General features: G+C 68.7%; 54 protein-coding genes and 1 tRNA gene (2 of these 55 only partly in view). 26 read left to right on the top strand and 29 right to left on the bottom strand.

The features are described from left to right. Positions 1-109, bottom strand: the beginning of a protein-coding gene (locus tag ACIA5H_RS01295; RefSeq protein ID WP_397073051.1) for a MarR family winged helix-turn-helix transcriptional regulator. Its footprint begins 314 nt before the window's first position; the window shows 109 of its 423 coding nt (coding positions 1-109); the start codon lies at positions 107-109; its stop codon lies off the left edge, out of view. Positions 110-175: 66 nt separating this feature from the next. On the opposite strand from ACIA5H_RS01295, the gene ACIA5H_RS01290 reads away from it, so the two are divergent. Beyond that, positions 176-922, top strand: a complete 747-nt coding sequence (locus tag ACIA5H_RS01290; protein WP_397073049.1) for a glucose 1-dehydrogenase — start codon at positions 176-178, stop codon at positions 920-922. A gap of 54 nt (positions 923-976) precedes the next feature. On the opposite strand, the gene ACIA5H_RS01285 is transcribed toward ACIA5H_RS01290, so the two are convergent. Next, positions 977-2,845 carry a potassium transporter Kup gene (locus ACIA5H_RS01285; protein ID WP_397073411.1) on the bottom strand — a complete coding sequence of 623 codons (1,869 nt, stop codon included), beginning with the start codon at positions 2,843-2,845 and terminating at the stop codon, positions 977-979. A gap of 193 nt (positions 2,846-3,038) precedes the next feature. Beyond that, positions 3,039-4,013, bottom strand: a complete 975-nt coding sequence (locus tag ACIA5H_RS01280) for a GlxA family transcriptional regulator (protein WP_397073047.1) — start codon at positions 4,011-4,013, stop codon at positions 3,039-3,041. 139 nt (positions 4,014-4,152) lie between these two features. On the opposite strand from ACIA5H_RS01280, the gene ACIA5H_RS01275 reads away from it, so the two are divergent. From ACIA5H_RS01275 to ACIA5H_RS01255, 5 genes are all read left to right on the top strand, one after another. After that, positions 4,153-4,578 carry a VOC family protein gene (locus tag ACIA5H_RS01275; protein WP_355072663.1) on the top strand — a complete coding sequence of 142 codons (426 nt, stop codon included), beginning with the start codon at positions 4,153-4,155 and terminating at the stop codon, positions 4,576-4,578. A 110-nt stretch (positions 4,579-4,688) separates the two neighbouring features. Continuing rightward, positions 4,689-5,168, top strand: coding sequence for a DUF4254 domain-containing protein (locus ACIA5H_RS01270; protein ID WP_397073045.1), 480 nt, complete (start codon positions 4,689-4,691; stop codon positions 5,166-5,168). A 237-nt stretch (positions 5,169-5,405) separates the two neighbouring features. Continuing rightward, positions 5,406-5,843 (top strand): anti-sigma factor, encoded by a 438-nt coding sequence (locus ACIA5H_RS01265; RefSeq protein WP_355072666.1) that lies wholly within the window; start codon positions 5,406-5,408, stop codon positions 5,841-5,843. Further along, positions 5,836-6,645, top strand: coding sequence for an RNA polymerase sigma factor SigF (locus tag ACIA5H_RS01260; protein WP_355072668.1), 810 nt, complete (start codon positions 5,836-5,838; stop codon positions 6,643-6,645). Before ACIA5H_RS01265 ends, ACIA5H_RS01260 begins: the two co-directional genes overlap by 8 nt. 153 nt (positions 6,646-6,798) lie before the next feature. Beyond that, positions 6,799-8,916 (top strand): MMPL family transporter, encoded by a 2,118-nt coding sequence (locus tag ACIA5H_RS01255; RefSeq protein ID WP_397073043.1) that lies wholly within the window; start codon positions 6,799-6,801, stop codon positions 8,914-8,916. Here ACIA5H_RS01255 and ACIA5H_RS01250 read toward each other — a convergent pair. The 7 genes from ACIA5H_RS01250 to ACIA5H_RS01220 form a co-directional block, all read right to left on the bottom strand. Beyond that, entirely contained in the window at positions 8,877-9,704 is an 828-nt protein-coding gene (locus ACIA5H_RS01250; RefSeq protein ID WP_397073041.1) for a sterol desaturase family protein, read from the bottom strand. The genes ACIA5H_RS01255 and ACIA5H_RS01250 overlap by 40 nt on opposite strands. Before the next feature lie 4 nt (positions 9,705-9,708). After that, on the bottom strand, positions 9,709-10,422 hold the full coding sequence (locus tag ACIA5H_RS01245) for a GntR family transcriptional regulator (RefSeq protein ID WP_355072674.1): 714 nt from the start codon (positions 10,420-10,422) through the stop codon (positions 9,709-9,711). 206 nt (positions 10,423-10,628) lie between these two features. After that, entirely contained in the window at positions 10,629-10,802 is a 174-nt protein-coding gene (locus ACIA5H_RS01240; protein ID WP_397073038.1) for a CsbD family protein, read from the bottom strand. 201 nt (positions 10,803-11,003) lie between these two features. Continuing rightward, the gene (locus tag ACIA5H_RS01235) at positions 11,004-11,831 is read right to left on the bottom strand and encodes a hypothetical protein (protein WP_379252936.1); all 828 of its coding nucleotides are present in this window, start codon (positions 11,829-11,831) and stop codon (positions 11,004-11,006) included. Between the two features lie 674 nt (positions 11,832-12,505). Beyond that, positions 12,506-13,801 (bottom strand): bifunctional o-acetylhomoserine/o-acetylserine sulfhydrylase, encoded by a 1,296-nt coding sequence (locus ACIA5H_RS01230; RefSeq protein ID WP_379252937.1) that lies wholly within the window; start codon positions 13,799-13,801, stop codon positions 12,506-12,508. Between the two features lie 48 nt (positions 13,802-13,849). Continuing rightward, the gene (locus ACIA5H_RS01225; RefSeq protein WP_397073035.1) at positions 13,850-14,365 is read right to left on the bottom strand and encodes an OsmC family protein; all 516 of its coding nucleotides are present in this window, start codon (positions 14,363-14,365) and stop codon (positions 13,850-13,852) included. Positions 14,366-14,446: 81 nt separating this feature from the next. Next, complete coding sequence (locus ACIA5H_RS01220) at positions 14,447-15,586, bottom strand: AI-2E family transporter (protein WP_355072682.1); 1,140 nt, start codon at positions 15,584-15,586, stop codon at positions 14,447-14,449. A 147-nt stretch (positions 15,587-15,733) separates the two neighbouring features. Here ACIA5H_RS01220 and ACIA5H_RS01215 point away from each other — a divergent pair, with 147 nt between their 5' ends. After that, positions 15,734-17,194 carry an SDR family oxidoreductase gene (locus ACIA5H_RS01215; protein ID WP_379252940.1) on the top strand — a complete coding sequence of 487 codons (1,461 nt, stop codon included), beginning with the start codon at positions 15,734-15,736 and terminating at the stop codon, positions 17,192-17,194. A gap of 18 nt (positions 17,195-17,212) precedes the next feature. On the opposite strand, the gene ACIA5H_RS01210 is transcribed toward ACIA5H_RS01215, so the two are convergent. After that, positions 17,213-18,274 (bottom strand): alpha/beta hydrolase, encoded by a 1,062-nt coding sequence (locus ACIA5H_RS01210; protein WP_397073032.1) that lies wholly within the window; start codon positions 18,272-18,274, stop codon positions 17,213-17,215. Between the two features lie 235 nt (positions 18,275-18,509). On the opposite strand from ACIA5H_RS01210, the gene ACIA5H_RS01205 reads away from it, so the two are divergent. From ACIA5H_RS01205 to ACIA5H_RS01190, 4 genes are all read left to right on the top strand, one after another. After that, positions 18,510-19,931 (top strand): condensation domain-containing protein, encoded by a 1,422-nt coding sequence (locus ACIA5H_RS01205; protein ID WP_397073030.1) that lies wholly within the window; start codon positions 18,510-18,512, stop codon positions 19,929-19,931. Then, a complete protein-coding gene (locus ACIA5H_RS01200) occupies positions 19,928-21,568 on the top strand; it encodes an MFS transporter (protein ID WP_397073028.1) in 1,641 nt (546 codons plus the stop codon). The genes ACIA5H_RS01205 and ACIA5H_RS01200 overlap by 4 nt, the downstream gene beginning before the upstream one ends. Then, positions 21,565-22,464, top strand: a complete 900-nt coding sequence (locus ACIA5H_RS01195) for a glucosyl-3-phosphoglycerate synthase (protein ID WP_397073026.1) — start codon at positions 21,565-21,567, stop codon at positions 22,462-22,464. Before ACIA5H_RS01200 ends, ACIA5H_RS01195 begins: the two co-directional genes overlap by 4 nt. A 123-nt stretch (positions 22,465-22,587) precedes the next feature. Further along, entirely contained in the window at positions 22,588-23,874 is a 1,287-nt protein-coding gene (locus tag ACIA5H_RS01190; protein ID WP_397073024.1) for a VWA domain-containing protein, read from the top strand. An 84-nt stretch (positions 23,875-23,958) separates the two neighbouring features. On the opposite strand, the gene ACIA5H_RS01185 is transcribed toward ACIA5H_RS01190, so the two are convergent. After that, on the bottom strand, positions 23,959-24,234 hold the full coding sequence (locus tag ACIA5H_RS01185) for a hypothetical protein (protein WP_355072692.1): 276 nt from the start codon (positions 24,232-24,234) through the stop codon (positions 23,959-23,961). A gap of 316 nt (positions 24,235-24,550) precedes the next feature. On the opposite strand from ACIA5H_RS01185, the gene ACIA5H_RS01180 reads away from it, so the two are divergent. The 3 genes from ACIA5H_RS01180 to ACIA5H_RS01170 all read left to right on the top strand — a co-directional run bounded on the left by ACIA5H_RS01180 (position 24,551) and on the right by ACIA5H_RS01170 (position 26,843). After that, a complete protein-coding gene (locus ACIA5H_RS01180) occupies positions 24,551-24,844 on the top strand; it encodes a hypothetical protein (RefSeq protein WP_195077704.1) in 294 nt (97 codons plus the stop codon). A gap of 129 nt (positions 24,845-24,973) precedes the next feature. Further along, entirely contained in the window at positions 24,974-26,395 is a 1,422-nt protein-coding gene (locus ACIA5H_RS01175) for a DUF1254 domain-containing protein (protein ID WP_397073022.1), read from the top strand. Positions 26,396-26,399: 4 nt separating this feature from the next. Continuing rightward, positions 26,400-26,843 (top strand): DUF1214 domain-containing protein, encoded by a 444-nt coding sequence (locus ACIA5H_RS01170; protein WP_397073409.1) that lies wholly within the window; start codon positions 26,400-26,402, stop codon positions 26,841-26,843. Here ACIA5H_RS01170 and ACIA5H_RS01165 read toward each other — a convergent pair. Then, complete coding sequence (locus ACIA5H_RS01165) at positions 26,726-27,169, bottom strand: hypothetical protein (RefSeq protein WP_379252947.1); 444 nt, start codon at positions 27,167-27,169, stop codon at positions 26,726-26,728. The two genes, ACIA5H_RS01170 and ACIA5H_RS01165, sit on opposite strands and share 118 nt — an antisense overlap. Positions 27,170-27,416: 247 nt before the next feature. Between ACIA5H_RS01165 and ACIA5H_RS01160 the strand changes: the two genes are divergently transcribed. Both ACIA5H_RS01160 and ACIA5H_RS01155 read left to right on the top strand, forming a co-directional pair. Further along, on the top strand, positions 27,417-28,646 hold the full coding sequence (locus ACIA5H_RS01160; RefSeq protein ID WP_356965225.1) for a cytochrome P450: 1,230 nt from the start codon (positions 27,417-27,419) through the stop codon (positions 28,644-28,646). An 8-nt stretch (positions 28,647-28,654) separates the two neighbouring features. Then, positions 28,655-29,380, top strand: a complete 726-nt coding sequence (locus tag ACIA5H_RS01155) for a TetR/AcrR family transcriptional regulator (RefSeq protein WP_355072698.1) — start codon at positions 28,655-28,657, stop codon at positions 29,378-29,380. Positions 29,381-29,387: 7 nt separating this feature from the next. On the opposite strand, the gene ACIA5H_RS01150 is transcribed toward ACIA5H_RS01155, so the two are convergent. Continuing rightward, a complete protein-coding gene (locus ACIA5H_RS01150; RefSeq protein WP_397073019.1) occupies positions 29,388-31,400 on the bottom strand; it encodes a TerD family protein in 2,013 nt (670 codons plus the stop codon). An 84-nt stretch (positions 31,401-31,484) separates the two neighbouring features. Between ACIA5H_RS01150 and ACIA5H_RS01145 the strand changes: the two genes are divergently transcribed. Beyond that, the gene (locus ACIA5H_RS01145; protein ID WP_364427613.1) at positions 31,485-31,982 is read left to right on the top strand and encodes a hypothetical protein; all 498 of its coding nucleotides are present in this window, start codon (positions 31,485-31,487) and stop codon (positions 31,980-31,982) included. A gap of 14 nt (positions 31,983-31,996) precedes the next feature. Here the strand turns inward: ACIA5H_RS01145 and pabB are convergent, their stop codons facing one another. After that, entirely contained in the window at positions 31,997-34,216 is a 2,220-nt protein-coding gene (gene pabB, locus ACIA5H_RS01140) for an aminodeoxychorismate synthase component I (protein ID WP_397073016.1), read from the bottom strand. Positions 34,217-34,305: 89 nt separating this feature from the next. On the opposite strand from pabB, the gene ACIA5H_RS01135 reads away from it, so the two are divergent. The 3 genes from ACIA5H_RS01135 to ACIA5H_RS01125 all read left to right on the top strand — a co-directional run bounded on the left by ACIA5H_RS01135 (position 34,306) and on the right by ACIA5H_RS01125 (position 37,239). After that, positions 34,306-35,361, top strand: a complete 1,056-nt coding sequence (locus ACIA5H_RS01135; RefSeq protein WP_379252952.1) for a phosphotransferase family protein — start codon at positions 34,306-34,308, stop codon at positions 35,359-35,361. 73 nt (positions 35,362-35,434) lie between these two features. Beyond that, complete coding sequence (locus ACIA5H_RS01130; RefSeq protein WP_397073014.1) at positions 35,435-35,965, top strand: DinB family protein; 531 nt, start codon at positions 35,435-35,437, stop codon at positions 35,963-35,965. 143 nt (positions 35,966-36,108) lie between these two features. Further along, complete coding sequence (locus ACIA5H_RS01125; RefSeq protein ID WP_355072708.1) at positions 36,109-37,239, top strand: NDMA-dependent alcohol dehydrogenase; 1,131 nt, start codon at positions 36,109-36,111, stop codon at positions 37,237-37,239. An 85-nt stretch (positions 37,240-37,324) separates the two neighbouring features. On the opposite strand, the gene ACIA5H_RS01120 is transcribed toward ACIA5H_RS01125, so the two are convergent. Beyond that, on the bottom strand, positions 37,325-38,518 hold the full coding sequence (locus ACIA5H_RS01120) for a serine hydrolase domain-containing protein (protein ID WP_397073011.1): 1,194 nt from the start codon (positions 38,516-38,518) through the stop codon (positions 37,325-37,327). A 42-nt stretch (positions 38,519-38,560) separates the two neighbouring features. Here ACIA5H_RS01120 and ACIA5H_RS01115 point away from each other — a divergent pair, with 42 nt between their 5' ends. Together ACIA5H_RS01115 and ACIA5H_RS01110 are read left to right on the top strand one after the other, a co-directional pair. Next, complete coding sequence (locus tag ACIA5H_RS01115) at positions 38,561-39,394, top strand: serine hydrolase domain-containing protein (protein ID WP_397073009.1); 834 nt, start codon at positions 38,561-38,563, stop codon at positions 39,392-39,394. 95 nt (positions 39,395-39,489) lie between these two features. Further along, a complete protein-coding gene (locus ACIA5H_RS01110) occupies positions 39,490-40,023 on the top strand; it encodes a DUF3145 domain-containing protein (protein WP_355072714.1) in 534 nt (177 codons plus the stop codon). A 26-nt stretch (positions 40,024-40,049) separates the two neighbouring features. On the opposite strand, the gene ACIA5H_RS01105 is transcribed toward ACIA5H_RS01110, so the two are convergent. From ACIA5H_RS01105 to ACIA5H_RS01090, 4 genes are all read right to left on the bottom strand, one after another. Next, the gene (locus ACIA5H_RS01105) at positions 40,050-40,580 is read right to left on the bottom strand and encodes a VOC family protein (protein ID WP_379252956.1); all 531 of its coding nucleotides are present in this window, start codon (positions 40,578-40,580) and stop codon (positions 40,050-40,052) included. Between the two features lie 68 nt (positions 40,581-40,648). Then, positions 40,649-41,863, bottom strand: coding sequence for an FAD-dependent monooxygenase (locus ACIA5H_RS01100; protein WP_397073006.1), 1,215 nt, complete (start codon positions 41,861-41,863; stop codon positions 40,649-40,651). A gap of 45 nt (positions 41,864-41,908) precedes the next feature. After that, a complete protein-coding gene (locus tag ACIA5H_RS01095; RefSeq protein WP_397073004.1) occupies positions 41,909-45,007 on the bottom strand; it encodes a BTAD domain-containing putative transcriptional regulator in 3,099 nt (1,032 codons plus the stop codon). A gap of 316 nt (positions 45,008-45,323) precedes the next feature. Then, on the bottom strand, positions 45,324-46,130 hold the full coding sequence (locus ACIA5H_RS01090; protein WP_397073002.1) for a methyltransferase domain-containing protein: 807 nt from the start codon (positions 46,128-46,130) through the stop codon (positions 45,324-45,326). Between the two features lie 101 nt (positions 46,131-46,231). Here ACIA5H_RS01090 and ACIA5H_RS01085 point away from each other — a divergent pair, with 101 nt between their 5' ends. Both ACIA5H_RS01085 and ACIA5H_RS01080 read left to right on the top strand, forming a co-directional pair. After that, entirely contained in the window at positions 46,232-46,897 is a 666-nt protein-coding gene (locus tag ACIA5H_RS01085) for a class I SAM-dependent methyltransferase (RefSeq protein ID WP_379252961.1), read from the top strand. Positions 46,898-46,907: 10 nt separating this feature from the next. After that, the gene (locus ACIA5H_RS01080) at positions 46,908-47,723 is read left to right on the top strand and encodes a class I SAM-dependent methyltransferase (RefSeq protein ID WP_397073000.1); all 816 of its coding nucleotides are present in this window, start codon (positions 46,908-46,910) and stop codon (positions 47,721-47,723) included. Between the two features lie 66 nt (positions 47,724-47,789). On the opposite strand, the gene ACIA5H_RS01075 is transcribed toward ACIA5H_RS01080, so the two are convergent. Then, positions 47,790-48,389 (bottom strand): TetR/AcrR family transcriptional regulator, encoded by a 600-nt coding sequence (locus tag ACIA5H_RS01075; protein WP_397072998.1) that lies wholly within the window; start codon positions 48,387-48,389, stop codon positions 47,790-47,792. Positions 48,390-48,450: 61 nt separating this feature from the next. Between ACIA5H_RS01075 and ACIA5H_RS01070 the strand changes: the two genes are divergently transcribed. Then, positions 48,451-49,815 carry a flavin monoamine oxidase family protein gene (locus tag ACIA5H_RS01070; protein WP_397072996.1) on the top strand — a complete coding sequence of 455 codons (1,365 nt, stop codon included), beginning with the start codon at positions 48,451-48,453 and terminating at the stop codon, positions 49,813-49,815. 94 nt (positions 49,816-49,909) lie between these two features. Here ACIA5H_RS01070 and ACIA5H_RS01065 read toward each other — a convergent pair whose 3' ends face one another. The 3 genes from ACIA5H_RS01065 to ACIA5H_RS01055 all read right to left on the bottom strand — a co-directional run bounded on the left by ACIA5H_RS01065 (position 49,910) and on the right by ACIA5H_RS01055 (position 52,721). Then, positions 49,910-50,104, bottom strand: coding sequence for a DUF6879 family protein (locus ACIA5H_RS01065; protein ID WP_379252965.1), 195 nt, complete (start codon positions 50,102-50,104; stop codon positions 49,910-49,912). 1,307 nt (positions 50,105-51,411) lie between these two features. Further along, positions 51,412-52,218 (bottom strand): GAF domain-containing protein, encoded by an 807-nt coding sequence (locus tag ACIA5H_RS01060; RefSeq protein ID WP_379252968.1) that lies wholly within the window; start codon positions 52,216-52,218, stop codon positions 51,412-51,414. A 248-nt stretch (positions 52,219-52,466) separates the two neighbouring features. Beyond that, positions 52,467-52,721 (bottom strand): helix-turn-helix domain-containing protein, encoded by a 255-nt coding sequence (locus ACIA5H_RS01055; protein ID WP_397072993.1) that lies wholly within the window; start codon positions 52,719-52,721, stop codon positions 52,467-52,469. Positions 52,722-52,907: 186 nt separating this feature from the next. Between ACIA5H_RS01055 and ACIA5H_RS01050 the strand changes: the two genes are divergently transcribed. Then, entirely contained in the window at positions 52,908-54,029 is a 1,122-nt protein-coding gene (locus ACIA5H_RS01050; protein WP_397072991.1) for an alpha/beta hydrolase, read from the top strand. Between the two features lie 31 nt (positions 54,030-54,060). Here the strand turns inward: ACIA5H_RS01050 and ACIA5H_RS01045 are convergent, their stop codons facing one another. The 5 genes from ACIA5H_RS01045 to ACIA5H_RS01025 form a co-directional block, all read right to left on the bottom strand. Beyond that, on the bottom strand, positions 54,061-54,621 hold the full coding sequence (locus ACIA5H_RS01045) for a TetR/AcrR family transcriptional regulator (protein WP_379252971.1): 561 nt from the start codon (positions 54,619-54,621) through the stop codon (positions 54,061-54,063). A gap of 345 nt (positions 54,622-54,966) precedes the next feature. Further along, positions 54,967-55,038, bottom strand: a tRNA-Val gene (locus ACIA5H_RS01040). 17 nt (positions 55,039-55,055) lie between these two features. Further along, positions 55,056-55,520, bottom strand: coding sequence for a peroxiredoxin (locus tag ACIA5H_RS01035; protein WP_355072739.1), 465 nt, complete (start codon positions 55,518-55,520; stop codon positions 55,056-55,058). Positions 55,521-55,597: 77 nt separating this feature from the next. Further along, a complete protein-coding gene (locus tag ACIA5H_RS01030) occupies positions 55,598-56,020 on the bottom strand; it encodes a DUF3052 domain-containing protein (protein ID WP_355072984.1) in 423 nt (140 codons plus the stop codon). 126 nt (positions 56,021-56,146) lie between these two features. After that, a protein-coding gene (locus ACIA5H_RS01025; protein WP_397072989.1) for a hypothetical protein crosses the window boundary here: on the bottom strand, positions 56,147-56,309 show its end. The gene runs 395 nt beyond the window's last position; 163 of the gene's 558 nt are visible here — the last part of the coding sequence; its start codon lies beyond the right edge, outside the window; it ends in the stop codon at positions 56,147-56,149.

The following is a 56,309-nucleotide window of genomic DNA, read 5'->3' as shown; positions in this document are numbered from 1 at the left end:
CTTGCTGACTCGTCAATTCGAGGCGTCGCGCGATCGAGGTGTAGAGGGCGCTGATCTCGCGGTGCAGCCGTGCGAAAGCGGGTGCGAGCCCCTGATCATCGGTCGGCATGGGGAAAGTCTATGTCATCGACAGTTGACATCCTCGCTGATTTAGTTGATGATCTCGACTATCGCCATGGTCATCAATGGAGGTGAGATGCCGGTCGCGATCGTCACCGGAGGATCCCGCGGCATCGGTCGCGCCATCGCCGAGCGCATGGGCGCGAGGGGAGCCGCCGTCGTCGTCAACTACCGATCGAACCGGCCGGCCGCCGAACAGGTGGTGGCCGCCATCGAGGGCTCCGGTGGGCAGGCGTGGGCGGTGCGGGCCGACGTCGCCGACCCGGCGGGCCCGCGCAGGTTGTTCGACGCCGCCGAGGAGCGTTTCGGCGGCGTGGACGTCTTCGTGAACAACGCGGGCGTCGCGCGTTTCGGCTCGATAGCCGAGGCCACCGACGAGGACTTCGAGCTGATGTTCGCGGTCAACACCAAGGCGACGTTCGTCGCCCTGCGTGAGGCCGCGAAGCGGTTGCGCGACAACGGCCGCATCGTCGTCGTGTCCTCCGGCGCGACACTGACCCACCGGCCGGGCTCGGGTGTCTACGGCGCCAGCAAGGCCGCCGTAGAGCAGCTGGTTCGGGTGCTGGCCAGGGAACTCGGCTCGCGCGGCATCACGGCCAACAGCGTGCTGCCCGGTGCGGTGCGCACCGACGCACTCGCCGCGTCAGGGGTGATCGGGGCGAATCAGCAGACCCTCCAATCTATTCCGCTCGGCCGCATGGGCGAGCCCGACGACATCGCCGACGTGGTCGGCTTTCTGGCGTCGGAGGAGGCCCGCTGGATCACCGGGGCGAGCGTGCCCGTCGGTGGGGGAGCCTTCTGAACCGCGAACGCACCGGGACGGAGACGGTCCGAGACGGAACCAGGGTGTGCGCGCCTAGATCTCGATGTGAGCGCCCATGATCACCGTGCGCTCGCGGGGTAGGCCGAACTGCTCGGCGGCGTCGGCGGTGATGTAGGAGGTGGCGATGAACAGCCGCTTGCGCCACTGGGCCATCGTCGGCTCGGTACCGGGGCGCAGCTCGATCTTCGACAGGAAGTAGGACGCACGGTCCAGCTGCAACGGTCCCTCGGTGACAGCGGGGTCGAGCAATGCCAGCGCACCGGGCACGTCTTGCGACTCCATGTAGCCGAACCGGGCGCACACGTGGATGATGCCGTCTTCGGTGTAGCCGAGGGAATCGACGCTGATCCGTTCGTCCGCCGGAACCCGCGGCACGGGTTCGGTCTCGATCGACATGATCACGACGTGCGCGTGGCGCACGTGGTTGTGTTCGGCGTTGGCCCGCAAGGCCAGCGGCGCGGTTCTTTTGCCTCGGTTGAGGAAGACGGCCGTGCCGGGGACCTCGAGTATCGACGGGTCGCCCGCGTGCAAGTGGTCGACGAACTCGCGCAGCGCCCCCTCCCGCCGTTCGCGTTCGGCGGTGACGATGTCGCGCCCGCGTTGCCAGGTGGTCATGATGGTGAACGCGGTGAGACCGATCAGCAGCGGCAGCCACGCACCGTGCACGAGCTTGGTCAGGTTGGCCGCGACGAACAGCAGGTCCACCGACAGCAGGGGGACGGCGCCAAGGGCGAGCAGCCAGAGCGGGATATTCCAGCGGGCGCGGGCGACGTAGAAGAACAACAGCGTGGTGATGGTGATCGTGCCGGTCACCGCCATGCCGAACGCGTAGGCCAGCGCCGCCGAACTGCGGAAGGCGAACACCAGGGTGAGCACCGAGACCATCAGCAGCCAGTTGATCCACGGCACGTAGATCTGGCCGACCGTCGCCTCCGAGGTGTGCGCGATGCGCAGCCGTGGCAGGTAGCCGAGCCGGGCGGCCTGGGATGCCACCGAATACGCGCCGGTGATCACCGCCTGCGACGCGATCACCGTAGCGGCGGTGGCCAACAGCACCAGCGGCAGGCGGCCCCATGCGGGCATGAGCAGGAAGAACGGGCTGCTGACGTGACCGGGATCGTCGAGGATCAGTGCGCCTTGGCCGAAATAGCTGAGGATGCACGCCGGGAACACCAGAAACAGCCAGCCACGGGTGATCGCCCGGCGACCGAAATGACCCATGTCGGCGTACAGCGCCTCGGCTCCGGTCACCGCGAGGACGATCGCGGCCAAGGCGAAGAAGGCGGTGCCGAAATGGCCGAACAGGAAGCCGAGCGCGTAGGTCGGTGACAGGGCTCGAAGAATCTGCGGATGATCGGCGATGCCCGCCACCCCGCACGCTCCGATGACGGCGAACCAGGCGATCATCACCGGCCCGAACACCCGGCCCACTGCCGCGGTGCCCCGGCGCTGCACCAGGAACAGCGTCACGATGATGACCGCGGTGATCGGTACGACGAAATCCGCCAGCGACGGTTGTACGACCTCGATTCCCTCGACGGCGGACAGCACGGAGATCGCCGGAGTGATCATGCTGTCGCCGAAGAACAGCGAAGCGCCGAAGATGCCCAGCGCCGCCAGCGCCGCGGTCTGCCGTCGGCCGTGCTGCGAGCCCCACCGCCGCAGCTGCGTGATCAGCGCCATGATGCCGCCCTCGCCGTCGTTGTCGGCGCGCAGGGCCAGCAGGATGTAGGTGACGGTGACGATGATGGTGACCGACCAGAAGATCAGCGAGACCACGCCGTACACGTTGTCCACGCTCACCGGCACCGGATGTGGGTCGGCAGGGTTGAACACCGTCTGGATGGTGTAGATCGGACTGGTGCCGATGTCGCCGAACACCACGCCGAGTGCGGCGACCACCACGCCGAGCCGCGCGGTGTCGTGTGCGCTCGTCGCGGAGGGCGCGGGGGGCCGCTCCTCGTCGGATGTGGTCGTGTGCTGCCGATCGGTCACCGAGTCCTCCTAGCGCGGGCTGTCCGGCCGATACCGTTCCCGGAGTTGGGCCGTCGGGCAGTAGCCGCCGCATGACATCCGGCGTCGTGCCTACCGCGGCTCAATACGACACGCGCGTCATGCGGATCTCGGAGATCGACATGCCCCGGCGGCGGCGGAACAATCCGCGCAGTGTTCCGGCGTTGAGATAACCCACCTTGGCGGCCACCGCGTCCACCGTGAGCGAAGTGGTGCGCAGCAGTTGCACGGCGCGTTCCAGGCGGATGTCGTGCACGAATTCCGTGGGGGACATGCCCAGTTCGGCGTGGGTGGCCCGTTGCAGGCTGCGTTCGGTGACGCCGACGGCGCGAGCGGCCTGGGATATCCGGAAATTCTCGCCGAGGTGTGCGCGAACCCAGCGTTCGAAGGCGGCGGTGACGGAATCGCCGCGGGCGATGATCTCGGGGACGATGAACTCGCGTTGCGGTCGGCCCGCGCCCACCGCCAGGTAGCGCATGGCGCGTTCGGCCAGGGCCGGGCTCTTGCTCGCGATCAGCGACAGCGCCAGGTCCATGTGCGAGAGCGCGGCGCCCGCGGTGGTGACGCCTCGACCGCGACACAGCGTGCGCCCCTCGTCGAGTTCCACGTGTGGGTAGCGGCGCCGGAAGCTGGGGCCGAGCCACCAGCTCGTGGTCGCGGGGGAGCCGTCCAGCACGCCCGCCTCGGCCAGGAAGAACGTTCCGGTGCAGGCGCCGGCGAGGTGAGCGCCCCGATCGCGGGCCGCGACCAGCCGGTCGAGCACCGGACGGCTGGCGGGTGCGGAAACCAGGTCGATCAGCGCCGCGGCCTCCAGGACGTTCACGGCGGGCACGATCATCAGATCGAATCCGTCGCCGAGCTCGTCGAGCGGGGTCGTCGGCACGGTGTGGCCGTTGCCCGACCGCACCGTGGCGCCGAACGACGCGCTGTGCACCCGCCACGGCTGCGGCGGGTCGGGCAGCTCGGTGCGCACGGCGTTGGCGGTGTTGAAGGTTTCCAGTAGGGCGGCGTATCCGAAATCGGCTACGCCGTCCACCACGAAGACGACGACGTCCATGTCGGAAACGGTACCGAAGATGTCGTTTGCGACACTCGGTTCCGCCGGAATTCTGTCCTACCGTCATCGCGAGACGGCTCGCCGCCGAGCGAACCGGGGAGCCGATCGAACCCGCCGTACCTCGTTTGGGAGCGTGACCATGATCGAAACGACCGGGACGCATCACATCCGGTTGACCGTGACCGACATCGCCCGGTCGCGTGCCTTCTACCGAGATGTGCTCGGTTTCCCCATCGCCGCCGAATCGCCAGGCAGCCCCGACGATCCGGAGGTGCGCGCCGACCCGATGCGACTGTTCGGCGGGGTGGTGTTCCAGGCCAACGGCATGTTGCTCGGCCTGCGTCCGGTCGCCGATCCGGCGGACCGATTCGATTCCGAACGTGTGGGTTTGGACCATCTCAGCTTCACCGTCCCGGCGCGGGACGATCTGGTGGCCGCGGCCGCTCGCCTGGCCGATGCGGGCATCGAACACGGGAAGATCACCGAGATGGCCGATTTCGGCATCGCGATCCTGTCGTTCTCCGATCCCGACGGCATCCATCTCGAACTCACTGCGCCCCTGTGAGTTTGCGTCCGCCCGCAGCGGGCATGCCCGATCCGGAATGAACGCTGTCCTGATGAAGGCTTGGCCGACCGGCCGTACGAGCGGTGCGGTCGTGCCGGGGAGGTAGGCCGATGCTGGTCCAGCGTGCGCGACCGCGGAAGCTGTCCGAGGATTCGGCGCTGCCGAGTCCGAGCGCACTGCTGTGCGCGCTGGGCGGCCAGCACGTGCAGGGCCCGGTGAGCCGGTGGGCGCGCGAGCTGACCGAACTGCACCGGCGGCGCCGGGAGGACGCACGGGAATCGGTCGGGACGCGGCGGCGCGCCGAGTTGGTCGAACGGATCGACACCTGGGCGGCGCTGCACCTGCCGTGCGCCGACCCCGCGGTGCGGGTGCACCACGAGAGCCTGGGGGAGATGATCGACCGGATGGCCGCCGTCGCGGAAGACGCGTTCCATCTGCTGATGCACGACGATCCGGGAGGCGAGCGCATGCACGCGGCATGGACCCGGCTGGCCGAACTGGAGATCGCCTACGCCGATCTGGTGCGCGCCATCGGGGACGGCCGTCGGCGTCTTCCCCCAGGACGAACCGGCGCTTCGGGGGCCCAGTGATGTCGGGGGTGCCTACCGGCGGTCGATCGAGTGGCCGAGCCGGTCGCATCGGACGAACGCGCTGGTCAACGTTGTCGGCAGCCGTTGTGGGGAGTGCGCGCGTCCGCGTCGCGGCCCCTCGCGATCAGCCGTCCCCGGACGAAGACGCGCGCGCCGAGCCGTGGCCGATCGAGTTCACTACGGAGGAGGGCGTAGGCTTGGCGCTCCGACGGACGGCGCGACTTCTGGGAGCGGTGCATGAGCAAGGGTGAGGGGACTCCTCCCGCTACGACGCGGACCGGCACGATCAGCGTGCGGGTGCCCGCGGTGTCCGAACAGCTCGCGATGTTGCGTGCCTTGGCCGAGACCGTCGTGCTCATGGCCGATTTCGGCATCGACGAGGTGACCGACATCCGGCTGGCCCTCGACGAGGTGGCCAGCGCCCTGGTGCTGGACGCGGTGGATGGGGCGGAGCTGGAGTGCGCGTTCGGCTTCGAGGACGACGCGGTGGAGGTGCGCGTCTCCACCGTCACGGTGTCGGACGCCAGCCCGGACGAGTCCGGCTTCGGCTGGCACATCGTGGCGACGCTCACGGATTCGGTCTCGGCCACCCGAGGCGCACACGACTCCGCTGTGGGCGGCTACCCGACCGTCGTCGACTTCCGTTGGGTGCGCGGCGGCTCGAATAATGAGTAGCGAGTCGAATCAGGTCGCTTCCAAGCGCAAATCGCGGGGAGACACCTACGACAATATCGAGCCGCTCTTCGCCGAACTGGCCGCGCTGGCCCCGGACGATCCACGCCGGGACGCCGTGCGCACCGAGCTGATCGAACGTTGCCTGCCGCTGGCCGAACACATCGCCCGCAAGTTCAGCGGCCGCGGCGAGAGCTTCGAGGACCTGTTGCAGATCGCTCGGGTGGGCATGCTCGCCGCCGTCGACCGCTTCGATCCGGGGCACGGCGCGACCTTCCTGTCGTTCGCGGTGCCGACGATCATGGGTGAAGTGCGCAGGCATTTCCGCGACTACGCCTGGTCGGTGCGAGTGCCACGGCGGCTCAAGGAGATCCAGTCCACCATCGGTCCGACGGTGGAGATCCTGTCGCAGCGGCTGGGCCGGATGCCGCGGGCGCGGGAGATCGCAGAGGAACTGGGCGCGGACCTGAACGAGGTGACCCAGGCGCTCATCGCCCGCAACGCCTACCAGACCTCCTCGATCGATGCCGCCTCGGACACCGACGACTCCGAATCCGGCGGTCCCTCGCTGCTGGACTCGCTCGGCGCCGAAGACCCGGACTTCAGCACCGTGGAGAACTACCTGGCGGTCAAGCCGCTGCTGGCGGCTCTGCCGGAACGTGAGAAGCAGGTGCTGGTGATGCGCTTCTTCGACTCGATGTCCCAGGAGCAGATCGCCCAGCGCATCGGGTGTTCGCAGATGCAGGTCTCACGGATTCTGTCGAAGACCTTGAAATCGCTGCGCGAGCAGGCGCTGCGGGACTGACCCGCGCCCCGGCGGAGGCGTTCACTCGCCGGTCAGCCCGTGGTGATGCTCGCGCATCGCGTGGACGACGGCGACCAGCAGGCGGTGCGCGGCGCGCGGGTCCGCGTCGGGCAGTTCGGCCATCGCGGCTCGGTTTCTGAGAGAGTTGGCGGGGTGAGCGCTTGGGATCGCTATGCGTCGGTGGTGACCGCCCGGACCTCGTGGGTGCTGCTCGTGGTGCTCGCCGCGGCCTCCGTCGGCCTGATCGGCGCGGTGGGCGAGAACGAGTCCGCCGGGCAGGCCCCTACCGCGCTACCGGCCTCCGCCGAATCGGCGCGAGTCGAACAGGCGCTCGAGGAGTTCCCGGACGCGGGGTCGGCCGCCGCGATCATCGTGGTCACGCGCGCCGATGACGGCGAGCTGACCGAGGACGACCGCAACGCCACCGTGGCGGCGGTGGCCCGCGCGTCGGGACGGACACCCGGCCCGAGCGACCTGCTCGCTTCGCCGGACCGGAAAGCGGCGATCGGACAAGTGCCCGTGGACGCCGCCCTGAGCGGATTCCCGCTGACCGACCGGATCGGGGACATCCGTGCCGTCGCGCGGGAGGGCCTGCCCGACGGACTCGTCCTGCAGGTCACCGGCGGTCCGGCGTTCGGCGCCGACATCGCCGACTCGTTCTCCGGCGCCAACGTCACCCTGCTGGCGGTGACCGCGATGGTCGTCGCCGTGCTGCTGATCGCGACGTACCGCTCCCCGGTGCTGTGGCTGGTGCCGCTCGCGGTGGTCGGCGCGGCCGATCGGGTGGCCACCGGCGCCGGAACCGCGCTGGCGCGTGTGACCGCCCTGACCTTCGACGGCTCGACCTCCGGTGTCACGAGTGTGCTGGTGTTCGGTGCGGGCACCAACTACGCGCTGCTACTGGTGTCGCGTTATCGGGACGAACTGCATCGGGAAGCCGACCACCGCACGGCATTGCGACACGCGGTGCGGCGCGCCGGGCCCGCGATCCTGGCCAGCAACATCACGGTGGTCGCCGCCCTGCTCGTGCTGGTGCTCGCCTCCGTGCCCAGCACGCGCAGTCTCGGTGTGATGGCCGCGCTGGGATTGCTGGTCGCGGTGGTGTTCGTCCTGCTCGCGCTGCCCGCCGCGCTCGCGTTGTGCGGACGCAACGTGTTCTGGCCGTTCGTGCCGGAGGCCGACGATCGCGACACCGCGAACGAGGGCGTCTGGCACGCGGTCGCCGCGTGGGTGGTGCGCAGGCCCGCGGTGGTCGCCGGAACCGCGCTCGTGGTGCTGGCCATCTGCGCGACCGGATTGCTGTCGACGCAGGTGGGCCTGTCGCAGACCGAGCAGTTCCGGGTTCGCGCGGAGTCGGTGGAGGGATTCGACGCCCTCGCTCGGCATTTCCCCTCCGGCGCTTCCGATCCCGCGATCGTCCTCGCGCGCAGCGACGCGGTGGTGGAGGTCGACGCGGCGTTCCACCGCACCGAGGGCGTGGTGATGACCTGGCAGACCGGCACCTCGCCGACCGGGCTGACCCGGTGGGCCGTGGTGATCGACGCGCCGCCGTCTTCCGCACGTGCCTTCGACACGATCGAGGCGCTGCGCGCGTCGGTGGCCCAGGTGCCGGGCGCCGACGCGATCGTCGGCGGCGCCGATGCCCAGGCGCTGGACGTCCAGACGGCCGCGAGTCGCGACCGCAAGCTGATCATTCCGCTGATCCTGGTCGTCGTGCTGGTGGTGCTGCTGGTGCTGCTGCGCGCGGTGCCTGCCGCGCTGCTGCTCGTCGCGGTCACGGTGTTGAGCGCGCTGGCGGCGCTCGGGCTGGGCAGCTGGATGAGCGAGCACGTGTTCGGGTTCCCGGCGCTGGACATCAGCGTGCCGCTGTTCGCGTTCCTGTTCCTGGTCGCGCTCGGCGTCGACTACACGATCTTTTTGGTGACCAGGGCCCGCGAGGAGACTCCTGGGCACGGCACCACGCATGGCATGGTGCGGGCGGTGTCGGTGACCGGCGCGGTGATCACCAGTGCGGGCATCGTGCTCGCGGCGGTGTTCTGCGTGCTCGGCGTGCTCCCGCTGATCACCCTGACTCAGGTCGGCATCGTGGTGGGCCTCGGCATCCTGCTCGACACGTTCGTCGTGCGCACGGTCGTGATCCCCGCGCTGTTCAGCCTGATCGGGCGCAAGATCTGGTGGCCGAGCGAGCTGCGGCTCGTCGAGGAAGAGGGCGACGGGCACGGTGGCGCGGATCAGTCGGCGGGCGTCCAGCCCGGGCCGCGGAACAGGTAGCCGCCGCGGGCGCGCCACGAAGGTGCGCTGCGCAGGTCCCGCCAGATCGAGGCGAACTCGTGGGTGGCGACCTTCGCCGGATTGAACGTCTCGATGTTCTTCGTCAGCCCGTAGCGGACGCGTTCGTCCTCCGGCTCGAAGGTGCCGAACAGCCGATCCCAGATGATCAGGATGCCGCCGTAGTTCTTGTCCAGGTATCGATCGTTGGAGCCGTGGTGCACCCGGTGATGGGACGGCGTGTTGAACACGAATTCCACGGGACGCCATAGCCTTGCGACGCGCTCGGTGTGGATGAAGAACTGGTAGACGAGGCTGACCGACTGTTGCAGCAGGATCATCCAGGGCGGGAAACCGGCCAGCGCCAGCGGCAACCAATAGGGCAGCGAGCTGAACGGGGTCCACGGCTGGCGCAGCGCGGTGGAGAGGTTGTAGAACTCGCTGGAGTGGTGCACCACGTGGCTGGCCCAGAACACGCGCACCGTGTGGTGCGTGCGGTGGTACCAGTAGTAGGCGATCTCGTCGGCGAAGAACAGCGCGACCCAGGTCAGCGGATGGTCCGTCGGGAGATGGAACGGAGCGGCCAGGTACGCCGCGGCGTACACCGCGACGACCGCGAGTTTCCAGCCGAGGTTCACCACCACGTTCCCCAGACCCATGAGCACGCTGGTGCGCGCGTCGCGGAACTGGTAGCCGAGTTGGTCGTTGTCGGGCAGCAGGTGGAAGGAGGCCGCTTCGAGGGCAAGGCAGAGCACGAAAACCGGTATGGCGTGGGCGATCAGGTCGAACAATGGGTCAATCTTTCGGTGCTGCTTGGGCGTCCACCAGGCGGGTGAGCAGGGCGTAGGCGGTGTCGTAGGCCGCGGCCGAATCGCGGCGGGCAATGTGCTCCGCGAGCGCGCGATGGGCGCCGGGATCGATGTATTCCTTGTTCAGGCCCAGTTCGGCGACGACTTCCATACCGATCCCGAAATAGCCGGAAACCAGGGTGTTCAACGCCAGCCGGTAGGCGAGATTGCCGGAGCCGTCCAGGATCGCCACCCAGAACGCCAGATCGGCATCGACGACGGCGCCGAACGGGGCGGTGGCGTCCGGATAGGCCGCGGCGGCGCGTTGCACCGTCGCCAGTTGGTCGGCGTCGGCGTGCTCGGCGCACAACCGGGCCGCGTCGGCGGCGACCGAACGCCGCATCACCGCGATGTCGTGCAGGATCCGTCTGGCCGGTACCGCGCCGGAGCGAGTGAGCGCGGTCAGTATGTCCAGGCCCGCGTGCGAGCGCCAGTCGAGAACCCGGGTCTTGCCGCCGGGCGTGACGCGGACCAGCCCGCTCTGCTGTACGCGCTTGAGCGCTTCGCGGACGGCGTGGCGGTTCACCTGGAACATCTCGGCCAGCTCGCGCTCGGAGGGGAGCGTCGCCTCGGGGGCGAGTTTGCCGCTCAGGATCGCGTCGATGATCTGGCCGAAGACCGTATCGGAGACGGCGGTGCGGGCGACCGCGGCGAATTCCATGTCACCGAGTCTCGCGTATAGAGGTCAACAGGTCAACTGGTTGGACCAGTTTCTGGAAAGAAAGGCGGATGCCCGCTTCATGCGGCCATCCGCCTACGACCTATCTGCCTCCGCTTTCGCTCGGCCGTGCGCGGTGCTACCCCGCGTTCACTACGGCCGTGCGCGGCGCCGGCGACGGACAACGTCCGACAGCGCACGTGCAGCGGTCAGTGCCGGAAGGCGTCCTTGACCTTCTCGCCGGCGTCCTTCAGGTCGGACTTGATCTGGTCGGTGCGACCTTCGTCGCGCTTCCCCCGGTCACCCTTGGCCTCGCCGAGCTTTTCTTTGGCCTGACCAGCGACTTTATCGGTCTTGTTCTTCGCCTTGTCGACTGTGCTCATGTCACAACCTCCTTTTGAAGCGACCGGCCGGCCATCTTCAGCCGGTCTTCTCGGCAGTAGCCCGTAATCGGGCGGCCAAACATCGGCCATTCCTCGTAAAAGCAGAAGACCCGGCGGGAAACCGGGTCTTCGCGGAAATCGTGCGTATTCGAAATCGCCGCCGAATCCGCATGCTGCGTGCGGTCTCCGGCGCGCCGGGAATTACGCGGCCGGAACCGTGGGCGGTGTCAGAAGGCCTTGCAGCACACCGACACCCGCGCCGAGGGCGGCACCGACGGCGATGGCGGGGGAGGCGACGAATCCATAACCGATTGCGGCGCCGAAGGCCATGACGGCCACCGTCCCGGTCGGGAACATCGGCAGGCCCGCGATGGCGCCGCAGATGGCGCCGATGACCGCTCCGATCGAGGCGACCGGCGCGGCCACCATGCTGCCCGCCGAGGCGCCGATGGCGGTGGAGCCGATCAGGTCGGCGGCGATGCGATCGGAACGCGACGGATCGAAGCCCGCGGAATCCAGGGTCTGCGCGATGCCTGCTTCCGGGCCCGCGATCGCGTCGTTGAACATCTTGCCCTGCTCGGGAGTCATGAAATCCGGGCGGCCGATCACCACCGAACCCACGCGCAGCGTGCCGGGCGGCGCCTCGATCGGCGCGACCGCGGGAGCCGGGGCGGCGGGGTTGGGCAGGTGCAGCCGCTGCGGCTCGACCGGCGCGAGCAGGTTCGGATCCGGCATCGGCCGGTTGACGCTCAGGTCGTTGCGGCCCGCGGAAACCGGGGGCGCGGGCGGAAAAGCCTCGGGCGGAAAGGCTCCGGGGTCCGCGGGATCGGCCGCCGGGGTGATGAGGCCAGGGCCGGGCGCCGGGGCGAACGGGATCTGGACGGAGATCTGCGGCAACAGCGGGTCGGCGGTGGCGGTCGCGGCGGCGCCGACCAAGGACAACGGAATGGCGCCCGCGACGACCAGAGTGGCGGCGCGGCGGAAGAACGGGTGTGCTGGAGTTTCGATTTCGGGTACTGCTATGCCCATGGACTTACCCACCTCATTCTGAAGAGGACATGTACCTACCCTTCTAGTTCGATTCAGAAAGCCCCACGGATGCGCGGAAGTTCGAATTATTTTCCATTGCGGCGAAACGCGCCCCTGCCAATCGAATCCGCGTGACAGCGCCGAATAGTCCTGTCGCTGTGGTCAACCGATCGCGACTGCGCGACTGCTGGTTTTCTTCAACCGAAATCAGGGAAACCACCCCCGAAACGGGGCCTTGCCCCGCTGTGCGGGCTCCGAGCCACGCAGCGGCCTGATCAAGAGCCCATCCGATCCCCGTCATGTGGGGGCGTTCGAGGTGGTCGGCGAACTGGTCAGCACGACACTCCGCGACGGCTACCTCACCTCGGAGCGGATGCGCTTCTTCGCGGCCAAGTTCCGCGAAGCGGCCCAGGCATCCGACAAAGCGGTCGAAGCGCCCCGCAGTGACATCGACACTCGGGTATCGAGCACGTTGAACCAGTCTGGCTACTGGTCCTGGGCATGTACGATGACCGTGTACGGGGTGCTGAGGAGGGGCTGCGTTCGCGGACTCCAGCGAGTTTGCGCGCAATGTTTTTCGCGGTTGGCAGCGCGCCCAAGGCGGGTGTGCGGCTCCCGTGCGGGAGGAGTTGACCACCCGATCCCCGCCGGGCAGACCCGGCGGGGACAACGCGTCAGGATGCCGCGTCGAATCCGGCGCGCAGGTCGGCGAGGATGTCGTCGATTCCCTCGATGCCGACCGCGAGCCGGACCAGGCCGGGGGTGACGCCCGCGGCCAGCTGCTCTTCCGGCGTCAGCTGCGAGTGGGTGGTGGAGGCCGGGTGGATCACCAGCGAGCGGACGTCGCCGATGTTGGCCACGTGGCTGTGCAGGCGCAGCGCCTCGACGAACCGCTTGCCCGCGTCCACGCCGCCCGCCAGCTCGAAGCCGATCACCGCGCCGGCGCCCTTCGGGGCGAGGGCGCGGCCCCGCTCGTACCACGGCGACGACGGCAGGCCCGCGTAGGACACCGAGGTGACTTCCGAACGGGTGGTGAGGAATTCGGCCACCGCCTGCGCGTTCTGCACGTGCCGCTCCACCCGCAGGCTCAGCGTCTCCAGGCCCTGGCTGATCAGGAACGCGTTGAACGGCGAGACCGCCGAGCCGAGGTCGCGCAGCAGTTGCACGCGCGCCTTCAGCGCGTAGGCGGGCGCGCCGAGTTCGGCGTACACGACACCGTGGTAGCTCGGGTCGGGTTCGGTGAAGCCGGGGAAGCGGCCGCCGGTCCAGTCGAACTTGCCGCCGTCCACGATCACGCCCGCGATGGCCGCGCCGTGTCCGCCGAGGTACTTGGTGGCCGAGTGCACGACGATGTCGGCGCCATGGGCCAGCGGCTGGATCAGGTACGGCGTGGCGACGGTGTTGTCCACGATCAACGGCACACCGTTGTCGTGGGCGACGCCCGCGATCCCCGGGATGTCGAGGATGTGGTTCTGCGGGTTGGAGATCGTTTCGCCGTACAGCGCCTTGGTGTTCGGGCGGATGGCGGCTTTCCACTGCTCGAGGTCGTCGGGGTCGTCGACGAACGAGACCTCGATGCCGAGCTTGGGCAGCGAGTAGTGGAAGAGGTTGTAGGTGCCGCCGTAGAGCCGGGGGCTGGACACGATGTGGTCGCCCGCTCCGGCGATGTTGAGGATCGCGAAGGTCTCCGCGGCCTGTCCGGAGGCCAGCAGCAGAGCGGCCACGCCGCCTTCCAGGGCGGCGATGCGCTGCTCCACCGCGTCCTGGGTCGGGTTCATGATCCGGGTGTAGATGTTGCCGGGCTCGGCCAGACCGAACAGCGCCGCCGCGTGCGCGGTGTCGCGGAAGGTGTAGGAGGTGGTCTGGTAGATCGGCAGGGCGCGGGCGTTGGTCGTGCCGTCCGGAATCTGTCCGACGTGGATCTGCTTCGTCTCGAAGCTCCAGTCCTGCGACAGGTCGGGTTCGGTCATCGGGAAGGTCCTCCTTCTGGTGAGTGATCGAGCTGGTTGGGACGGCGGCTAATCGGTGATCAGCCTGGTGTCGACCGGAGTGCGCCCGGTCGTGAGATCCAGTACGGGGCAGTGCGCGTCGACGGCCTGCTGGAGTTCGGCATAGCGCTGCTCGGTCTCGGGCCCGCTGAGGCGGACGGTCACCCGCACCGCCTGGAAGCCGGGGCGAACATTCTCATCCAAGCCGAAGAACCCGCGCACGTCGAGATCGCCTTCGGCGCTCACCGCCAGTTCGTCGACCGTGATGCCGAGGCGCTGGGCCCAGAACCGATAGGTCACCACTTGACAGGCGATGAGCGACGCCAGGTACACCTCGACCGGATTGGGCGCGGTGTCCGCGCCGCCGAGCGCGGGTGGTTCGTCCACGCGCACGGTGTGCCTACCGAGCGTGATCGCGCTGCCCACTGTCCCTTCCGGAGTCCCGGAGGCACGGAACACCACCAGCGCGTTCGCCGGGTCGTCGGCCACCGCCTTCGCCGTCGCGTCGGCGATGTCGTTGAGCGGGGTGCCCACATCAGTTGTCATGTCCACTGACGCTAGAAACCGCAGGGGGCGACGGCGATAGTTACATTCGGACTGAGTGCAAGGATGGTGCGCGGTGCTGCGTCAGTCCGCGGGTTCGCTCTCCGGTTCCGGCGGTGGCGCGGTGGCCGCGTCGATCTGCTCGCCGAGGTAACGCAGGACCACCGCGGCGATCGCGACGACCGGCACGGCCAGGAACGCGCCGACGATCCCGTAGAGCGAGCCGCCCGCGGTGACCGCGAGCAGCACGATGACCGCGTGCAACTGCATGCTGCGACTCTGCAACACCGGTTGCAGCACGTTGCCCTCCAGTTGCTGCACGGCCACGACGATGCCGAGCACGATCAGCGCGGTGACGAAGCCGTTGCCCACCAGCGCGACCAGCACCGCGAGGGCGCCCGCGACGAAGGCGCCGACCATCGGCACGAATCCGCCGAGGAAGGTGATCACCGCGAGCACCAGCGCCAGCGGTACCCCGAGGATGACCAGACCGGCGCCGATGAGCACCGCGTCGACCAGGCTGACCAGCGCCTGGGTCCGGATGAACCCGCCGAGCACGACCCAGATCCGGCTGAGCACCTCTTCCAGGTGCCTGCCGCCGCGGCTGCCGGAGACGCTGTGCAGCCAGGGCAGGAAGCGCGGCCCGTCCTTGACGAAGAAGAAGCTCAGTACCAGCACGAGGAACAGGGTGATCAGCGCCGACGTCGCGGTGGTCACGCCGCTGAATACGCCGGTGGCGATCTGCGCGGAACTCGACTGCAACCGGGACACGATGGCGTCGACCGCCGAATTCAACTGCTCTTCGCGGATTCGCAACGGCGGCCCCTGCAACCAGTCGCGCACCTGGTTGACGCCCGCGCTCGCCTTGTCGGCCAGTTCCGGGACCTGGTCGACCACCGAGGGCACGATCAGCGCGATGACACCGGCGAGCACGCCGAGGAAACCGAGCACCGCGAGCGAGGCCGCCGCGGCGGGCGGCAAGCCGCGGGCGGTGAGCCAGCGCACCGGCGGCCACAGCACGGTGGCGATCACGATCGCCAGCGCCACCGGCAGGATCACCACCCACAGCCGGGCGACCAGGAAGCCGAGCACCCACGCGCCCGCCGCGATCGCGACGATGCACACTGCCCACTTGGCCAGCCACAGCAGGCCCACACCGATGACATCACCGCGATCACGCGGCGTGAGTTCGTCCGGTTTGTCGCTTTTGCTGCGTTCGCTCACCGGCCCAGTCTGGCACGCGCCACGAGATCGAGCGGGACTCGTGATCAGGCGACGCGGTCGATTCCGGGTCCTGTGCGCACTGGAGTCGCTGTTTGGCCCCGGCATCCCCGGTCATCACCTGAGCAGGTCATCGGAAGGGTGGTTGCCGTGCGGTGTGTGGTGTTCGGTGCGACCGGCTACATCGGCGGACGACTGGTGCCGGAGTTGCTGCGCGCGGGTCATTCGGTTCGCGTGCTGGCACGCACACCCGGCAAGCTCGCCGAGGCCCCCTGGCGCGATCGCGTCGAAGTGGTGGCGGGCGACGTGACCTCGGCCGCCGACGTGCGCGGCGCGCTGGCGGGGCAGGAGGTGCTGTACTACCTGGTCCATTCGCTGACCCGCGCCGACTTCGACACGGTGGACCGGGAGGCCGCCACGCTGGTCGCGGCCGAGGCGGCGCACGCGGGGCTGACCAGGATCGTCTACTTGGGCGGCATCGTCCCGGGTGCGCAGCGGCTGTCGCGGCACCTGGCCTCCCGCACCGAGGTCGGCGAGATCTTGCAGGCGGGCGCGGTACCCGCCCTGGTGCTGCGGGCCGCGGTGATCATCGGTTCCGGTTCGGCTAGTTTCGAAATGCTGCGCTATCTGACCGAGCGTCTGCCGCTGATGGTCACCCCGCGCTGGGTGCGCAACCGGATCCAGCCGATCGCGGTGCGTGACGTGCTGTATTACCTGACGCGGGCGGCGACGCTGCCCGAAGGCGCGGGCGGCGCGTTCGACATCGGCGGCCCGGACGTGCTGACCTACGTGCAGATGATGCGCGCCTACGCCGAAGTGGCCCAGCTGCCGCGACGGCTGATCGTGCCGGTGCCGGTGCTGACGCCGTGGTTGTCGGCGCAGTGGGTGAATCTGGTGACCCCGGTGCCGCGCGCGATCGCCGTTCCGCTCATGGAGTCGCTGATCAACGACGTGGTCTGCCGCGACCACGCGATCGCGGGCCTCATCCCGGACCCACCGGACGGACCGACCGGTTACCGCAGAGCAGTGGCGTTGGCGCTGGAGAAGATTCGCGATCTGGACGTACCGACCAGGTGGTCGGACGCCCATCCGCCGGGCGCGCCGTCGGACCCGCTGCCCACCGACCCGGCGTGGTCGGGCGGGTCGCTGTACCGGGACGTGCGCGAACGCCACACCGATGCCGACCCCGCCACGCTGTGGCGGGTGATCGAGGCTATCGGGGGCGAGCACGGCTGGTATTCCTTCCCGCTGGCCTGGTCGCTGCGCGGTTGGATCGACCGGCTCGCCGGCGGCGTCGGTCTCGGCCGTGGACGCCGCGATCCACACCGGCTGCACGAAGGGGAGGCGCTGGATTGGTGGCGGGTGGAGCGGATCGAACGACCTCGGATGCTGCGCCTGCGCGCCGAGATGCGGGTACCGGGACGGGCGTGGCTCGAGCTCGCGGTCGAGCCGGACGGTCCGGGCGCCACCTACCGCCAGTGCGCGGTGTTCGAACCGCACGGACTGGCCGGACATCTGTACTGGAAATCCATCGCGCCGTTCCACGCGGTCATCTTCGGCGGGATGGCGCGCAATATCACCGGCGCCGCGGAATCTTCCCGCGCGCGGTGACGCGGCCCGCTCACCCGGCTATCCGGTGGCGGGGGTCGCCAGCGCCGCGGCGATCAGCGGCCACGAGTTGTGCAGGTCCTCTTGCCAGTAGCCCCAGGAGTGCGTGCCGGAGGGACGGAAGTCGAACGTCGCGGGGATGTTCAAGGCGCGCAATCGATCGCTCAGCTCGTGAGCGCACTGGTTGATGATCGCCTCCAGGAAGCCGCCGGTGACGAGCTGGCTGACCAGTTTGTCGCGATTGCCGTCGATGCCGGGCCCGTCGGGCCGGTCGAACGGTCCCGGCATTCCGGTGCCGGTGGAGACGTAGATGGCAGTGCCGCGCAGTCGATCCGCGTGCAGGTACGGGTCGTTGGCGGCCCATCGGGGATCGGTGGGCGGGCCCCACATGTTGAGGGCGTTGCCGCGCCAGCGGGTGACGACGGCGGCGACCATGGCTTGGCCTTGCGGATCGCTGGTGCGGACGCACCCGCTGTAGGAGCCGACGGCTCGATAGAGCCCGGGTGCGTTGAGGGCGAGCTGGAATACCGAGGTGGCCGCCATGGAGATTCCGGCGACGGCGTTGGCGCCGTTGCCGGCGAAAGTGGCGTCGATCAGCGGCGGCAGTTCTCTGGTGAGAAATGTCGTCCAGCGTTGCCTGCCCAGCACCGGATCGTCCGTCCGCCAATCCGCGAAATAACTTCCTTCGCCGCCCATGGGCACGACGACATTCACTTGTTTGTCCCGGAAGAAATCCTCGATATCGGTCCGATCGGTCCAGTTGCTTCCTTCCGAGCCGCCGCTGGCTCCGTTGAGCAGATACAGCGTCGGCGCGGGTGCCGAATTATCCGGTGCGCGGATGACTTTCACCGGGATCGTGGTGCTCATCGCGGCGGAATGGATCCGCACGTCGGTCAGCCGACCGGTGCCCGGCTCGATGCCGACCACTCGGGCGTCATCCGCGGTCACCGTGTCCGGTGGCCGGGCCGTAGGTTCCGCTGTCGCCGCAGGCCAGGCCGGTGACAGCGGTGTAGCGGCGAGCGCGAGCGCGACGGCGATCGAGGTGATGATCGCGCCTGGCCTGCCTGTCGTTCGTGCCCGCACGCAAGACCTCCGAACCTGCTTCGTGCACCGTAGTGGTGGCGAAAGTAGGGCGCGGTCACGCTGTCCGGCAAGCGCTCGCGGGCATTCTTGGGAAACTCGACGACCCGCCCGCGCCGTCTGCTGGTGGTGGTCACAAGATTCCGTGCTACCCATGGTCGTCGGATGATCGAAGTCGTTAACTTTCATGGGGGTTCAGCCGAGGATTTCTCCTCGCCGGCACGAATCGAGAACACCTGTGGTCAATTTCGGTTTCATCGACGAATGGCATCCCGCCGCGGGAAAGCTCACCAGTTGGCGCGCGGCACCGGAATCGCTCGCCGCGGCGCGCCGTGCCCCGGCGCATCCGGCGCCGCCGTCGCATCAGCAGGAGGAATACCTGCGCACCACATACCGCAATGCCGATGCGGGTTTCCGCGTTTCGCGGGTGTGCATGCTCGCGTTCACGATTCCCGGCGTCCCGGACCATGCCGCGCTCACGCGCACGGTCGACGCGTTCCTGCGCAGGCACGACACGTTCTGGAGCTGGTTCGTCCGCACCCCGGAGGACCGGGTGGAGCGCCGGGTACTCGACCCTGCGGACATCCGGATGGCGCCGACCGAACACGGCGTCCACACCGAAAGCGACACCATCCGAGCGCACGTCTTCGCCGAGACGCCCGGCCCGCTGGACTGGGACTGCTTCAGTTTCGGCGTCATCGAGCACGCGGAGTCGTTCACGATGTACGCGGCGGTGGATCACCTGCACACCGACGGTGTGGCACAGGCACTGTCGTGCGTGGACCTGCTGACGCTCTACGGCAGCGAATTGTCCGGCGGCAGCCTGACTCCCGCGCCGGTGACCGGCCACATCGCGTACTGCGAGCGCGAGCGCCGCCACAGCGCCGAGCTGACCGCCGACTCACCGCAGATCTCCGTCTGGCTGGATCTGCTGCGGCGCAACGGCGGTGACGTGCCCGGTTTCCCGGTGGACCTGTGGGTCGGCGGAGACGAGCACGTCCGGGGCGCGCAGGTGACCACCGTCCTCATCGACGAACCGGGTGCGCTGCGCTTCGAGGAGGCCTGCCGGGCGCACGACGGCCGGTTCACCGGCGGACTGTTCGCCGCGGCCGCGCTCGCGGAGATCGAATTGGCGGGTGGCGACTGGTATTTCGGTCTCACGCCGGTGAACACGCGCCGCACCGACGGCGAGGCCGCCTCGGTGGGGTGGTACACGAATCTGATCCCGGTGGCCTTCTCGGTGGGCGCCGAGCAGTCGTTCGCGGACGTGGTAGCCGCGGCGCAGCAGGCATATGACCAGGGCAAAGACCTGACCGACGTGTCCCTGCACCGGGCACTGCAACTGGCGCCGCCCGAACTCGGTATCCGCACTCGGCCGGGTTGGAACGCACGCATGCTGTCCTACCTGGACATTCGCAAGATGGCGGGCGTCGAGATGTTCGACAAGATCGACGGCGGCATGTTCGCCAACCGCGGCAGTTCGCGCGAGGTCTACATCTGGATCAACAGGTTCACCGACGTCACCACCCTCAGCCTGCTGTTCCCCGACACGCCGCAGGCGCACGAGGCGATCGGGCGCTACGTCACCGCCATGCAGGCGATCGTGGCCGACGTCGCCGCGAATGGCGACCGCGCGGTGCGGGTCGGCGCCCTTCCATGAGTACGCGGGCGAGCATCGCCACCGGCACGCCTTCGGTGGTCGTCGGCCCGGCGGAGTGGGCCGCGCTGGGCGCGTGCCTGCTCGCGGTGTTCATGCAGATGCTGGACATGACGATCGTCAACACCGCGCTGCCGAGCATCGCCAAGGACCTGGCGGCGCCCGGTTCGGCGCAGGTGTTCGTCGTGGCGGGCTACAGCCTGGCCTTCGCGGGCACGCTGATGACCGCCGCGCGGATCGGGGAGTCGATCGGGCGGCGGCGCGTCTTCCTCGGCGCCATGGCGGCGTTCACCATGGCCTCGGTGTGGTGCGGCCTGGCCCACCTGCCCGGCGAGCTGATCGCGGCGCGCGCTGTCCAGGGCCTGTCCGCCGCCGCGATGTCCGCGCAGGTCATCGCCATCATCAGCGCGGTGTTCCCGAAGGGCAAGCAGCCGTTGGCCTTCGGGTTCTACGGCGCGGCCGCCGGTCTGGCGGCCATCGTGGGGCCGTTGCTCGGCGGCGCGGTCATCGCTTCCGATCCGTTCGGCCTGGGCTGGCGCGCGATCTTCCTGCTGAACGTGCCGCTGTGCGTCCTGGGGTTGCTGCTGGCGCACCGGCATCTGCATGTCGGCAGGCCCCCGACCAGGGAACGGCTGGATGTCGCCGGCGCGCTGCTGGCGAGCAGCGGACTGGTCGCCCTGCTGTATCCGCTCGCGGCCGGACGGGAACAACACTGGCCCCCGCAGCTGTTCGGGCTGCTCGGCGTCGGGCTCGGGCTGCTCGTCGTATTCGTCTGGCATCAGCGCAGGCGGCTGCGGGCCGGGGAAAGCCCGCTGCTGCGGATCGATCTCTTCGCGGACCGGGGTTTCGCGGTCGGCTCCGTGCTCACGCTGCTGTTCTTCGGGATCTTCGCCGCGTTCTTGTTCACCGTGTCGGTGATGGCGCAATCCGGGCTGGGATTCACCGCCTTGCGAACCGGAATCCTGGTGCTGCCCTTCGCGATCGGCGGCGCGTGTGGCGCGCTCGCCTCGCCGATCCTGGTGGCGCGGCTCGGCAGTCGCGGGCTCACCCTCGGCGTGCTGGTGTTCGCGGTCGCCATCGTGGTCATCGCGCTGACCGTCGACCCCGAGGACGCGGCGATCGATCTGGGGCGGCTCGCCGTACCGGTCTTCGCCGCCGGAGCCGGGATGGGGCTGTTCGCCGCGCCGCTGCCCGCGGCCATGATGGCGGGCGTCGCGGAACGGGCGACCGGTTCGGCGTCCGGAACGGTGCCGACCGTGCAGCAGGTCGGCAGTTCGCTGGGCGTGGCGGTGCTCGGCGCGCTGTTCTTCCGCCGGGTCGACGCCGACACCGACCTCGGCGTCGGTCATGTGAAAGCCGTTCTGGCGGAGTCGCTGACGAACTCTCCGGCGACGACCGCCCAGCGCGACGGTGTCGTCACGTCGTTCGCCTACTGCGCCGAATCGGCGCTGCGTTCGCCGACCCCGCACCTCGACGCGCACACCTGTCCCGGCGCGGGGGCCGACGTGGCCGGACAGATCGCCGCCGCGCACACCTTCCTCGCCGCCTGCGTCACTGTGCTGTGGATGGTCGCGGCGATCGCGCTGGTGCTCGTCGTGCTCAGTCTCGCGCTGCCGTCGCGGAACGGGGAGCCACGGTGACGGCAACCGGCGTTGTGCACTACGACCGCGCGTGGTCGCACGACGAGCTACTCGAACGCAAGCGGCACCGCACCGTCTCGGTGGTCGTTCCCGCTCTGAACGAGGAGGACACCGTCGCGGATGTGGTGGCCTCGATCCGTGACCTGGTCGGCACCTTGGTCGACGAGCTGATCGTGCTCGATTCCGGCTCCACCGACCGGACCGCCGCCCGTGCCCGAGCGGCGGGCGCGACCGTCTATTCCCGCGAGCAAGCGCTGCCCGCCGTGCCGCCGTGTCCGGGCAAGGGGGAGGTGTTGTGGCGGTCGCTGGCGGTGGCGTCCGGTGATCTCATCGTGTTCGTCGACGCGGATCTCGTCGCTCCCGACCCGCGGTTCGTGCCGTCGCTGCTCGCACCACTGCTGTCCGACGACCGACTGCGGTTGGTGAAAGGGTTCTACCGCCGCCCGTTCGGCGACGCTCCCGACGGCGGCGGACGCGTCACCCAACTCGTGGCCCGGCCGCTGCTCACCGCGCTCGCGCCGGAGCTGGCCGAGTTGCGCCAGCCGCTGGGCGGCGAGTACGCGGCCACCCGGGAACTGCTGCGGTCGTTGCCGTTCGCGCCTGCCTACGGCGTCGAGATCGGCATCCTGATCGACACCTGGCGCAGGCACGGGGCCGGCGCCATCGGGCAGGTCGATCTCGGCGCCCGCGTGCATCGCAATCGGCCGCTGCGTGAATTGGCCGAGATGAGCAGGCAGGTGATCGCGACGCTGCTCGACCGGTTCGGAATCCCCGATTCGGGCGTCGCGCTGACGCAGTATCTCCCGGACGGCTCGAGCTGGCATGCGGTGCCGGGCGCGGCGCCCGCGGCCGATCGGCCGCCGATGGCCACGCTGAGCGGCACCGGTATCCGCTGACGGCGATAGCGAATCGGCGGCGGGTGAACCGGTATCGCCGCGGCGAACACTCCGCATCCGGCCCGGGCCGGCCTTACCCTGATCCCGGTGACGATCGCGGAGTGACGACGGCTGGGAGCTTCGATGGGCGCGGCATTGGTCAAGGGGCAGAACGGTGTGCTGGACCTGGCTCACCTACTGGTGTCGGTGCGCACCGAGGCGGCGGTCGATGTGTCGGCGCTACTGGTGACCGAGGTGGGGCGCGTGCGATCCGACGCGGATTTCGTGTTCTTCAACCAGCCCAGCGCGCCCGGTGTCTCGCTGGCGGCGGGAACGCCCGGAGCGCTGTCGGTTTCGCTGGGTGATCTGCCCGCGGACATCGCCCAGTTGCGTGCGGTGCTCACACTCGACGATCCGGCGCAGACCTTCGGCCGGTTCGCGCCGCCGGTCGTCACGGTCGCCGACGCCGCGGGAAACGTTCTGTACGAGTACCGCATCGAAGGGTTGAGCAGCGAATCCGTTGTGATCGCGCTAGAGCTGTACCGCCGCCATGGGGCGTGGAAGGTGCGTGCGGTCGGGCAAGGCTATGCGGGTGGGTTCGCCGCGCTGGTCACCGATCACGGGGTGAGTGTGGACGAGGAACCCAGCGGTGCGAACGTTCATTCTCCGGATCGGCCGGTGCCTGATCTCGCCCCGGCGGCGGACGTGTTCACCGTTCCCGGCGAGGCGAAGCTCTCCTTCGAAAAGCGCGCGAAACTGGACCTGCGCAAGCGTGAGGTCGCGAAGGTCCTCATCGACAGGAACGCTTTCGGCATCCGTGCCCGCGTCGTGCTGGTCATCGACAAGACCGGCAGCATGCAACGGCAGTACCGCGATCAGGTGGTGCACCGCGTCGTGCAGCGGATGATTCCGGTGGCCACCCAGCTCGACGACGACGGCACCCTGGAGGCGTACCTGTACGCCCTCTCGTTCGCCAAGCTGCCCGACATCACCGTCGAGCACGGTGACGACTGGGCACGGACCTATCTGCATCTCGGCGGAACCCACGGCGACATCGATTACGACCGGCTCGGCGGCCGCAACGACGAACTGCCGGTCATGCGCGACATCATCGACTCGTTGCGCCCTGGTGGCCGTCCCACGCTCGTGTTGTTCTTCACCGACGGCGGCTTCGCCAAGAAGCGCGAGATCACGGCGCTCATGCGCGAAGCCGCGCGGTTGCCCGCCTTCTGGCAGTTCGTCGGGCTCGGTCGCGCCAACTACGGTCTGCTGCGCGCTCTGGACGAATTGCCCGACCGGGCGGTCGACAACGCGGGTTTCTTCGCCCTCGACGACATCGATCAGGTCGACGACGCGCAGCTCTACGCCCGTTTGCTCGGGGAGTTCCCGGACTGGCTGCGCGCAGCGCGAAACGCGGGCATTCTGCGCTGACAGCGCGAACCTGCCCTGCTCACCGCGCATCGCCCGCTTGTCATAGCGAAAAGCTATAGCGGTTCGCGATTCGTCCGCGGCGGATCAGCCGATGACGGCGTTCATGATGGTGCCCGCGCTGGTGGCCACCACCCCGCCGATCATGGCTCCGGCCACCATCTTCGGTGACTCGAGCCCGCCGCCGGTCCACTTCTCCCAGGCGAAGCGGCCACCGGCGTAGATGATGCCGCAGATGCCCGACAGGAGCACGAACCACGTCAGGTAGCGGACCAGTTGGAGGAACTTGTCGGAGATCGGCGGTGCCTCGGGGCTGGGATTGCCGATCTGCGCCAGGGTGTCGTAAGCGGCGGCCAGGATCATCGTCGTTCGCTCATTCTGGATTCGGGACAGGGGCAAGTGATTCGCTGAGAAGATCGTATCCGTTCGCTCGCCGCGATGCAGTCAGGTCCATGTAGCGCAGGGAAGTTCGTGTTTTCTTCGCCCGCGCCCGGGTAGCCGAACTTCTGAGCCTGCTGCCCGTTCCGCCGCTGGGCGCGAAGGTTCCGCGCAGTGCGCACACCGCGGCGGCGTCTGGGCCCGTATCCTGGTTCGTGGCCGAATTCATCGGTGGTCGAACGGCTTTCGCAAAGCGGCTGGTCGGCGGCAGGGTCGTATTCGAGCGTAGAGGGAGTAGACGGTGAGCATCATTCTGGCGTCGGTCGGCGATTCGTTCACGACGTTGGCGCAGATCGGCAATCCGACCCCGGAGGCGCCGCCCCTGGCGGACAAGCTCTTACAGTTCGTCCGGTACCTGACCTGGTTCGCGCTCGCGTCGGGCATCGTCAGCATCATCTACGCGGGCGGCAGATTCGCCTGGGAGAAGTGGAGCGGCGGCGGATTGCAGTCGCCGAAGATGATCGCGGGCGCGATGATCGGCGGGGTGGTGGCCACCAGTGCGGGCACCATCATGAACACCGTCCTGGAATTCTGAGCGAGGGCGGCGCTCCTTCCCGCGTGTTCTCGCGGCGAACCTCCGCAAACGCCCTCGAGCTGCGATTTCCGTCGCGGAGTTCGGTCGCGCTCCGGTGCGGTGCCGATAGGATCGGAGGCGGAGCGGATCATGGACGAGAGGACCGAGGGCAAGCCCACGATGTCGCGGCGCACGGCGCTCGGCATCGCGGTGTCGTCGGTGGCCGCGCTCGGATCGGCGGCATGCGGCGGATTCGGCCAGGATTCCGGGCCGCATCCCGTCCCAGGTGACGCCGCCACGATCGCCAAAGACGCCTACATATTCGGCTACCCTCTGGTGCTGCTGGACGTCACCCGGGTGGCTGCGGAGATGGTCACGCCGATCAACCGCTTCCACCACGCCGTCTCGCTGCCCACCCCGGCGCAGCGAGACGTGGTACGGCTCGACCGCGACACGCTGCGTTCTACCGCGTGGCTCGATGTGGCGAGCGAGCCGATGGTGCTGAGCGTCCCCGCGCTGGACGAGGGCCGGTTCTGGCTGGCCAAGGTGACGGACGCCTGGACGAACAACGTGCACAACCCCAGCAGCCGTCGGCCGGCGACCGAGTCGGCCGGGCCGCCGTATACCTATGCGGTGACCGGTCCGAGGTGGTCGGGTGCGCTGCCGAAAGGTCTCACGCCGTTGCCGATGCCGACGCCGACGGTGTGGCTGGTCATCCGGATCCAGGTCGACGGCGAGAGCGATCTCCCGGCGGTGCGCGCCGCGCAAGAGGGATTGCGATTGGTGCCGTTGAGCGCTTGGGCGGCGGGCACCGAGCCGCCTGCGCCCACCGGGACCGGGCAAGCGAGCGTACAGCCGCCACCCGAGTGGGTCGCCGGGATGGACCCGCGGGTGTTCTTCGACCGGATGTGCGCGTTGCTGTCGACCAACCCGACCGCGCCCGAGGACGCGCCCGCCATGCGGCGGTTCGAGAAGATCGGGATCCGGCCGGGTGGCACAGTCGAGGGCATCTCGAATACCGAGCTTGCGGCGGCGGTGGAGACCGCACGGCAGCAGATCCCGGTGTCCCTGGGTGCGCGGACGGTCAACGAGAACGGCTGGCTGGTCGACCCCGACGTCGGCAGGTTCGGCACCAACTATCTGCTGCGCGCCGCCATCGCCCACGTGGCGCTCGGCGCCAGCCTGATGACCGAGAACGCCTACTATCCGACGCTGTTCGCGTCGACGGACGCCGGAGGTGGTACGGGCCGATTCCGGCTGCATTTCGCGCCCGGCCAGTTGCCGCCCGTGAACGAGTTCTGGTCGCTGACCGCCTATGCCGCCGACAACTATCTGGTGCCCAATCCGGCCGGCATCTACGCGGTCGGCCATCCGGATCCGGTGACGGTCAACCCCGATGGGTCCGCCGACATCGCGTTGCAGTACACCGACCCGAGGGCGGGCGTCGCGGCCGGGAACTGGCTGCCGATTCCCGAATCCGGACAATTCTCGCTGACCCTGCGCCTGTACGCGCCGAAGGCGGAGGCCGTCCAGGGGCGCTGGCGTCCCCCGCCGCTGTTACCGGCGCTCTGACGCGATTCGCGCGAAGTCCCGCCGCCGCTCTCGGCGATCGGGTGACAGGCACCGCTGGCCGGTCGACGCGTTCTGGTCGTTGGCCGTCTATGACGCCGAGGACTATCTCGTGCCCAACGAGGCCGAGATCTACTCGGTGGGCCACCTTGTACCCGTCGTGCTCAATCCGGACGGTTCGCTCGGTCTCACACTCCAGCAGCACGATCCCGGTCCCGGCGTCCCCAGTCCCGGAATCCGATCCGTTCTCGGCGAGCCTGGCGTTGTTCGCGCCCAAGCCGGTGGTGTTGCAGAGGCGATGGCGGCCGCCGCCGCTGATCACGCTGCGCTGAGTCAGTCGTCGCCCGCCCAACTCCAGCGTGGGACCTCGCGGATCGGGTGCAACTCCGAATCGCTGGCCGCATGCGAATTCTGCTGCGCCACCTGTGATCCGAATGCGACGTGCTCATAGACCGCGGTGCGGAACTCTTCGTTCTCCAGCAGTCCGGCCTCCTCGAAGGTCTGCATGTACACCTCGACGAAACGTTCCCGCTGCTCGTCGGTGATCCGCAGGCCGCGGTGCACCGCGATGATGTATTCGAATCCGAGCTCCCGGGTAAATCGATCCGGGCCGCCGAACGATTCGGCGGTGAACCAGGTGAGATGGTCGACGTGTTGCGGCAGTCGTTCGGTGAACAACGTCTTCAGCACCGGGTCGCTGAGCGCTTTGTCGTAGAACGCCGCTTCGACACGATGGAGCACCTCGTCGCCGCCGACGTGGTCGTAGAGACTGGGCATGGCACCTCCGGCCGGAGTAGGGCTGCTGCTCTCATTAGAGGTGGTCCGCCGCGTCGGTGTACACGTGAATCGGGGTAATGGCCGATACCTGCCACCTCCGTCCGTGGTCCGGTGGGCGGACCGGCGGCATGAAAAGTAAACGGGTTTTACTAAACGCTGTTCACAAAGCTCGGGTTCTGTGGTTGCATCGCTGGTGACCGTGTTCGCCAGGTCTGCGCACAGACCGCCGTAGGAGTTAGCCGTGACCGTGACCACGCCCTCGATCCCGACGGGGTTCGACTTCACCGACCCCGATCTACTCGCCACCCGCCTGCCCATCGAGGAGTTCGCCGAACTGCGCCGCACCGCCCCGGTGTGGTGGTGCGCTCAGTCCGATCGGGCCAGCGGATTCGACGACGGCGGCTACTGGGTCGTCTCCAAGCTCGCGCACATCAAGGAGATCTCCAAGAATCCCGAGGTGTTCTCCTCGCACGAGAACACCGCGATCATCCGGTTCAACGAGGAGACCACGCGCGAGCAGATCGACATGCTCGGCGACATGCTGCTGCTCAACCAAGACCCGCCCAAGCACACCAAGACCCGCCGCATCATCTCCAAGGGCTTCACCCCGCGGGCGGTGGAGAGTCTGCGCGCCGCGCTGACCGAACGCGCCGCGCGGATCGTGCACGAGGCCAGAAAGTCCGGCAGCGGCGACTTCGTCGAACAGGTCGCCTGTGAACTGCCGTTGCAGGCCATCGCCGAGCTGATCGGCATCCCGCAGGAGGACCGCAAGAAGATCTTCGACTGGTCCAACCAGATGATCTCCTACGACGATCCCGAGTTCGAGGGCGATCACCACGCCGCCACCGCCGAGGTGATGGGCTACGCCTGGAACATGGCCGAACAGCGGCGCGCCTGCCCGGCCGAGGACATCGTCACCCAGTTGGTGAACGCCGATATCGACGGCGAGCACCTCGGCTCGGACGAGTTCGCGTTCTTCGTCATCCTGCTGTCGGTGGCGGGCAACGAGACCACGCGCAACTCGATCACCCACGGCATGAAAGCGTTCGTGGACCATCCCGAGCAGTGGGAGATCTACCGGCAGCAGCGTCCGCGCACCGCGCCCGACGAGATCGTCCGATGGGCCACCCCGGTCACGGCCTTCCAGCGCACCGCCACACAGGACACCGTGCTCGGCGGCCAGGAGATCAAGAAGGGCCAACGGCTCGGACTGTTCTACAGCTCGGCCAATTTCGACGAGGAAGCGTTCGCGGATCCGTTCACCTTCGACGTGCTGCGCGATCCGAACCCGCACGTAGGCTTCGGCGGCACCGGCACGCACTACTGCGTCGGCGCGAACCTGGCCCGGTTGCAGATCGATCTGATGTTCAACGCCATCGCCGACGTGATGCCCAACCTGCGTCAGGTGTCCGAGCCGGTGCGGCTGCGGTCGGGCTGGCTGAACGGGATCAAGCGCTGGGACGTCGAATACGCTTGAATCGATCAGTGCAACAGTCCAGACCACGGGGGCGCGCGCCGGTGGTGACCGACACCGACATCCGGCGGGTGGCCAGCGCGCTGCTGGTCGAGCGCGGGCCCGATGCGGTCACCCTGCGTGCCATCGCGCGCGAACTAGGAGTCACCGCGCCCGCGCTGTACCGGTACTACGACTCGCTGGAAGACCTGCTGGAGCGGCTGCGGCTGGACTTCTGCGCCGACCTGGCCGGGGAACTGACCGCCGAGATCGCCACGCTGCCCGACGACGGCGCCGCGCAGTTCTTCGCCATCTGCCGCGGCTTCCGGCGCTGGGCGCTGACGCACACCAGGGAGTTCACCCTGGTGTTCGCCTCGCCCGGCGCGGGCCAGGCCCGCGCGCTGCGCCGCTTCGACGAGCCCTTCGGTCGGGTTTTCCTGGCCGCGGCGGGCAGGCTGCTGGCGAACTACGACATCGTCACGCCGTCGACGGACGTCATCCCGCCGGAGTTGCGTGAGGATCTGGTGCACTTCCAGACCGAACTGCTGGCGGCGCTGTCGGAGTCGGGTCAGAAGTTCCCCGCCGAGAAACTGGATCTGGGTGTGACGTACCTGATGATCCAGATCTGGGCGCGGCTCTACGGCCACGTCACGCTCGAGGTGTTCGGGAACTACCCGATACCGCTGGACAATCCGGAGATCCTGTTCGACGCGATGCTCGCCGATCTGGGCCGTACCGCGGGCCTGCTCGGCGAGTGAGCCGGGTTCAGATGCGGGCGCCTTTGGCCCGGTTGCACGCGCGGCACAGGATCTGGAGGTTGGCTGCGCTGGTCGCGCCGCCGCGGCTGAGCGGGATGACGTGGTCGAACTCCAGGTAGTGCCCGTCGCCGCATTCGACGCAGCGGCCACCGTCGCGCTGCCACACCTCCGCTTTCACCTCTTGCGGGATGCTGCGGGTGTCGCGCTGGCCTGGCGTGAGAACGAGACGTTTGGCCACGCGCAGCGCGCCTTCCAGCGCGGCCGAGACGTAATCCGGATCGTCGACGGCGAAGGTCGCGCCGCCGCGCGCGGACGTGGCCGCGAGTACCACCGTTCCCTGTTCCGCGTGCACGGAAACCACTCGTGACCACGGCATCTCGATGCCGGTGTCGGCGCCGACGAAACGCAGCTTCTTGTTGCTGCCGATCAGCCTGCCCTCGGTGAACTTCGGGCCGCGTGCGAGCTGACGCACGTGCGTCGCGGGCAGATCGAGGTGCACCGTCTCCTCTGGGTCCAGGTGCAGGCCGGGTGTGCGGACGATCGGCAGATCGCCCGTACGCAGCCGGTAGAGGGTGTGCCCGCGATGCATTCGCCTGCGCAGATCCTCGATCAGCGGTCCGCCGAGCGCGAGTTCGGTGACCGCGTGCTCGAACAGTTCCAGTTCCGCGTGCCGTACTTCACCGTCGGCGAAGGCGAAGGTCACCAGCCGCTCCACATAGGTGAGCCCCGCGTCGCGCAGGACCGCGCGGCCCGCTTCGGCGTCGATGCGCTGGTAACGCAGTGATGCCCACAGGTCCGCCCACTCGGGGCCGTGTGGCCCGTGGCCGGTGAGCACCCGCCACGCCCTGGTGTGCCAGTGGACGAGGTACTCCTCGATCTCCTGGGCGCATCGCTGGCACGGCGCGAACCCACCGAAGAACTTGCGGCGCAGCGTGTTTCCGCAGCGTGCGCAGTGGCGGTCGCCGGGCGGGGGTCGGAGATACCGGTCCTCGGTCCATATGGTGCCGTCCCACCAGCGCATGGTCTGCGGGTTGTCCGGATCCGGGTGCCAGTCCGCGACTTCGGGGTGCGGCGGCGGAGGAGCGGGCGGTGCGGTGTCGCGGCTGTGCCGGTGGAGGTCGACCGTGCGGTGGGTGTGTGGGCGCGGCAGGGGAGATGTATCGCCACGGTCGAGCACTTCGGTGCGTGGCCGGGCGGGGGTGTCTACGCCCGGGCGTACTTCGGTCCCTTCGAGCTGCCCGGGCGAGTCGTCGGTGCGGATGGGTTCGCGTTGGACCGGCGTGTTTTCGGCGAGATCCGTTCCGATTTCGGCGGGAGTTTCCCCGTTTCGCGCGGAGTGGCCGGAGGGCAACGATCCGTGGGGGAAGCGTCGGGCCGAGGTCGGGTCGCGCCGAGCGGACCGTTCGGTGGCGGGTTCCGCTCCGGCCGGAGAAAGTCGTTCTTGCGCGGACGGATTCGCCGCCGGGCGTCGCACCCGGAACGGGTTGGCGGGATGCGTGGTGCGGGCGGGCGCCGAGGGATCGTTGACCTGGACGCCGAACTCGGTGACCAACCCGGCCAGTCCGCTGGACCAGCCCTGGCCGATCGCGCGGAACCGCCACTGCCCGTCGCGGCGGTAGAACTCGCCGAACATCAGCGCCGACACCGCCTCCGCGTCATCGATCTCGTACGTCACGACCGCCCCGTCCACCGAGTGCACGGCGACGGTGAGCCCGTGGATGTCGCCGAAGGTGCCGTCCTCCAGCGAGCCGGAGACGACGATGCGGTCGACGTCGGCTTCCGTGCGCGGCAGCGACACGCTCAGCCGCGCGGTGCCCGGCGCGGGCTCCTGATCGAGGGTGACCGCCTGCGAAACGTGCCGCGGCGCGTTGTAGAACACCAGGTCGCGATCCGAGCGCACCGCGCCCGACGCGTCCAGCAGCAAGGCATGCGCGTCCACGGTGTGCTCCGATCGCCATGAAACGACCACGGCTAGAAGGGATGTCGGTACCGCTGCGTTCGCGCCCTTGCTGAGTTTCATGGTGCTCGAACTATGCCATGAGCCTCCGACACGCCGAACGCGCGACGGCCGGTCCTTCGGCGGGGCGTGCGGCACAGTGTTCCCATGACGAACCCGAAACGCCCGGGTCGTAAGCCGCCGACCCCGAAACTGCCCGGTGGGCGTGTGCCCGGCCCGGCCGACGTGCTGGCCGCCGCCCAGGCGGCGGTCGAGGCGGCGCAGACGGCCGCGGGCCAGGCGCTGGAAGCCGCTCAGCTGACCGCGACATCGGCGTTCGACACCGCGGTGCGGCTGCCGCCCGCGTCCGCTCAGCTGGCCGCACAACTACCCGGCTTGATCGAGAGCCTGTCGACCGCGATCGAGCGGCTCAACTCCACCATCGATCGGCTCGACCGCACGTTGGCCCTGGCCGATCCGGCCTTCGCCGCCTACGACCGCCTGCTGCCCCGGCTGGAGGCGATGATCTCACTCGGGGAGGACGTGCTCGGGCGGTTGGCGAAGCTGCCCGGCTTCGCCTTGCTCGCCAAGCTGACCGGCTTGAGCGCGCCGGAACCGCCCGCCGAGGAGCCGCCCCGCCGAAAGTCCGGCAAGCGGCACAAATAGTCGAGGTCGGACACTCAGCGGTGCGCGTGGTCGGCGGCCGCGCGCAACGTGGCGGCCGCCTTGAGCAGAACCTCGTGATACTCGTCGGCGGGATCGGAGTCGAGCACGATGGCCCCGCCCGCGCCGATCCGCCAGCTCCCGCCGTAGCGGACGGCGGTGCGGATCACGATGTTCAGGTCCGCGGTGCCGCCGAGACCGAGGAAACCGATGGTGCCCGAATAGATCCCGCGCGCTTCGGTTTCCAGCGCGTCGATGATCTCCATGGTGCGCAGCTTCGGCGCTCCGGTCATCGAGCCCCCGGGAAAACAGGCTCGCAGGCAATCGACCACGCCGACCTCCGGCCGCAGCCTGCCACGTACCGTCGATACCAGTTGGTGCACGGTCGCGTACTGCTCGGTGGCCATCAGTTTGGGGACGTACACACTGCCGATCTCGCAGACCCGGCCCAGATCGTTGCGCAGCAGATCGACGATCATGAGGTTTTCCGCCCTGGTCTTCGGGCTGTCGGCCAGCTCGCGGCGCAGGCGCTCGTCCTGCTCCGGCGTCGCGCCGCGCGGGGCGGTCCCCTTGATCGGCTTGCTCTCCACGATGCGGCGGCGGTCGACCTTGAGGAAGCGCTCCGGGGACGAGCAGGCGATGTCGAGATCGTCGAAGCGCAGGTAGGCGGCATACGGGGCGGGGTTGCACCGGCGCAGGGTGCGGTAGAAGTCGAGGCCGTCGGCCGCGGTGGCGGGGATCGTGGCGCTGTCGGTCAGAGTGATCTCGTAGGACTCCCCGGCACGCAACCGCTGCCCGCAGACCGCGATGTCGGCGAGATAGCGCTCCCGGCCGCGGGTGAGCAGTGGCGCGACGGCGTCACCGTCCGGCGGCAATTCGAGTGGCGGTGGATTGGTCCAGGTCGGCAGGGTGTCGAGGGTTTCGCGGGTGTCGCGCAGCCAGTCGGCGGCGGACCGGGCGGTCTCCACGTCGTCGCTCAGCGCCAGCAGATGGGTCCGCTCGCCGACGTGGTCGACCACCACCATCCGGTCGGCGAAGATCCACTGCGCGTCCGGGGTCGCCGCGCGATGCGCCGCGTTGCCGCCGCAGTCGGCTTTGACCTCGTAGCCGAGATAGCCGACGTAGCCGCCGACGAAATCGAAGGGGAGATCGGGCAGTTCGAGCTTGCGTGCGCGCAGCTCGGCGGCCAGGAACTCGAGAATGCCGCCGGGTGCGGTGCGCCGGTGCCCGTCGGACGATTCCACGGTCACCTCGCCGTCGCCCACGCGGTAGCGCAGCACCTCGGCCAGCGGACCGCTCGCGTCGCCCAGGAAGGAGAACCGGTCGGCCCCCGGTTCGACGTGCTCGCTGTCCAGCCAGAACGCGGTGGGGGAGTTGGCGTACAACTGCACGAACGCGCTCTCGGTGTCGATCGGCCGTTCGAGGACGGCCCGCTGGAGCCGGAAGGTCCGCGGCACCGTGCCATCGGAACCCGTGCGCCCGGCGGGACGCTCGAGTTGGGCTGCCGCGGCGGGGAACTGCTCCGGTGCGAGCGGCATCGGCGAGGCCGCGGTGCGTGTGGCGGAAAGCGGAAGGCCTGCGGCGACCGGCTCGGCGACGAACTCACCCCCGGCGTCGATCGATGGGCTCGCCGCAGGGACGGCGCGCCTGTTCCGGTGCGCCGTGGTGAGTCTCGCGAAGTTGCGCAGCAGAGCCGCGCCGAACTCGCTGGCGATCGATTCCGGATGGAACTGCACGCCCCATTGCGGTCGCGTGCGGTGCCGCACACCCATCACGACGCCGTCGCCGGACAGCGCGGTGACCTCCAGATCGTCCGGCAGCGGCCGCAGCGCGCACAGCGAGTGGTAACGCACGGCGGTGAAGCCCTGCGGAACGCCTGCGAACAGGTCCTGGCCGTCGTGCTCGATGTGATCGAGGTATCCGTGCCGGGCCGCGGGCGCCTCGGCGACCACGCCGCCCGCCGCGACCACGATTCCCTGATGGCCCAGGCAGACACCGAGCAGCGGCAGGTCGCTTTCGCGAATCACCGCCGTGGAGATCCCTACGTCGCGGGCCACGTCCGGTCGCCCCGGCCCGGGCGAGACGACGACGTTGTCGTAGCGTCCCAGATCGAGTTCGGCGACCGTGCGCGCCTCGTCGTTGCGCACGACTGTCGGCTCGACGCCGTTCACCGCGCTGATCAGCTGGTACAGGTTGTAGGTGAACGAGTCGTAGTTGTCGATCAACAGCGTGCGCATGGTGCCCGAAACCCTACGCCGCGCCGGTGGTAGCCAACTGTTGTCATCTGCCTTCAGTTCGGGTCGGCAGGTGGTGCACAATGTGGGGCATGTCTGTTGCGCAACCGGTCGATGTGGATCCCGCGGTCGTCGACTTCGCCGTCGTCGGAAAGTGGATGGATGAGCAGGGTCTGTCCGGCGGTGAGTTCGAGGACGTGACCGCGCTGGGCGGCGGAACACAGAACATCATGCTCCGCTTCACCCGCGGCGGCCGGACCTACGTGCTGCGTCGCGGCCCGAAACATCTGCGCCCGAAGAGCAACGACGTGATCCGGCGTGAGGCCAGGCTGCTCGGCGCGCTGGGCGGCGCCGAGGTCCGCGCGCCCAGGGTGATCGCGGCCTGCGCCGACGAGTCGGTCCTCGGCGCGGTCTTCTACCTGATGGAGCCGATCCGCGGTTTCAACCCGCAGAACGAACTGCCCGAACTGCATGCGGGCGATCCGGAGATCCGCAGGCAGATGGGCCTGTCCGCGGTCGAGGCCATCGCGCGCCTCGGCGCCTTGGACTACCAGGCGCTCGGGTTGGCCGACTACGGCAAGCCGGAGGGTTTCCTGGAACGTCAGGTGCCGCGCTGGCTGGGTGAGCTCGAGTCCTATTCGGCCAACGAGGGCTACCCCGGCCCGGAGATCCCCGGTGTGGCGGCGGTGGGCGAGTGGCTGGACCGCAATCGCCCCGCCCAATGGACCCCGGGCATCCTGCACGGCGACTGCCATCTGGCGAATATGATGTTCTCCTTCGACGGCCCGCAGGTCGCGGCGATGGTCGACTGGGAGATGTCCACCATCGGCGACCCGCTGCTGGACCTCGGCTGGCAGATCGCCACCCGCCCGGAGCCGGGCACCACGGGAGCGGCGCTGGTGGGCAAGCTCGGCGCGGTCGGCGGGCTGCCGACGGCCGAGGAGATGATCGCGCACTACGGGCAGTTCTCCGACCGCGACCTGAGCGCCATGTCCTGGTACACCGTGCTGGCCTGCTTCAAGCTCGGCATCGTCCTGGAGGGCACGCATGCCCGCGCGTTCGCCGGTAAGGCCCCCAGGCAGGTCGGCGACTTCCTGCACGCGATCACGCTGGAACTCTTCGAGCGGGCGCACCGGCTGATGGAGTGAACTGTCGGGATGTGCTCGATAGTTGGCCGGATATCGGTGGAAGGCGCGATCCGGCCGCGCCTAGGTTGAGCGCATGCCGATCGTTCCCGATGTCAAGGACTGGACCTGGGTGCTCGAGCGCCCTTGTGCGCAATGCGGTTTCGACGCCGCCGCGACCAGCTACGCAGCCGTACCGACGCTGACCAGGGACACCGCGGTCCGCTTCGCCGCGGTGCTCGACCGTCCCGGCGTCCGCCTGCGGCCGGACGAATCGACCTGGTCCGCCCTGGAATACGGCGCACATGTGCGTGACGTCTGCCGCCTGTTCGACACTCGCCTCGGCCTGATCCTGGCCGGTGACCCCGGGGGCGAGCCGCCGCGCTTTCCGAACTGGGACCAGGACGCGACCGCGGTGGCCGACCGCTACAACGAGCAGGACCCGGCTCGGGTAGCCGCGGAGCTGGCCGATGCCGCCGAGCGGGTGGCGCGCTCCTTCGCCTCGGTGCCGCCCGAGCGCCGTGGTCTGCGTGGCGCGCGCGGCGACGGGGCGGAGTTCACGGTGGAGTCGTTCGCGCGGTACTTCGTGCACGATCTGCTGCACCACGTGCACGACGTCCAGGGCTGACGCGTCGCGGAACTGTAACGCGTTCGGTTATTGGGTCACGCTATACCGACGATTTTTTCGAGCGGTACTAGAACGCGTTACATTTTTCTCGTACTGTGGGTGCAGTCACATATAAGCACGTGCATGCGAGAGGGTCGACAGGAATGAAGACGAAGGGCGCGATCCTGTGGGGGATCGACCAGCCGTGGTCGGTGGAGGAGATCGAGGTCGGTGACCCGGTCGCCGGCGAGGTGCAGATCCGGATGGAAACCGCGGGCATGTGCCACTCCGACCACCACATCGTGACCGGCGCGACCCCGATGCCGTCCTTCCCCGTCATGGGCGGGCACGAGGGCGCGGGCGTGATCACCAAGCTCGGCCCGAACTGCCCGGCCGATCTGCAGGTCGGCGACCACGTGATCCTGTCGTTCATCCCCGCCTGCGGCCGCTGTCCGGCTTGCGTGGCAGGACACATGGCGCTGTGCGACCTGGGCGCGGGTCTCCTGCTGGGGCAGGCGATCAGCGACGGCACCTATCGCATCCAGGCCCGCGGCGAGAACGTCATCCCGATGTGCCTGCTGGGCACCTTCGCGCCGTACATGACGGTGCACCATACCTCCGTGGTGAAGATCGATCCGAGCATTCCGTTCGAGGTGGCCTGCCTGGTCGGTTGCGGCGTCCCCACCGGTTTCGGCTCGTCCACCCACGTCGCCCAGGTCGCTCCGGGCGAGACCGTGGTGATCGCGGGCATCGGCGGCGTCGGCATGAGCGCCTTGCAGGGCGCGGTGCTGTCGGGCGCGTCGAAGGTGGTGGCGATCGACCCGAATCCGTGGAAGCGCGAGCAGGCGCAGAAGTTCGGCGCCACGCACACCTACGAGAGCATGGCCGCCGCGATCATGCCGCTGTTGGAGGCCACCGAGGGCCGGATGGCCGAGAAGGTCATCCTGACCATGGGCGAGATGCACGGCGAGTACATCGAAGAGGGCCTGATCCTCACCTCGAAGGCGGGCACCCTGGTGGTCACCTCGATGGGCCGGATGGACGAGAGCGACGTCAAGCTGAACAGCTTCCTGCTGTCGATGCTGCAGAAAACTGTGAAGGGCTGCATCTTCGGCGGCGGCAATGCCCGCCAGGACGCGCCGCGCCTGCTGTCGCTGTACAAGTCCGGCCAGCTCAACCTGGACGACATGGTCACCCGCAGCTACTCCTTGGAGGAGATCAACCAGGGCTACCAGGACATGCTGGACGGCAAGAACATCCGCGGGATCATCAAGTACACCGAAGCCGACTGGTAGACCGCACCGCCGCTCGGCGAGCGCGGTGGCGATCCGTGCGATCAGCTCGTACGGCACCGCTTCGCCGAGCCGGCGATCGAGGCGCTCAGATCCGGCAGCGCAGCAGGGCTTCGCGCAGGTTGCGGCTGCGGACGTCGTCGAGCACGGCCAGACCCAGCCGGTTCATCGTGTACCCGAAACCGAGGCCCGTTGCGGGATCGGCGAATCCGAACGAGCCGCCCAGCCCCGTGGTGCCGTAGGCGCGTTTGTCGGAGCCGAAGCGGAAAGTGCCGCGCGACTTGCGGAAGCCCAGGTGATAGCGGCTCTTGGTGTGCAGCACCAGATCCTCGGCGGGGACGTCGTCGGCGGTCTCGGCAGCGGCGAGCCGGTCCAGCACTGCGTCGTCGATCGGCAACGCGCCGGTGCGAGCGGCGGCCGCGCCGTAGACCTTCGCCAGCGCGCGGGCGTTGCCCACTCCGTTGGATCCCGGCAGTTCCACTTCGAGGAACTCGCGCCGGGTCGCCCGCGCCGGCGCTCCGCAGCGCGGATTGGTCAGCGCCGCGTAGGACAGGCCGCGTTTGGCATAGATCTCCGCGCCGATGCGCAGCGGAAGATCGCGTTCGTAGCGCAACACGTCCAGCCCCTGGGTGGCCGACATCGTGGCAATGCGGTCCATGCTCTGCTCGGCGGGCAGGCCGATGAAGAAATCGACGCCGAGCGGTGCGGCGATGTCCTCGGCGAAGATTCGCCCGAGCGTGCGGCGGCGCGGGTCCACCCGGCGCAACAGCTCGCCCTGGTACAGGCCGAGGGTGATGGCGTGATAGCCATGCCTGGTGCCGGGCCGCCAAGCCGGTTTCTGTGCCGCCAGAACGGTCGCGAGCCCGTCCAGGTCGGCGACCTGAGGCAGTCGCACGACCTCGCTCAAGCCGGACAACCCCGCCTGGTGGTCGATCAGCTGACGCACGGTGACCGCGTCCTTGCCGTGGGCGGCGAACTCCGGCCAGTACTTCGCCACCGGCTGCTCGTAGTCGAGCAGGCCCCCGGCCACGGCGGCGGCGACGGTGAACGCCGCCATGCCCTTGGTCGAGGAGAACACCGGCACGATCGTGTCCCGCTCCCACGGCAGCGTGCGCCTGCGATCGCGGAACCCGGCCCACAGGTCCACCACGGGGCGCTCACCCGCGTAGACCGCGACGGCGGCGCCGATTTCGCCGTGACGCTCGAAATTGCGGCGGAAGGCGTCGGCGACCGGCTCGAAACCGGGCGCGACGTCGCCGTGAACAGTGGGCGTTTCACTCATGGTGAATCGATGGTAGCTACGCGGTTCTCGTAGGCTCGCGGTGTGCGTTCACTCGAGCAGATCCGGGAATGGCCGGTCCGCCACGCGGCGGCCGCGGTGGTCACCGCCGACGGCGGTGCCGCGAGCGAAGGCGACGTGCAGCGGGTGTTCCCGCTCGCGTCGGTGACCAAGCCCTTGGTGGCGTACGCGGTGCTGGTCGCGGTGGAGGAGGGCGCGGTCGAACTCGACCAGCCCGCGGGCCCGCCCGGCGCTACGGTGCGTCATCTGCTGGCGCACACGTCCGGCCTCGCGTTCGACACCACCGACGTCCAAGCCGCGCCGGGGACCCGGCGGATCTACTCCAGCGCGGGTTTCGAGGTGCTCGCCGAATTCGTCACCGCGCAGACCGGGATCGCGTTCGACGAGTACCTGCGCGACGCCGTGTTCGAGCCGCTGGGCATGACCGCTTCGGTGCTTGCCGGTCCGGCCGGGCACGCGGCGCGGTCCACCGCGGCGGATCTGGCCCGCTTCGCCGCCGAATTGCTGCACCCGCAGTTGATCTCGGCGCAGACGCACGCCGAGGCCACCTCGGTCCAGTTCCCCGGCATGAACGGCGTCCTGCCCGGCTACGGTTCGCAGCGCCCCAACGACTGGGGATTGGGCTTCGAGATCCGGGACGGCAAGACTCCGCACTGGACCGGTGGCACGAATTCGCCACAAACCTATGGACATTTCGGCCAATCCGGGACATTTTTATGGGTTGACCCGAGAACGGGGTTGGCGTGTCTCGCCCTGAGCGACGAGAATTTCGGCGACTGGGCGCGCGCGGCCTGGCCACCGCTGAGCGATGCCGTCATCGCGGAGGTGACCGCCACGCGCAACACGGTCACGAAGTAACACGTGTAACTTCGGGCACTCCAGTACACTCAGGCAACGCCAGTTCGACGAATCGTTGGGGAAGACGTTCCTCGTCGAAGCTGGAGGTGTTGGTGGTGCGCGCATCGAGTCAGTTCGCGGACGCGACGGCGGGTGTGGTCTACATCCACTCGTCGCCTGCCGCGCTGTGCCCGCATGTCGAGTGGGCGCTCACCTCGGCCCTCGGCGCCCCCGCGAAACTGCGTTGGACCGCCCAACCGGCCGACGGCCAACTGCGCGCCACCAGCGAGTGGATCGGCCCCGTCGGCACGGCGTCGAAGATCGCCCAATCGTTGCGCTCCTGGCCGGTTCTGCGCTTCGAGGTGACCGAGGACCCCAGCGACGGCGTGGACGGCGAGCGCTACAGCTTCGTTCCCGGCCTGGGCCTGTGGCACGGCTCGACGAGCGCCAACGGCGACGTCATGCTCGGCGAGATGCGCCTGCGCGCGATGCTGCAGGCCACCCGGGAACTCGGCAAGTACTCCGCCTACGACCTGGCCGAAGAAATCGACCGCGCCCTCGGCACCGCGTGGGACGAGGACCTCGAAATCTACCGCTACGGAACGGAATCCGGCGCGGAGGTCACCTGGCTGCGCCGGGACGTGGGGTGAGGACTCCAGCTGTCGCCACTGCCGTGTCATTCGCGGGAAGCACCCTGGCCGTGTGACCACGGATTCCGGTAGCCGTCCGGAATCATGGTGTCGAACAGTGCGCGCGCATCCGCGGGCAGCCGCAGCAATTCGACGTACGAGCCGAGTGATCCCCCGGCGAGGTAGACGAACTCCATGCCGATCTCCGCGATAGCGCAGTGTTGGACGATCTCGGCGCCGCCTGCCAGCGCCTCCGCCAGTGCGGCATCGAAATCGTCTGGCACCCAAGCGATATGGTGCAGGCCGGGACCGGACCGCTCGAGCGCTTCGGTGTACAGGTTCGCCCCCGAGACCGGTGCGATCAATTCCAATTGCTGCCCGCCCGCGTAGCCGAGCGAGCTGTCGATCGTGTAGTCGGCCGGCGCACCGCGATAGCTGCACGAGTCCGGGCCGAAACGCATGCGGGGCATGCGGACCCATTTGTCGACTCCGTAGCTTTCGGTGAATTCTCGTTCCGCCGCCTCGATGTCGTGGACGACCCACGCCAACTGGAAGATCGGTCCGGATGCGATGCTCATTCTGGTGCTCCTCAGGTGCTTCAGGGATGGGGTGCTTTCGCCGGAACGGCGCAAGATGAATGTGCGGTTCAGTAGTCGGCGAGGCGGATGGCGTTTGCCGCGCGCTCGAGCGGCTTGATGATCGGGCGCAGCGCCAGGCCCTTCCACGGCATGTGCCGCAGCATGCGCAGCATGGTGGTCTGGGTCCGGATCGCGCGCTGGTCGGACGCCACCATCTGAGTGGCGTTGTTCCAACCCAGCGTCAGGTTCCGGGTCACATAGTCCTGCATGGCGCGCTGGTAGCGATCGAAGGCGGCGTTGTGGTCGCCTGCGGCCGCTTTCAGCTCGCCGGCGAGGACATACGCGCCGACCAGTGCCATGCTCGTGCCCTGCCCGGACAGCGGCGAGGGGCAGTAGGCGGCGTCGCCGACGAGTGCGACGCGGCCCGCGGACCACTGGTCGAGATGGATCTGGCTGACCGAGTCGAAATAGAAGTCGGGCGATTCGGGCATGGCGCGTACCAAATTCGGTGTCTCCCAGCCCGCATCGGCGAAGGCGTCGGCCACCAGCTGCTGCTGCGCGGCGCGGTCGCGCCGGTCCGGCAGTTGTTCCGGGGCTTGGAAGATGAACTGCGCTTTGGCCGACGAACGGCGGGTGCTGTACACCTGCACCACGCGCCCCGGAGTCGGATGAACCAGTTCCCAATGGTCGAGATCCAAGTGGTTCGGCACCGAGATCACGCAGGCCGCCATGCCGGTGTGCCGGGCGAATCGCTCCTCTGGCCCGAACGTGAGGCGGCGCACCGTCGAATGTATGCCGTCGGCGCCGATCACCAGGTCGAAGACTCGCGGCTCTGCGTTGCGGAAGCGCACGGTCACGCCGTCGGGCTGCTGGGCCAGCCCCGTGATCGAGTCGCCGAACAGGTACTCGACCCGGCCCTTGGTGGCGTCGAACAGGATGTGCGCGAGATCGCCGCGCAACACCTCGTCGTCGCCGGGCGACCGCAGTCCGATCAGCTCGGGACCCAGGGTGGCCAGCGCCTTACCCGAGTCGTCGACCCACGCGCCGCCACGCATCGCCGTCGAGGCCGCGCGGACTTCCGGCAGCAGCCCCATCCGCTCGATGACCTCCATCGCCACGCCTCGAATGTCGACCTTGTAGCCGCCCTCCCTCAGCGTGGGCGCCTGTTCGACGACGGTGACGGTGAACCCGTGGCGAGTCAGCCAGTAGGCCAGTGCCGGACCGGCGACGCTCGCGCCGGAGATGAGAACGGTTTTGTTGGTGAACTGTCGCGTCGTTGTCATGGGAACAGCGTCGGCCGCGGCGCTCACCACGCGCTCACCATCGGCTCACCGCCCCGCACCGAGCAGGGCCGCCACCTCCTCGATCGAGCGCCCGACGCCGCGGTCAAAGGCGGCGCGGAACTCGTGTTCGCCGAGTTCGGCACGGCACCGCGCGGCGGTCTCGGCCGCCGCACCGTCACCCGCGGCGGGCCTCCCGCGCAGCGAATCGGCAGCGCCGAGCAGCAGCGCGGCCCGCGCCGGATCGCCGATCACCGCGGCGGCCTCCGCCAGACCGGCCACCGCGGCCGCGGCCACCGACCGGGATCGGTCACGGGCCAGCTCGAAGGCCTCGCGGTGCGCCGCCTGCCCGGCTTCGCTGTCGGCTTCGGCGAGCGAGACCCAGCCCAATCCGATGAGGCTGCGCGCACGGGCCTCGGCCATGCCGAACGAACCGTTGTCGGGCAGGGCGACGGCCGTGCCGTAGTACTCCCTGGCGCCGATGAGGTCGCCCGCCGCACGGCGCAGATCGCCGAGTCCGCGTATCGCATTGGCGTACATGTCCGTCGCGCCCGCCGCCCGGGCCGATTCGGCGGCACGCTCATAGGCGGCGCGGGCTCCGTCCGCGTCGTGGCAAGCGTCCTGGCGGGCGAGGAGGTCGCCACGCCGGTTGAGCAGGTCGGCGGCCTCGTCACCCGCGCCCAACTCCGTTTGCAGGGCAACGGCCTCGTCGATCAGGTCCAGCGCGACCGCCCGCTCACCGCGCCAGTCGGCGACGGCGGCGAGTTTGTCCAGGGTGGTGGCGATCGCCCAGCGGTCGCGGGTGGTGCGGAAACCTTCGAGGGCACAGTGGAACTCGGGTTCGGCCGCCACCGGCTCGCCGGACATGAGCAGGTGCAGTCCCGCGCCCAGCCGTAGGAACGCCTGCGACCACGGGTCGGCACCGAAGAGCAGGCGCTGCCGCTGCGGCGGCAGGTCCAGCAACCCGCCGACGGTCGCCAGCAGGAACACCAGATGCGGGCGTTGAAGGGGTTTCTCGACACCGGACAACTCCGTGACCGCGCGGGTGACCGCGACCGGCAGTCCGTTTCCCGCTCGCGCGGCGATCGCCGCGCACAGGCCGTATTCCTCGACGTCGGCCGCCGGATCGAGTGCGGGCAGCAGCTTGCCCGCGAGCTCGACGGCACCGCCCGGATGACCGCGCAGCCACCAGCACCACGCGTGCGCGGCGATGAGTCGTTGTGCCAATGGCGGATCGGCGGTCACCGCCCAGCGCAGCGCCACCTGCACGTTGTCGTGTTCGGCGTTCAGTCGTGCCAGCCAGTCCAGCTGGTCCGGGCCGCGCAGTCGCGGATCGGCCCGCTCGGCCAGGGCGGTGAAGTATCCGGCGTGGGCACGCTGCATCCGCTCACGCTCGCCGGAGTCGGTCGAACGTGCCAGACCGTAGGCTCGGATGGTCTCCAGCATCCGGTAGCGGCCGCCGTGCACCTCCACCAGCGATTTGTCGGCCAGGCCGTCGAGCAGTTCGTCGGCATCGTCGAGTTCGCAGACCGAAGCGGCTGTCGCGGCCGACGCTCCGCCCGCGAAGACCGCGAAGCGCCGCGCCATGAGGCGCTCGGCCGGTTCCAGCAGACCCCAGCTCCATTCGACTACCGCCTGCAAGGTCTGATGTCGGGGCTCCGCGGTCCGGTCTCCTCGTGACAGCAGCCGGAACCGGTCGGAGAGGCGTCCGTCGATGTCGTCCACTTCGAGGTTGCGCAGACGGGCGGCGGCGAGTTCCAAAGCCAGCGGCAAGCCGTCCAATCGCGCGCAGATGCGCCGCACGGCCGCGATCGTGCCCGCGTCGACGGTGAATCCGGGCCGCGCCGCGGCCGCGCGGTCGGCGAACAAGCGGACCGCCGCGCAGCCGAGCTGCTCGGACAGCGGCGCTTCGGCGGCCGCGACCGGCAGTTGCCCGATCGACAGGACGGTCTCGCCGGTGATGCGCAGGGCTTCCCTGCTGGTCGCCAGCACCCGAAGGCCCGGGCATTCGCGCAACAACCGGTGGACGAGCCGCGCGGCGTCGAGCACCAGATGCTCACAGTTGTCGAGAATGATCAGCAGAGACCGGCCTGCGAGCATCGCGTGGAGCCGATTTTCCGCGTCTTCGTGCTCACCGGCGGTCGCGCGGCCGCCGAGCGTCGCCGCGATCTCCTGCGCCATCTGCGCGCCGTCCACCAATGGCGACAGATCCACGAAACAGACCTCGCCCTGAGCCCGGGAGCCTGCCTCCAACGCCAGCCGGGTCTTGCCGGTGCCTCCCGGACCGGTCAAGGTGACCAGGCGGGCCCGCGCCAGCAGCGACGCGATCCGCGCCAACTCGTCGTCGCGGCCGACGAAACTGGTGAGCTGGGCAGGTAGGCGGCGCAACGAGGCCGCGGCGACGGTGTCCCCGCGCAGGATCGCGAGGTGGGCTCGGGCCAGCTCGGCCGAAGGATCCGCCCCCAGCTCATCGGCGAGCAGCCGACGGCCCTGCTCGAACAGCTCCAGCGCCTCCGCTTGCCGGTCGGTCCCGGACAACCCGCGCATCAGCAATGCTCGAGCCCGCTCCCGCAGCGGATGTGCGGCGACGAGTTCGGTCAGCATCGCGACCACCGCTCGATGGTCGCGCAGCGCCAGACCGGCTTCTGCCCGGTCCTCCCGCGCCGCCAGCCACGCTTCGGTGAGGCGGGTCACCGCCGTCGCGGCGAACGGCGCATCGCGGACGTCGGCCAGCGCCGCACCCCGCCACAGCCCGGCGGCTTCGTCCAGCAGCGCGGCCGCGGAAGCGGGATCCCCGTCGCGCAACGCGATCCGGCCCTCCTCTGCGAGCCGATCGAACCGGTGCGCGTCCACCGTGCCCGGGTCGACCGCGAGCCGGTAGCCCGCGGTCGAGGACTCCACCAGCTCGTCGGCGCTCGCCGAACGCAGCGCCCGCCGCAGCCGCGACACCTGGGACTGCAGCGCGTGCCCGGCGTCGCCCGGCGGATCCTCCCCGTAGAGATCGTCGATCAACCGCTCGCGGGAGACGACCCGCCCGGCCTCCGATGCCAACACCGCCAGCAGCGCCCGCACCTGCGGCCCACCCACCGCGACCGGACCCCCATCGGGCCGTCGCACCTCCACCGGACCCAGGATCCCGAACCGCACGATCGTCAGTATGGCCCGGGGATCGATGGGCTGCCGCTTCGGCGGGTTCTCAGCACCGGCTTGTCTGCGCTGCGTCGTGGACGCCGCTGTGGTTCGGTCCGACGGCTTTCGAGATCAGCTCTGGCCGCAGCCGCGTTATCGGTCCCATCGCTCGCTCAGGAACTCCTCGTTCCGCGGCGAAGCACCCAACGCGTCCCGCTCACGGTCCCGCAACCGCGAGCCTCACCGTACGTCGACACGCCATCGACTCCGGTGCTCGGCAGCGGTCGGAGCCAGGTCGTTCAGTCCGCTCGGTGGGCGAGCACAGCGAACATGGTCACCGACAGGTGTAATCGCCTTTGGCGATGCCCGCGTCCATGGTGGCCAGTAGGTCGCGCCCTTCCTGTTCGGTGATGGCACCGCTGGTGCTCGCGGACGAGATCATCTGCATGTACAGCGGGAGGGCGGTGTCCGGATTCCAGATCACCGCCTCCGAACCCATGTCGTCGATGGTGAAACCGGCGGCTGTGAGCAGGCCGCGCAAGCGGCGGCCCGCCGCAGGGTTGGGGGTGGTGGTGAGCATCGCCTTCGACAGGCGGGCGAGTACATCGGGGTCGCCGGGATGCGCGATCACGGTGTGCCAGTCGGTGTCGATGAGCAGCACACGGCCGGCCTGTCGTAGGACGCGGGCGATCTCGGTGGTCGCGGCCGCCGGGTCGTCCAGGTGCTGGTAGACCCGCTCGCAGCGCACCGCGTTGAAGTAGCCGTCGGAGAACGGCAGCTGATAGGCGGTGGCTTCGACGAAGCGGGCCCGAGAGTCCGCGGTCTCGGCTCGCCCACGGGCTATGGCGAGCATCGCGGGATTCGGGTCGGCTCCTACCGCGTCGCCATCGGGGCCGACTCGCTCGGACAACTCGATCACCTCGGTGCCGGTACCGGAACCTATGTCCAGTACCCGCTCGCCCGGCTCGACGGCCAAGACCTCGTGCCCCCACGCACGCATGCGCCGGATACCGGGCAGCGCCGCTTGCAGGTCGAGCATGCCGACCAGCGTGGCCATCGGGTCGTCGTCGGTGGTGTGGGAAGAGTCCGGGATCGCGTTCACGTGGAACGACGGGATAGGCGGCGAGGGATCGCTCGACATGGTCCGACAGTAACCCCGCACCGCCGCTCCCCGCAGTGTGCGGACGATCGATCGCAGGCTGGGCATTGGCGATGCTGCCCACCCGGCGTACCGTCGAGTTCGTGAGCAGTGGCGCCGTGTCGGGGGCAGCGGTGAAGGGCTCGGATCCGTGGGCCCGGGTTTTCGCGGCGCTGTACGACCCTCTGCTGTGGATGGGCGAGAGGGCGGGTATGGGCGCTCGCCGACGAGATCTGCTCAGCCGTGCGAGGGGGCGAACTGTCGAGCTTGGCAGCGGTACCGGTCTCAACATGGGGTACTACCCTGACGACCTCGAAGAACTGATCTTGACCGAACCGGAAGCCGCGATGCGTACGCGGCTGGCGCGGAAGCTGCATCGCAGTGGACGACGGGCACGTGTGCTCGACGCGTCGGCGGAACAACTGCCGTTCGAGGACCAAACTGTGGATACGGTCGTCTCGACGCTCGTGCTGTGTACTGTCGACCACCCCGAACCCGTATTGCGCGAAATCGGGCGTGTGTTGCGCCCTGGCGGCCAGCTGCTGTTCATCGAGCATGTGCGTTCGGAGTCGCCGCGACTCGCCCAGTGGCAAGACCGCCTCGCCGGCCCGTGGCGCCGGTTCGCGGAGGGTTGCCATTGCAACCGTGCCACACTCGAGCTCATTCAGGGGTCCGAACTGAAGCTCGAAGACATACAGGAAGCGTCGTGGCGGGGAGAGCCTCCGATCATTCGACCGCTGATCTTGGGTGTGGCTACCAAAAACACCTAGGGAGCGTCAGATGACCGAGTCCGGCTCCGCTGAGCTGAAGCGGCGGCATCGCGCGATGTGGGCACTGGGCGACTATCCGTCCGTCGCCACCGAGGTCATCTCCGGATTGGGCAGGCGTCTGGTCGAGGCCTGCCGTATCGGCGCTGGTCAGCACGTGTTGGACATCGCGGCAGGGTCCGGCAACGCCGCGATCCCGGCGGCCGAGACCGGTGCGGAGGTCGTGGCGAGCGACCTCACGCCCGAGCTGTTCGAGGCGGGTCGGCGTCTCGCCGCGGAGAGAGGAGTCGAGCTGCGGTGGCAGCAAGCCGATGCCGAGGCATTGCCCTACGCGGATGCCGACTTCGATGCCGTGATCTCCTGCGTCGGCGTCATGTTCGCGCCGTTCCACCAAGCGGCGGCGGACGAAATGCTCCGCGTGACCAGGCCGGGCGGCACGATCGGGCTGATCAACTGGACGCCGACCGGATTCATCGGGCAGATGTTCGCCACGATGAAACCGTTCGCTCCGCCACCCCCGCCCGGCGCCCAGCCGCCCCCGCTGTGGGGCGACGAGACGCACGTGCGGTCGCTGTTGGGCGATCGCGTCACCGATCTGGAGCTGCGGCGCGAAAACGCGGTCATCGACCGCTTCGCCGACGGCGCCGAGTTCCGCGACTTCTTCAAGTCCTGTTACGGCCCGGCGGTCGCGGTGTACAAGGCCATCGCTGCCGAGCCCGACCGCGTCGCACAGTTGGACCGGGAACTCGCGGAACTTGCTGCACGACATGACCTGGGCAACGGGCGCATGGAGTGGGAGTACCTCCTGGTCACCGCGCGCCGCTCCTGAGCGACGGGATTGGAACCGGGCGTTCGTGCCACATCGCTCCCCCCTTTCCCCGGCGGGTTCGTAGTGTCAGGAAGTCGCGCCGATCGCCAATCCTGCGAGGAGATCGTGCACAAGGCTTGCCGCCTGCTCGTGAGCGCGTTGCCGATCATCGGTCTCGGCGATGGTCAGCGACAGTTCGGTCAGGGCCCCATAGAAGGCACTCGCCAGTAATGCGGCGGGGTAGGGACGGATGAGCGCCGCACCGAGCAGATTCTGCACCGCCTCGACGACCAGGCCGCCGAGATGACGTTGGTCGAGTTCGCGCCAGCGCTGCCAGCCGAGGCCGATCGGTCCCTGGAGGAGCACGATGTGCCGGTAGTCGGGTTGGGCGCAGACGTCGAGAAACTCCCGCACACCGCGGTCGACCCGGTCGAACGGGTCCGAGGCCGAGTCGATCGCGGTGCGGATGCGTTGCGCCGCTCGAGTCTCCAGATCGTCGACGATCGCCTCGAACAGCCCCTTCTTGCCGTCGAAGTGGTGATACAGCGCGCCGCGAGTAAGGCCGGTGGCGCGAACCAGCTCTTCCGCCGACAGATCCGCGTACTCGCGTTCGGCGAACAGCCGCCCCGCGGTCTCCAGCAGCGCCTGGCGGGTGTTCTCCGCGTACTTCTCGCGAAACGACTCCATGCGGTATGGATATCACATACAGTATGTATGTTAGATACAGTCTGTATGAAGGTGGGCCGTAATGGGCGAATCAGTGGACGTCGTCGTTGTCGGAGCCGGGATAGCGGGTCTGGTAGCCGCCCGCGACCTGGCGCGAAGTGGTGCGGAGGTGCTCGTGCTGGAGGCGCGCGACCGGGTCGGCGGGCGGCTGCTGAACGGTGAACTCCCCGGTGGTGCGCCGATCGAGGTGGGTGGTCAATGGGTCGGGCCCGGCCAGCAGCACGTGCTCGCGCTGATCGATGAACTCGGCCTGAAGACCTTCCCCACGTACACCGCGGGCCGTCATATCGCCGAACTCGGCACGGCCCGCTCGGTATACACCGGCCGGATTCCCAAGCTGAACCCGCTGGCACTGGCCGATGTAGCGCAGATCCAGTGGAGGCTCGACCGAGTGGCGCGCCGGGTCGCGGCGACGGAGCCGTGGCTCGCCGACCGGGCTGGAGTGCTGGACGCGCAAACCTTCGCCACCTGGCTGCGGCGGACCGCCCACACCTCCGCGGGTCGGTCGTTCTTGCAGCTGATCACCGAGGCGGTGTTCTCCGCGGAGCCGGAGGATATGTCGGCACTGTGGGCCGCCTACTACGTCGGCGCCGCCGGTGGGCTGGACGCGTTGATCAATACCGCGGGCGGTGCGCAGCAGGACCGCGTTGTCGGCGGTTCGCAGACCATCGCGTTGGCGCTGGCCCAAGAACTCGGTGACCGTGTCGTCCTGGAAACCGTGGTGACCGATGTCGAGTGGGACGTCTCGGGTGTCCGGGTCGTCGCGGGCGGCACGATCGTTCGCGCTCGTCGAGCCGTGATCGCGGTTCCGCCGCCACTGGCGGCGCGCATCCGCTTCACCCCTGGCCTGCCCGGCGATCGTGACCAACTCGTGCAGCGCATGCCGATGGGCCGGGTCATCAAAGTCAATGTCGCCTACGACGAGCCCTTCTGGCGCGAAGCGGGTCTGAGCGGCCAAGCCAACAGCGACCATCGGCCCCTGGGCACCGTCTTCGACAACACTCCGCTCGACGGTTCACCCGGCGTGCTCGTCGGCTTCCTCGAGGGACGGCACGCCGACAGAGGCGCGCGCCTCGACCTCACCGAGCGTCGTGCACAGGTGATCGACGATCTCGCAGGCTACTTCGGGCCAAGGGCCCGCAACCCCATCGCCTACATCGAACGTGATTGGGCCGAAGAGGAATTCAGCCGCGGCTGCTACGGCGCGTTCACCACGCCCGGCACCCTGACCCGTTTCGGTCCGGCCCTGCGCACACCCATCGGCCCGCTGCACTGGGCAGGCACCGAAACCGCTACCCGGTGGGCCGGCTACATGGACGGAGCCGCCGAATCCGGCCACCGCGCCGCCCGCGAAATCGCTCCCGCGCTCGGCCGCAGTGGGGTGTAGCGGTTCGACCACGACTGCTGTCGTGGGCGCAGAGGGGATCGAACCCCCGACCGCTGGTGTGTAAAACCGCGCCGAAACACCCGCGCTGCGCCATTCATCGAGCGGCATACTCCCCGAACGGAATCGCCGCCGACCACACCCGATCACGGATCGCGACCGCGTGCGCGACGATCACGGTTTCGTCGGTCAGCGCTGCGCCGACCCATAATCCGCGCGCGTCGAACAGGGAGAACGCCACCGCCCGCTCATCGAACAGCCAGAAATCCTCGGTGGCCGCGTCCGAGGTCACCGGTCTTCCAGCCCTGCACGGCGTAGCGCGGCGGATCGGTCTCGGTGACGTAGAGCAGGCGAACCGTCGCCGCCGGATTCACCGCCGATGATTCGAACTCGCACGTGCATGTCCGTCCCCTGGTGTGGCACGGAGTGTGTGCCGCGCCGATAGTCACAGCCTGAACCGGGGAAATGCAACCAATTGCGCACTCGCGCGCACTTTTGTATCGACGGCGAACTACGCACGCTTAGCGTGCTTTTCAGCCCCCGCACCGGGTCGAGCCGGACTCCTCGGCGCGGGGGGATGCCAACGCCGACAGCGAAGGGCGGGGGAATGGACGCGCTCGGATTGATCGACCTTTGTCGCCGACAACGGAATGGGACGCGGCCCAGGTGCGCCGGTTGGGGCGGCGGACCCCACGTGTCGTCCCCTGGAAGGCCGGACGGAAGGGTGGAAGGCCGGGGTGGAAGGGATGGTCGCAGGAGGGTGCATGCAGCGGATTTTTGGGCGTTGAGTCATGGCGCAATGGGTGTGCTAGCACATACTGATAGGGGGTAGGGGAATAGGGGAAGCCCAGCCTCTGTCGCTCGATTCGTGTCGGTGCCCGGGGTGACCATTCAGGTTATGCAGTTTCGCTCATACGATCAGGGCGGTCCGCTCATCCCGCACCCAGTCACCCTCGATGCGGAATGGAACGCCGAGTGTGGCCATCATCTGTCGGCGTGGTGCCTGGGTTGCTCCACGTGCACCGACTGCGCCGGAACCTGCTATTGCGGCGCCGCTGAAGACGAGGACCCGCCCGTCTACCTCCTGCATCTCGCCAGCTGATCCGGTCAGGTCGACCGCGTCGTCGGGTGCTCAGTCCGCACCGACGGGCGGTGTGTAGACGACGTGACCACACCGGATGTACCAGTGGAGGCGGTGCAGACCGCCGGCCTGCAAGCAGGCCAACGAACCCACCGGCATCTGTCTCGGGCCGAACTGGTGCCTGCAGTGCGCCGGTCCGAGATTGCGCAGGAACCGTGGGGCCGGCGTGGCCAGAGCCCGGCAGCGAAACCGGGCGCTGACCGGCCAGATACCCCGGGCGTGTCCAAGTACCCATATGGATGTCATTCGACGGGCCGTAGGTGACATCTGTCCCGAACGGCTGGTGTACCAGAATCGGGTACCGAGCTACTCGGGCCTTCCAAGGGGCTTGCTGATGCACTGGGGATACAGCGTCACAAGGGCACCACGAGGCCGGTAGCTGCGGGTGCGCGCGTGGCGGGCGTTCACCCGGGCTGCCGGTGCCGCACGGGGGCCGGGAGGTTGGTTCGTGGTGACGGTCAGCGGTTGAGGTAGGCGGCCAGGCCACCGAGTTCCTCGTTGGCGATGAACACCGAACGGACGTTGATGATGGCCTCTTCGACGTGGGTGGTGCAGCCCCAGGCCGAGTCGCCCCACGAATCGGCGATCTTCAGCTCGGCCGGCGCGGTGCAGCCGGCGGTGCCGCCGAGCTGGCAGTGCTCAGGGTGCGGCGTGGTGGCCTGTACGGCAGCCGCGGCTCGTATCTGGGCGGCGAGCTCGGCGGCGGCAGCGGCGCGTTGCTCGGCATCGTCGCGCAACTGGCGTTCGGCGCGTACCGCCTCGAGGGTGGCCAGGCGCAGCTCCAGGTGCTGCGCGACCTGGTCGGCGAGATAGCCGAGCACGGTCCTCTGCACCTCGCTCAACTCCCGAGGCATGGCGTCGATTGCGGTAACGGTGCCGAGGTGGTGCCCGTCGGTGGTGACGATCGGGGCGGCGGCGTAGAACCGCAGCCCCAGCTCACCACGTACCAACGGATGATCGAGGGTGCGCGGATCCGTGACCGCGTCGTTGACCACGTACGTGCCGTCGGCGCAGAACGCCGACGCGCACAGTCCCGGTTCCGTGCCGACCTGCGCGACACCATCCAGTCCCTTGGCCGCGGCGAACCAGACCCGGTCGGCGTCGACGATGCTGACCGTGGCGATCGGGGTGCCGCACACCGCTGCGGCGGTCGCCGCGATGGTGTCGAACTGGCCGTCGGTTGGAGCGTCGAGGATCTCGTAACGGCGTACCGCAGCTAGCCGGGCGGGGTCGGTGAGGGCGGTTCTGTCAGCGGTGATCGACACGGTGTGGTGCTCGCTTCCCATGGGGTGTTCAGGCCGGGGTAGCGTACGTGGTTGCGGCGGTCATGCCGCATCCGCTGTGGCTGTCGTGATGCTGGCGCGGTCGAGGACCCGGTACACCGTCGGGCGCGACACCTCGAACAGCTCCGCCGGTTCGGCGATGGTGGGATGGCAACCTCATCACGTACAAGACGCGCGACTGACCCCTGATAACGCCCGCGTCCCAGCGTTTCCGGCGGTCAGGCGCTTTCCTAGAGCACGGGCTTGGTTTGGGTGGTCGGTTCGGGCAGGTACTTGTAGATCGTGCTGCGCGAGACACCCAGCAGCCGGGCGACCGAGGAGACGGTCTCTTCCGGTCGGGTGAGGATGGCGCGGGCCTGGCGGATCTGCTCGGTGGTCATGGCCGGTGGGCGGTCGAGGCGTTGCCCGCGGGCGCGTGCGGCGTCGAGGCCTTCGTGGGTGCCTTGGACGATCAGGGAGCGGCCGAGCCGGTCCAGTGATGGCACGACGAGGGGTGCCGCCGGAGCGCATATATTCCACGCATTTCTGGAGTTCGGCGCGTTCGGCATCGCCAACGCAGAGCCATACTCGGCCAACTTCTTGACTGACGTCCAAGAAGTCTTTACCGTAAGCGCGGCCTGCTTCTTGGATGTCGTCCAAGAAGGGCGATGGTAAGCGAGAGGACGTGAGTCATGGACTTCAGTGGGCCTACCGATCGGCGCGAGACGGCAACGGTGCGGCGCCGTGCGGTTTCGTTCGCCTCTGGCCAGGACGAGTGCGCGGCCTGGCTGTACGCCGCACCAGACGTGAACGGCCCGCGTCCGATGGTGATCATGGGGCACGGGCTCGGGGCGGTGCGGGAGATGCGCCTGGATGCCTACGCGGAACGGTTCGCCGACGCGGGGTGGTCGGTGCTGGTGTTCGACTACCGTCACCTCGGGGCCAGCGGCGGAGCACCGCGCCAACTCCTCGATATCGGCAAGCAACGCGCCGATTGGCATGCCGCCCTGGCCTTCGTACGCACCCTGCCGGAGGTCGATGTCGACCGGATCGCGTTGTGGGGCAGCTCGTTCGGCGGCGGACATGTCCTTCAGGTCGCCTCCGAAGACAGCCGTATCGCGGCGGTCGTGGCCCAGTGCCCCTTCACCGACGGACCGGCGTCGTTGCGCTCACGTATCCGGACGGGCCCGCTGAGCGTGGTAACGCTGATAGTGGCAGGCATCCTGGACACGGTCGGTTCCTGGTTCGGCGCGAAGCCGATCCTGGTGCCGATGGCGGGGACGTCCTGGATGCCCGCGTTCGTGGCCTCACCCGACGCGCTCGCCGGCGCTTCCGCGCTCCTGCCTGCGGGGACCCGGCTCTCGCGGCGCACCAGCACGTTGTTGAAACGGCTGCCGTCGGTGCGGGCTCAGGTGTCGGAGAACATCGAGCTGACCGAGATCGACGGTGGGGAAGAACCCGTGACCGGTGTCGGTCGCGACAGCATGTGGGGTGTATTGCGCGGCCCGGACGGTGAATTCGACGCCGCCAACGCCCTGGCCGCACGGCTGGTGCTGCACCTTCCGCTCGATCGGCCCGGCCGCGCGCTGGCTCGCTTCAGCACTCCGACGCTGCTGTGTATCTGCGACAACGACGCGGCCGCGCCCGCGAAGACCACGAAGCGGCGCGCGCAGGGCCTAGCACACGTGCACGTCCAGAACTACCCGTGCGACCACTTCGGCATCTACTTGGGCGAGCACTTCGAACGCGCCGTGCGTGACCAAATCGATTTCCTGGCAACACAATTCGATAACACCGCACACAGCACGCAGTAGGCTGCCCCGTGGACGTGCGGAGAGCAGGCACTCAGCCGGCAGCCGCGGCAAGACTGCGAGCGCTGTTGAGCAACGTCTCGATCACCGCGCGCCGCTGGGGCTGCTCCGTCGGATGCGTCAGCAAGCCCTCGACAACGAAAACGCCGATCGCGACCAGCGGATCCAGTTCGTCGGCGGGCACGCCGAGCTCGATCAGCTCTGCCCGGAACAATCCCTCGGCCAGCGCGTGGAACTGCTCGTGCCATTCGTGAATGGCTGCGGACTTCTCGGCGCGCATGTGCACCGTGCTCACCAACCGGCCCAGTTGCTCCAATTCCTGGACCAGCCATAGCAGCCGATCAGCCAGCCCCGAGCCCAGCATTTCGCTGTAGGAGGCCATCGAGTCGGCCAGTACCGCGTCCAGGACCGCGATCAATACCGCGTCCTTGTCCTGGAAGTACCAGTACAGCGTGTTCGACACGACTCCGGCGTCGCGGGCGATCCGCGACATCGATGCCGCGTCGTATCCCTGCTCGACGAACAACCGCCGAGCAGCCACCACGATCTCCGCGCGCTTCTCTTCCCGATCCTGCGGACGTCTGTTACGAGGCATCTCCAGTCCCGACCTAGTGCCAGCCCCCGATGCTATCTTGACCAGCGCCCAAGAACAGCTCCGACAGTGGAACCGTCAGGAAGGCACGGTCCGACGAGCATCCTCAAATGCCGCTTATCGAGCGGCCGAAGCCGGCGCATCGTCGGTAAATGATCGTTTGCCGACAACCAGGCCCCGTGTGGAGGACCAGCACCGGAGTGCCGGAATCCCGTGTCGGAACTCGGAGGTGATCAACCTGTCGGCGCGCTGGTCCGGTCGTGCTCGCGCAGCAGCCGCAGGACGGTGGCCGGTGAGGGGTGCTGGCCTGAATGCAGGCAGGTATTCCTCTCTCCTGCATCTTCTCGGTGGGCGCAGAGGGGATCGAACCCCCGACCGCTGGTGTGTAAAACCAGAGCTCTACCGCTGAGCTATACGCCCGTGCCGTTACCGGCGGCTTATGAATCTAGCGCGGCGAGCGCTTTCTCCCAAGCCGCCTGGTCACGGGGTTCTCCGGGGCCGTTCATCTCCGCGAAGCGGATGTAGCCCTCGCGGTCGACGACGAAGGTGCCTCGGTTCGGGTAGCCCGATTTCTCGTTGAAGACGCCGTAGGCCTGGGCCACCGCGCCGTGCGGCCAGAAGTCCGACAGCAGGGGGAAGATGTAGCCCTGCTCGGCGGCCCAGATCTTGTGCGTTGGCGGCGGGCCGACGGAGATCGCGAGGATCTCCGCGTTGTCGTTCTGGAACTTGGGCAGCTCGTCGCGCACCTTGCACAGCTCACCCTGGCAGATGCCGGTGAAGGCGAGCGGGTAGAACACGATCAGGACGTTCTTCTTGCCCCGGTAAGCCGACAGGGTGACTTCCTGGTTGTTCTGGTCCTTCAGCGTGAAATCCGGCGCGACAGTGCCAACCTCTAGCGGCATAGCGAATCCTCCATCGTGTCGGGTCTCCACCGGGTGGGCGTGCGACACCACCCTGGTGGAAACCATAGCGCGGTGGCTCAACGCTGCTTCGAGGGCGCCTTGGGCTGCACGAGTCTGCTTCCGGTCCACGAGCCGAGGCTGATCGCCGAGGTCTGGGTCAGACCTGCGGTCGGTGCGGATTCGGCGATTTCGCTCGGCTCGACATGGCCGGGTTGTCCAGTCTTGGGGGTGAGTACCCAGACGAAACCGTCGTCGGCGAGCGGGGCGATGGCGTCCATCAGGGCGTCGACCAGATCACCGTCCCCATCCCGCCACCACAGCAGCACGACGTCGATCACTTCGTCGGAGTCCTCGTCGACGAGTTCACCGCCGATCGCTTCCTCGACATCGGCCCTCAGGTCGTCGTCGACGTCCTCGTCCCAGCCCAATTCCTGGACAACCAAGCCGTGTGAGATGCCAAGCTTCTGAGCGTAGTTCTGCGCGTCCGCCGCGGCGACCACGGTGGCGTCCTCCTCAACTCCCGACAGTAGGTAGTTGCAAGCGAACATGGTTATGGGCTTCAGCGCAAGCCGATCCGGCGAAATAGCTACCGAATGTCGCGTTGCGATGGTGTGTCAAGGGCTTTCTCAGCGCTTCGGACACGAGTCGCGGACGGCGTTGCGCGCGTCGTTGACCCGCTTGCTGGCATCGTTGAGCGCCGCGACCGGGGCGGTGTAGGTCATCTTGCGCGTCTCGGCGGCCAGCGCGCGGGCGGCGTTCACGTATTCGGTGAACAGCGGCACCAGGTCC

It is taken from the genome of Nocardia sp. NPDC051900 (assembly GCF_044452545.1).
GTDB lineage: Bacteria > Actinomycetota > Actinomycetes > Mycobacteriales > Mycobacteriaceae > Nocardia > Nocardia sichangensis.
Note: the sequence above shows the minus strand (reverse complement) of the source record. Positions and strands in the feature narration are given on the sequence as shown.

What these genes read in the sequence shown, in the direction of transcription:
- ACIA5H_RS01080 (WP_397073000.1), top strand. Translation starts at nt 46,908, where the DNA reads ATGACCGAGTCCGGCTCCGCTGAGCTGAAGCGGCGGCATCGCGCGATG.
- ACIA5H_RS01230 (WP_379252937.1), bottom strand. Translation starts at nt 13,801, where the DNA reads ATGACCGAACCCGACCTGTCGCAGGACTGGAGCTTCGAGACGAAGCAG.
- ACIA5H_RS01105 (WP_379252956.1), bottom strand. Translation starts at nt 40,580, where the DNA reads ATGAGCATCGCATCCGGACCGATCTTCCAGTTGGCGTGGGTCGTCCAC.
- ACIA5H_RS01175 (WP_397073022.1), top strand. Translation starts at nt 24,974, where the DNA reads ATGGACGAGAGGACCGAGGGCAAGCCCACGATGTCGCGGCGCACGGCG.
- ACIA5H_RS01035 (WP_355072739.1), bottom strand. Translation starts at nt 55,520, where the DNA reads ATGCCGCTAGAGGTTGGCACTGTCGCGCCGGATTTCACGCTGAAGGAC.
- ACIA5H_RS01075 (WP_397072998.1), bottom strand. Translation starts at nt 48,389, where the DNA reads ATGGAGTCGTTTCGCGAGAAGTACGCGGAGAACACCCGCCAGGCGCTG.
- ACIA5H_RS01270 (WP_397073045.1), top strand. Translation starts at nt 4,689, where the DNA reads ATGCTGGTCCAGCGTGCGCGACCGCGGAAGCTGTCCGAGGATTCGGCG.
- ACIA5H_RS01265 (WP_355072666.1), top strand. Translation starts at nt 5,406, where the DNA reads ATGAGCAAGGGTGAGGGGACTCCTCCCGCTACGACGCGGACCGGCACG.
- ACIA5H_RS01145 (WP_364427613.1), top strand. Translation starts at nt 31,485, where the DNA reads ATGACGAACCCGAAACGCCCGGGTCGTAAGCCGCCGACCCCGAAACTG.
- ACIA5H_RS01190 (WP_397073024.1), top strand. Translation starts at nt 22,588, where the DNA reads ATGGGCGCGGCATTGGTCAAGGGGCAGAACGGTGTGCTGGACCTGGCT.
- ACIA5H_RS01290 (WP_397073049.1), top strand. Translation starts at nt 176, where the DNA reads ATGGTCATCAATGGAGGTGAGATGCCGGTCGCGATCGTCACCGGAGGA.
- ACIA5H_RS01260 (WP_355072668.1), top strand. Translation starts at nt 5,836, where the DNA reads ATGAGTAGCGAGTCGAATCAGGTCGCTTCCAAGCGCAAATCGCGGGGA.
- ACIA5H_RS01225 (WP_397073035.1), bottom strand. Translation starts at nt 14,365, where the DNA reads ATGACAACTGATGTGGGCACCCCGCTCAACGACATCGCCGACGCGACG.
- ACIA5H_RS01275 (WP_355072663.1), top strand. Translation starts at nt 4,153, where the DNA reads ATGATCGAAACGACCGGGACGCATCACATCCGGTTGACCGTGACCGAC.
- ACIA5H_RS01165 (WP_379252947.1), bottom strand. Translation starts at nt 27,169, where the DNA reads ATGCCCAGTCTCTACGACCACGTCGGCGGCGACGAGGTGCTCCATCGT.
- ACIA5H_RS01120 (WP_397073011.1), bottom strand. Translation starts at nt 38,518, where the DNA reads ATGAGTGAAACGCCCACTGTTCACGGCGACGTCGCGCCCGGTTTCGAG.
- pabB (WP_397073016.1), bottom strand. Translation starts at nt 34,216, where the DNA reads ATGCGCACGCTGTTGATCGACAACTACGACTCGTTCACCTACAACCTG.
- ACIA5H_RS01280 (WP_397073047.1), bottom strand. Translation starts at nt 4,013, where the DNA reads ATGGACGTCGTCGTCTTCGTGGTGGACGGCGTAGCCGATTTCGGATAC.
- ACIA5H_RS01185 (WP_355072692.1), bottom strand. Translation starts at nt 24,234, where the DNA reads ATGATCCTGGCCGCCGCTTACGACACCCTGGCGCAGATCGGCAATCCC.
- ACIA5H_RS01135 (WP_379252952.1), top strand. Translation starts at nt 34,306, where the DNA reads ATGTCTGTTGCGCAACCGGTCGATGTGGATCCCGCGGTCGTCGACTTC.
- ACIA5H_RS01050 (WP_397072991.1), top strand. Translation starts at nt 52,908, where the DNA reads ATGGACTTCAGTGGGCCTACCGATCGGCGCGAGACGGCAACGGTGCGG.
- ACIA5H_RS01235 (WP_379252936.1), bottom strand. Translation starts at nt 11,831, where the DNA reads ATGGGCATAGCAGTACCCGAAATCGAAACTCCAGCACACCCGTTCTTC.
- ACIA5H_RS01070 (WP_397072996.1), top strand. Translation starts at nt 48,451, where the DNA reads ATGGGCGAATCAGTGGACGTCGTCGTTGTCGGAGCCGGGATAGCGGGT.
- ACIA5H_RS01100 (WP_397073006.1), bottom strand. Translation starts at nt 41,863, where the DNA reads ATGACAACGACGCGACAGTTCACCAACAAAACCGTTCTCATCTCCGGC.
- ACIA5H_RS01090 (WP_397073002.1), bottom strand. Translation starts at nt 46,130, where the DNA reads ATGTCGAGCGATCCCTCGCCGCCTATCCCGTCGTTCCACGTGAACGCG.
- ACIA5H_RS01150 (WP_397073019.1), bottom strand. Translation starts at nt 31,400, where the DNA reads ATGAAACTCAGCAAGGGCGCGAACGCAGCGGTACCGACATCCCTTCTA.
- ACIA5H_RS01130 (WP_397073014.1), top strand. Translation starts at nt 35,435, where the DNA reads ATGCCGATCGTTCCCGATGTCAAGGACTGGACCTGGGTGCTCGAGCGC.
- ACIA5H_RS01200 (WP_397073028.1), top strand. Translation starts at nt 19,928, where the DNA reads ATGAGTACGCGGGCGAGCATCGCCACCGGCACGCCTTCGGTGGTCGTC.
- ACIA5H_RS01125 (WP_355072708.1), top strand. Translation starts at nt 36,109, where the DNA reads ATGAAGACGAAGGGCGCGATCCTGTGGGGGATCGACCAGCCGTGGTCG.
- ACIA5H_RS01245 (WP_355072674.1), bottom strand. Translation starts at nt 10,422, where the DNA reads ATGGAATTCGCCGCGGTCGCCCGCACCGCCGTCTCCGATACGGTCTTC.
- ACIA5H_RS01240 (WP_397073038.1), bottom strand. Translation starts at nt 10,802, where the DNA reads ATGAGCACAGTCGACAAGGCGAAGAACAAGACCGATAAAGTCGCTGGT.
- ACIA5H_RS01045 (WP_379252971.1), bottom strand. Translation starts at nt 54,621, where the DNA reads ATGCCTCGTAACAGACGTCCGCAGGATCGGGAAGAGAAGCGCGCGGAG.